The 55,174-nt window shown below is 72.1% G+C and carries 54 protein-coding genes (1 of these 54 cut by a window edge); 34 read left to right on the forward strand and 20 right to left on the reverse strand.

The annotated features are described in order from the left end of the window. Positions 1-379: IS5 family transposase (locus AC2D8W_RS21120; RefSeq protein ID WP_484673193.1), on the forward strand; the 379-nt coding region annotated here is incomplete at its 5' end. Positions 380-504: 125 nt separating this feature from the next. Here AC2D8W_RS21120 and AC2D8W_RS21125 read toward each other — a convergent pair. The 4 genes from AC2D8W_RS21125 to AC2D8W_RS21140 all read right to left on the reverse strand — a co-directional run bounded on the left by AC2D8W_RS21125 (position 505) and on the right by AC2D8W_RS21140 (position 4,104). Continuing rightward, positions 505-1,440, reverse strand: coding sequence for an aldo/keto reductase (locus tag AC2D8W_RS21125; RefSeq protein ID WP_484673194.1), 936 nt, complete (start codon positions 1,438-1,440; stop codon positions 505-507). 101 nt (positions 1,441-1,541) lie between these two features. Then, the gene (locus tag AC2D8W_RS21130; protein ID WP_484673195.1) at positions 1,542-2,519 is read right to left on the reverse strand and encodes a hypothetical protein; all 978 of its coding nucleotides are present in this window, start codon (positions 2,517-2,519) and stop codon (positions 1,542-1,544) included. Positions 2,520-2,522: 3 nt separating this feature from the next. Beyond that, positions 2,523-3,287 carry an SDR family NAD(P)-dependent oxidoreductase gene (locus tag AC2D8W_RS21135; protein WP_293485851.1) on the reverse strand — a complete coding sequence of 255 codons (765 nt, stop codon included), beginning with the start codon at positions 3,285-3,287 and terminating at the stop codon, positions 2,523-2,525. A gap of 4 nt (positions 3,288-3,291) precedes the next feature. Beyond that, positions 3,292-4,104: an enoyl-CoA hydratase/isomerase family protein gene (locus AC2D8W_RS21140; RefSeq protein WP_293485853.1), complete on the reverse strand. Its 813-nt coding sequence runs from the start codon at positions 4,102-4,104 to the stop codon at positions 3,292-3,294. 164 nt (positions 4,105-4,268) lie between these two features. Here AC2D8W_RS21140 and AC2D8W_RS21145 point away from each other — a divergent pair, with 164 nt between their 5' ends. The 8 genes from AC2D8W_RS21145 to AC2D8W_RS21180 all read left to right on the forward strand — a co-directional run bounded on the left by AC2D8W_RS21145 (position 4,269) and on the right by AC2D8W_RS21180 (position 12,876). Beyond that, complete coding sequence (locus AC2D8W_RS21145; RefSeq protein ID WP_484673196.1) at positions 4,269-5,234, forward strand: alpha/beta fold hydrolase; 966 nt, start codon at positions 4,269-4,271, stop codon at positions 5,232-5,234. A gap of 2 nt (positions 5,235-5,236) precedes the next feature. Further along, a complete protein-coding gene (locus AC2D8W_RS21150) occupies positions 5,237-6,043 on the forward strand; it encodes an enoyl-CoA hydratase/isomerase family protein (protein WP_484673197.1) in 807 nt (268 codons plus the stop codon). A 139-nt stretch (positions 6,044-6,182) separates the two neighbouring features. Continuing rightward, a complete protein-coding gene (locus tag AC2D8W_RS21155) occupies positions 6,183-6,818 on the forward strand; it encodes a glutathione S-transferase family protein (protein WP_293485859.1) in 636 nt (211 codons plus the stop codon). Continuing rightward, positions 6,815-7,609 (forward strand): glutathione S-transferase family protein, encoded by a 795-nt coding sequence (locus tag AC2D8W_RS21160; RefSeq protein ID WP_484673198.1) that lies wholly within the window; start codon positions 6,815-6,817, stop codon positions 7,607-7,609. The genes AC2D8W_RS21155 and AC2D8W_RS21160 overlap by 4 nt, the downstream gene beginning before the upstream one ends. A gap of 100 nt (positions 7,610-7,709) precedes the next feature. Continuing rightward, positions 7,710-9,569, forward strand: a complete 1,860-nt coding sequence (locus AC2D8W_RS21165; protein ID WP_484673199.1) for an AMP-binding protein — start codon at positions 7,710-7,712, stop codon at positions 9,567-9,569. Positions 9,570-9,571: 2 nt separating this feature from the next. Then, the gene (locus tag AC2D8W_RS21170) at positions 9,572-11,086 is read left to right on the forward strand and encodes an alkaline phosphatase D family protein (protein WP_484673200.1); all 1,515 of its coding nucleotides are present in this window, start codon (positions 9,572-9,574) and stop codon (positions 11,084-11,086) included. 8 nt (positions 11,087-11,094) lie between these two features. After that, on the forward strand, positions 11,095-12,000 hold the full coding sequence (locus AC2D8W_RS21175; RefSeq protein ID WP_484673201.1) for a glutathione S-transferase family protein: 906 nt from the start codon (positions 11,095-11,097) through the stop codon (positions 11,998-12,000). A gap of 15 nt (positions 12,001-12,015) precedes the next feature. Continuing rightward, on the forward strand, positions 12,016-12,876 hold the full coding sequence (locus tag AC2D8W_RS21180; protein WP_293485869.1) for a crotonase/enoyl-CoA hydratase family protein: 861 nt from the start codon (positions 12,016-12,018) through the stop codon (positions 12,874-12,876). Positions 12,877-12,922: 46 nt separating this feature from the next. On the opposite strand, the gene AC2D8W_RS21185 is transcribed toward AC2D8W_RS21180, so the two are convergent. Further along, positions 12,923-13,195 carry a hypothetical protein gene (locus AC2D8W_RS21185; protein ID WP_293485871.1) on the reverse strand — a complete coding sequence of 91 codons (273 nt, stop codon included), beginning with the start codon at positions 13,193-13,195 and terminating at the stop codon, positions 12,923-12,925. Positions 13,196-13,408: 213 nt separating this feature from the next. After that, positions 13,409-14,152 (reverse strand): SDR family oxidoreductase, encoded by a 744-nt coding sequence (locus tag AC2D8W_RS21190; protein ID WP_484673202.1) that lies wholly within the window; start codon positions 14,150-14,152, stop codon positions 13,409-13,411. Positions 14,153-14,215: 63 nt separating this feature from the next. On the opposite strand from AC2D8W_RS21190, the gene AC2D8W_RS21195 reads away from it, so the two are divergent. Both AC2D8W_RS21195 and AC2D8W_RS21200 read left to right on the forward strand, forming a co-directional pair. Then, entirely contained in the window at positions 14,216-16,216 is a 2,001-nt protein-coding gene (locus AC2D8W_RS21195; protein WP_484673203.1) for a TonB-dependent receptor, read from the forward strand. 69 nt (positions 16,217-16,285) lie between these two features. Beyond that, positions 16,286-17,251: an alpha/beta fold hydrolase gene (locus AC2D8W_RS21200; RefSeq protein ID WP_484673204.1), complete on the forward strand. Its 966-nt coding sequence runs from the start codon at positions 16,286-16,288 to the stop codon at positions 17,249-17,251. A 9-nt stretch (positions 17,252-17,260) separates the two neighbouring features. On the opposite strand, the gene AC2D8W_RS21205 is transcribed toward AC2D8W_RS21200, so the two are convergent. After that, positions 17,261-18,328, reverse strand: coding sequence for a DNA topoisomerase IB (locus tag AC2D8W_RS21205; RefSeq protein WP_484673205.1), 1,068 nt, complete (start codon positions 18,326-18,328; stop codon positions 17,261-17,263). A 63-nt stretch (positions 18,329-18,391) separates the two neighbouring features. On the opposite strand from AC2D8W_RS21205, the gene rlmJ reads away from it, so the two are divergent. The 6 genes from rlmJ to AC2D8W_RS21235 all read left to right on the forward strand — a co-directional run bounded on the left by rlmJ (position 18,392) and on the right by AC2D8W_RS21235 (position 23,865). After that, positions 18,392-19,219 carry a 23S rRNA (adenine(2030)-N(6))-methyltransferase RlmJ gene (gene rlmJ, locus AC2D8W_RS21210; RefSeq protein ID WP_484673206.1) on the forward strand — a complete coding sequence of 276 codons (828 nt, stop codon included), beginning with the start codon at positions 18,392-18,394 and terminating at the stop codon, positions 19,217-19,219. Positions 19,220-19,289: 70 nt separating this feature from the next. Further along, a complete protein-coding gene (locus tag AC2D8W_RS21215) occupies positions 19,290-19,844 on the forward strand; it encodes a hypothetical protein (RefSeq protein WP_484673207.1) in 555 nt (184 codons plus the stop codon). 62 nt (positions 19,845-19,906) lie between these two features. Continuing rightward, the gene (locus AC2D8W_RS21220) at positions 19,907-20,467 is read left to right on the forward strand and encodes a sugar transferase (RefSeq protein WP_484673262.1); all 561 of its coding nucleotides are present in this window, start codon (positions 19,907-19,909) and stop codon (positions 20,465-20,467) included. A 57-nt stretch (positions 20,468-20,524) separates the two neighbouring features. Beyond that, positions 20,525-22,627 (forward strand): AsmA family protein, encoded by a 2,103-nt coding sequence (locus tag AC2D8W_RS21225; RefSeq protein ID WP_484673208.1) that lies wholly within the window; start codon positions 20,525-20,527, stop codon positions 22,625-22,627. Between the two features lie 61 nt (positions 22,628-22,688). After that, on the forward strand, positions 22,689-23,192 hold the full coding sequence (locus tag AC2D8W_RS21230) for a c-type cytochrome (RefSeq protein ID WP_484673209.1): 504 nt from the start codon (positions 22,689-22,691) through the stop codon (positions 23,190-23,192). A 1-nt stretch (position 23,193) separates the two neighbouring features. Beyond that, entirely contained in the window at positions 23,194-23,865 is a 672-nt protein-coding gene (locus AC2D8W_RS21235) for a cytochrome b/b6 domain-containing protein (protein WP_484673210.1), read from the forward strand. Positions 23,866-23,875: 10 nt separating this feature from the next. On the opposite strand, the gene AC2D8W_RS21240 is transcribed toward AC2D8W_RS21235, so the two are convergent. Next, positions 23,876-24,208 carry a hypothetical protein gene (locus AC2D8W_RS21240; RefSeq protein ID WP_293480016.1) on the reverse strand — a complete coding sequence of 111 codons (333 nt, stop codon included), beginning with the start codon at positions 24,206-24,208 and terminating at the stop codon, positions 23,876-23,878. Between the two features lie 197 nt (positions 24,209-24,405). Here AC2D8W_RS21240 and AC2D8W_RS21245 point away from each other — a divergent pair, with 197 nt between their 5' ends. The 3 genes from AC2D8W_RS21245 to AC2D8W_RS21255 all read left to right on the forward strand — a co-directional run bounded on the left by AC2D8W_RS21245 (position 24,406) and on the right by AC2D8W_RS21255 (position 26,587). Further along, complete coding sequence (locus AC2D8W_RS21245) at positions 24,406-25,548, forward strand: L-lactate dehydrogenase (RefSeq protein ID WP_484673211.1); 1,143 nt, start codon at positions 24,406-24,408, stop codon at positions 25,546-25,548. A gap of 117 nt (positions 25,549-25,665) precedes the next feature. Beyond that, positions 25,666-25,848, forward strand: a complete 183-nt coding sequence (locus AC2D8W_RS21250; protein ID WP_293480012.1) for a hypothetical protein — start codon at positions 25,666-25,668, stop codon at positions 25,846-25,848. Between the two features lie 43 nt (positions 25,849-25,891). Beyond that, entirely contained in the window at positions 25,892-26,587 is a 696-nt protein-coding gene (locus AC2D8W_RS21255; protein ID WP_484673212.1) for a phosphatase PAP2 family protein, read from the forward strand. 16 nt (positions 26,588-26,603) lie between these two features. On the opposite strand, the gene AC2D8W_RS21260 is transcribed toward AC2D8W_RS21255, so the two are convergent. Next, entirely contained in the window at positions 26,604-27,884 is a 1,281-nt protein-coding gene (locus AC2D8W_RS21260; protein WP_484673213.1) for an amidase, read from the reverse strand. Between the two features lie 57 nt (positions 27,885-27,941). Between AC2D8W_RS21260 and AC2D8W_RS21265 the strand changes: the two genes are divergently transcribed. Beyond that, complete coding sequence (locus AC2D8W_RS21265) at positions 27,942-29,345, forward strand: AMP-binding protein (protein ID WP_484673214.1); 1,404 nt, start codon at positions 27,942-27,944, stop codon at positions 29,343-29,345. Positions 29,346-29,348: 3 nt separating this feature from the next. Here the strand turns inward: AC2D8W_RS21265 and AC2D8W_RS21270 are convergent, their stop codons facing one another. Then, positions 29,349-30,461 (reverse strand): helix-turn-helix transcriptional regulator, encoded by a 1,113-nt coding sequence (locus AC2D8W_RS21270; RefSeq protein WP_484673215.1) that lies wholly within the window; start codon positions 30,459-30,461, stop codon positions 29,349-29,351. 167 nt (positions 30,462-30,628) lie between these two features. On the opposite strand from AC2D8W_RS21270, the gene AC2D8W_RS21275 reads away from it, so the two are divergent. The 3 genes from AC2D8W_RS21275 to AC2D8W_RS21285 are packed head-to-tail and all read left to right on the forward strand — an operon-like array spanning position 30,629 to position 33,353. Further along, entirely contained in the window at positions 30,629-31,399 is a 771-nt protein-coding gene (locus AC2D8W_RS21275; protein ID WP_484673216.1) for an SDR family NAD(P)-dependent oxidoreductase, read from the forward strand. Continuing rightward, positions 31,399-32,604: a CaiB/BaiF CoA transferase family protein gene (locus AC2D8W_RS21280; protein WP_484673217.1), complete on the forward strand. Its 1,206-nt coding sequence runs from the start codon at positions 31,399-31,401 to the stop codon at positions 32,602-32,604. The genes AC2D8W_RS21275 and AC2D8W_RS21280 overlap by 1 nt, the downstream gene beginning before the upstream one ends. Beyond that, positions 32,601-33,353, forward strand: coding sequence for an enoyl-CoA hydratase/isomerase family protein (locus AC2D8W_RS21285; RefSeq protein ID WP_293480001.1), 753 nt, complete (start codon positions 32,601-32,603; stop codon positions 33,351-33,353). The genes AC2D8W_RS21280 and AC2D8W_RS21285 overlap by 4 nt, the downstream gene beginning before the upstream one ends. Positions 33,354-34,013: 660 nt before the next feature. Here AC2D8W_RS21285 and AC2D8W_RS21290 read toward each other — a convergent pair. Then, positions 34,014-34,415 (reverse strand): hypothetical protein, encoded by a 402-nt coding sequence (locus tag AC2D8W_RS21290; protein ID WP_484673218.1) that lies wholly within the window; start codon positions 34,413-34,415, stop codon positions 34,014-34,016. Positions 34,416-34,555: 140 nt separating this feature from the next. Here AC2D8W_RS21290 and AC2D8W_RS21295 point away from each other — a divergent pair, with 140 nt between their 5' ends. Next, the gene (locus AC2D8W_RS21295) at positions 34,556-35,374 is read left to right on the forward strand and encodes an acyl-CoA thioesterase (RefSeq protein ID WP_484673219.1); all 819 of its coding nucleotides are present in this window, start codon (positions 34,556-34,558) and stop codon (positions 35,372-35,374) included. Positions 35,375-35,692: 318 nt separating this feature from the next. Here the strand turns inward: AC2D8W_RS21295 and AC2D8W_RS21300 are convergent, their stop codons facing one another. Continuing rightward, positions 35,693-36,625: a methyltransferase gene (locus tag AC2D8W_RS21300; protein ID WP_484673220.1), complete on the reverse strand. Its 933-nt coding sequence runs from the start codon at positions 36,623-36,625 to the stop codon at positions 35,693-35,695. 176 nt (positions 36,626-36,801) lie between these two features. Here AC2D8W_RS21300 and AC2D8W_RS21305 point away from each other — a divergent pair, with 176 nt between their 5' ends. The 3 genes from AC2D8W_RS21305 to AC2D8W_RS21315 all read left to right on the forward strand — a co-directional run bounded on the left by AC2D8W_RS21305 (position 36,802) and on the right by AC2D8W_RS21315 (position 42,202). Next, positions 36,802-38,925 carry a M13 family metallopeptidase gene (locus AC2D8W_RS21305; RefSeq protein WP_484673221.1) on the forward strand — a complete coding sequence of 708 codons (2,124 nt, stop codon included), beginning with the start codon at positions 36,802-36,804 and terminating at the stop codon, positions 38,923-38,925. A 5-nt stretch (positions 38,926-38,930) separates the two neighbouring features. Further along, the gene (locus AC2D8W_RS21310; protein ID WP_484673222.1) at positions 38,931-39,740 is read left to right on the forward strand and encodes a TrmH family RNA methyltransferase; all 810 of its coding nucleotides are present in this window, start codon (positions 38,931-38,933) and stop codon (positions 39,738-39,740) included. A 68-nt stretch (positions 39,741-39,808) separates the two neighbouring features. Then, positions 39,809-42,202 (forward strand): ATP-binding protein, encoded by a 2,394-nt coding sequence (locus AC2D8W_RS21315; RefSeq protein WP_484673223.1) that lies wholly within the window; start codon positions 39,809-39,811, stop codon positions 42,200-42,202. A 47-nt stretch (positions 42,203-42,249) separates the two neighbouring features. On the opposite strand, the gene AC2D8W_RS21320 is transcribed toward AC2D8W_RS21315, so the two are convergent. Further along, positions 42,250-42,828 (reverse strand): NADPH-dependent FMN reductase, encoded by a 579-nt coding sequence (locus AC2D8W_RS21320; RefSeq protein ID WP_293479986.1) that lies wholly within the window; start codon positions 42,826-42,828, stop codon positions 42,250-42,252. Between the two features lie 114 nt (positions 42,829-42,942). Between AC2D8W_RS21320 and AC2D8W_RS21325 the strand changes: the two genes are divergently transcribed. Further along, complete coding sequence (locus AC2D8W_RS21325) at positions 42,943-43,875, forward strand: LysR family transcriptional regulator (RefSeq protein WP_484673224.1); 933 nt, start codon at positions 42,943-42,945, stop codon at positions 43,873-43,875. A 216-nt stretch (positions 43,876-44,091) separates the two neighbouring features. Here AC2D8W_RS21325 and AC2D8W_RS21330 read toward each other — a convergent pair whose 3' ends face one another. From AC2D8W_RS21330 to AC2D8W_RS21345, 4 genes are all read right to left on the reverse strand, one after another. Then, positions 44,092-44,937 carry a DUF6644 family protein gene (locus AC2D8W_RS21330; protein ID WP_484673225.1) on the reverse strand — a complete coding sequence of 282 codons (846 nt, stop codon included), beginning with the start codon at positions 44,935-44,937 and terminating at the stop codon, positions 44,092-44,094. Then, positions 44,934-45,551 carry a DUF6644 family protein gene (locus AC2D8W_RS21335; RefSeq protein ID WP_484673226.1) on the reverse strand — a complete coding sequence of 206 codons (618 nt, stop codon included), beginning with the start codon at positions 45,549-45,551 and terminating at the stop codon, positions 44,934-44,936. The genes AC2D8W_RS21330 and AC2D8W_RS21335 overlap by 4 nt, the downstream gene beginning before the upstream one ends. Positions 45,552-45,792: 241 nt before the next feature. Beyond that, a complete protein-coding gene (locus tag AC2D8W_RS21340; protein ID WP_484673227.1) occupies positions 45,793-46,344 on the reverse strand; it encodes a CinA family protein in 552 nt (183 codons plus the stop codon). Between the two features lie 5 nt (positions 46,345-46,349). Then, positions 46,350-46,841, reverse strand: coding sequence for a hemerythrin domain-containing protein (locus AC2D8W_RS21345; RefSeq protein WP_293479976.1), 492 nt, complete (start codon positions 46,839-46,841; stop codon positions 46,350-46,352). Positions 46,842-46,939: 98 nt separating this feature from the next. Between AC2D8W_RS21345 and AC2D8W_RS21350 the strand changes: the two genes are divergently transcribed. Further along, on the forward strand, positions 46,940-47,971 hold the full coding sequence (locus AC2D8W_RS21350) for an NAD(P)/FAD-dependent oxidoreductase (protein ID WP_484673228.1): 1,032 nt from the start codon (positions 46,940-46,942) through the stop codon (positions 47,969-47,971). Between the two features lie 2 nt (positions 47,972-47,973). Then, the gene (locus tag AC2D8W_RS21355; protein ID WP_484673229.1) at positions 47,974-49,143 is read left to right on the forward strand and encodes an acyl-CoA dehydrogenase family protein; all 1,170 of its coding nucleotides are present in this window, start codon (positions 47,974-47,976) and stop codon (positions 49,141-49,143) included. Positions 49,144-49,176: 33 nt separating this feature from the next. Here the strand turns inward: AC2D8W_RS21355 and AC2D8W_RS21360 are convergent, their stop codons facing one another. Next, positions 49,177-49,860, reverse strand: coding sequence for an energy transducer TonB family protein (locus AC2D8W_RS21360; protein WP_484673230.1), 684 nt, complete (start codon positions 49,858-49,860; stop codon positions 49,177-49,179). A gap of 128 nt (positions 49,861-49,988) precedes the next feature. On the opposite strand from AC2D8W_RS21360, the gene AC2D8W_RS21365 reads away from it, so the two are divergent. Further along, positions 49,989-50,816: a lytic transglycosylase domain-containing protein gene (locus tag AC2D8W_RS21365; protein WP_484673231.1), complete on the forward strand. Its 828-nt coding sequence runs from the start codon at positions 49,989-49,991 to the stop codon at positions 50,814-50,816. A 2-nt stretch (positions 50,817-50,818) separates the two neighbouring features. On the opposite strand, the gene AC2D8W_RS21370 is transcribed toward AC2D8W_RS21365, so the two are convergent. Both AC2D8W_RS21370 and AC2D8W_RS21375 read right to left on the reverse strand, forming a co-directional pair. Beyond that, positions 50,819-52,018, reverse strand: coding sequence for a CaiB/BaiF CoA transferase family protein (locus AC2D8W_RS21370; RefSeq protein ID WP_484673232.1), 1,200 nt, complete (start codon positions 52,016-52,018; stop codon positions 50,819-50,821). Positions 52,019-52,103: 85 nt separating this feature from the next. Then, entirely contained in the window at positions 52,104-53,327 is a 1,224-nt protein-coding gene (locus AC2D8W_RS21375) for a response regulator (RefSeq protein WP_484673233.1), read from the reverse strand. Between the two features lie 169 nt (positions 53,328-53,496). On the opposite strand from AC2D8W_RS21375, the gene spbR reads away from it, so the two are divergent. Further along, positions 53,497-54,627: a SpbR family protein gene (gene spbR / locus AC2D8W_RS21380; RefSeq protein WP_484673234.1), complete on the forward strand. Its 1,131-nt coding sequence runs from the start codon at positions 53,497-53,499 to the stop codon at positions 54,625-54,627. Positions 54,628-54,732: 105 nt separating this feature from the next. Beyond that, positions 54,733-55,174: the 5' portion of an NUDIX hydrolase gene (locus tag AC2D8W_RS21385; RefSeq protein ID WP_484673235.1), read on the forward strand. Its footprint extends 362 nt past the window's final position; only the first 442 of its 804 coding nucleotides appear in the window; the start codon lies at positions 54,733-54,735; the stop codon falls past the right edge of the window.

The raw sequence follows: 55,174 nt of genomic DNA on the forward strand, positions 1-55,174 counted from the left end.
CAAGATCCACATGGTCTGCGACGGCCTGGGCCGGCCGCTCCGCTTCATGCTGACGGCCGGCCAGCGCCACGACAACCTCACCGCCAGGGCGCTGCTCGCAGGCTTCCAGGCCAAAGCCGTCCTCGCCGACCGCGCCTACGACAACAACGACCTGCGACAGGCTATCGACGAGATGGGCGCTGAGATCGTCATCCCCTCGACCCGGTCACGAAAGCAGCCGATCCCCTACGACGCGACGACCTACAAGCTCCGCAACCGCGTCGAGCGATGCTTCAACAAGCTCAAGCACTTCCGACGCTTCGCCACACGCTACGACCGGCGCGCCGACCACTTCCTCGCCTTCATCCACATCGCCGCCATCATGCTCTGGCTGCGTTGAATGTGGATTCGTCCTAGAGCGCGTTCCGAAAATTGGGAACCGGCTTTCGGATCCGAACGCGCTCAAGTTATCGATATAGAGACTCATTTTCCCGTTCGGACGGTTCCGTCTGAGCGGGTGAGGCTCTAGGCGGCCGCCACCGCCTCCACGATGCGGCGGCGCTGCGCGGCGTCGGGCAGCGGCCCGCGCGCGGCGCCGAGGTTGTCGAGCACGTGGCGGGGGTTGCGGGTCCCGGGGATGGCGCAGGTGACCGCCGGATTGGCGAGCACGTACTTCAGCAGGATCTGTCCCCAGCTCGCCGCACCGATCTCGGCCGCCCACGACGGCAGCGGCAGGCGGCGGACGCGGCTGAAGAGGTCGCCGCCGGCGAAGGGCCGGTTGATCAGCACCGCCATGCCGCGCTCGGCGGCGAGCGGCAGGATGCGCTGCTCCGCCTCGCGCTCGGCGACCGAGGCGTTGATCTGGATGAAGTCGAGCGGATGGCGGCGCATCGCGGCCTCCAGGTCGTCGTAGGCGCCTTCGGTGTAGTGGGTGACGCCCAGATAGCGGATGCGGCCGGCGTCCTTGGCCGCGCGCAGGCTGGGCAGATGAACCTCGAGGTCCAGCAGGTTGTGCACCTGCATGAGGTCGACGACCGGCGCCTGCAGCAGGCGGCCGGATTCGGCCATCTGGCGCAGGCCCTCGTCGCGGCCGCGGGTCCACACCTTGGTGGCCAGGAACAGGCGCGGACGCAGGGCCAGCTCGGCCGTCAGGGCGCCGACCGCCGCCTCGGCCCGCCCGTACATGGGCGAGGAGTCGACGACCTTGCCGCCGCCTTCGACGAAGGCCGCCAGCGCCCGACGGGCTTCCGCCCAGTCCTCGCCGCCCGGCCGGATGTCGAACGCCTGCCACGTGCCCAGGCCCACCACCGGGAGCGCCTCTCCCGTCGACGGGATCGCTCGGGTGAGCGGCGGCGCGGTCGGCATGGGGGGGTCTCCTGCGGTCTGCGCGGCCGTGGCGGGCTCGCGGTCGCAGCCCGCCAGGAGGGCTGCGGCGGCAAGGACGTGGCGTCGGTTCGGCATGTCGGCGGCTCCCGTGCGGACCCCGGTCCCGACCCTGGGGGACGGCGGCCACATGGGCAAGCGTGTGGCGCGGAGCGGCGGCGTCGCCGCGGCGGCCGGCCTCAGGGCGTCGCGCCGCGCGCCGCTTCGCGGTCCTTGGCGCGGCCGCCGGCGAGGATGTTGGTCAGCGCGTAGTTGCCCTCGTGGCAGGCGTACTCGAAGAGCGGGCCGGGACTTGCGGTCAGCGGCAGCTCCGCGCGCCAGGGCTGGGTGTAGGCGCCGGGATCGTCCACCACGTAGCTGTAGAGGATCTCGCCGGGTCCGGTGCGCCTGAAGCGCTCCACGATGCGGGCCGCGGGCGTGAGCATGATCCAGTCGCCCGCGCTCCAGCGCCAGCGGTCGCTGGGGCTGATGTTGGTGGTCTCGACCACCAGGGTGTCGCCCTCGAACCAGCCCACGGGATCGCCCATCCAGAGTCGGATCGCGGCGGGCAGGTGGCGGCGGTCGCCCAGGCGGACGATGCGCGCCTCGTGGTTCTGCTCGCCGAACAGCACGACATGGTCGGCCGTCTGCAGGATCAGGATGTGGTGCCGGTTCATGATCGGCGGGGCCACGCCGCCGCCGCCGCCCAGCAGGCAGCGTTCGTCGAAGGGCCGCCCTTCGGGGTGGTCGTAGACCTCCTCGTCCTTGAGCGCCTTCTCGGCCGCCGCGCGGGCCTCCGGCGTGTACGGGAGACGTCCGTCCGCCGGCTCGACGATCTGCGAGCTGCGGATCTCGCCCCGGATGCGCGACAGCCCGCTGGGCCGGTCCAGGCGGTCGTCGTCGGTGACGCCGTCGGGCTCGGGGGCGGGCATGTCGGGATCGACCGGCGCGACCACCTTGTCGTAGCGGCCGTAGCGCTTGGCCTCGTAGGCGGCGGCCTCCTCAGGCGTGGCGCTCAGCGCCTTGAACCCCTTCGGGCGCTGCAGCTGGGTCATGGAATCCGTATCCCAGATCCCCTGCAGGTCCGGCTGTCCGGACGGCGTGCGGGGCGCCCTGTACGTCTCGGCCTGCGCCGCGCCGGCGAGCAGCAGGACGAGCGGGACGAGGCGCAGCCACATGCCTCAGGCGTTGCGCGCCATCAGCCCCCCGTCAACCGGAATGGTGACGCCCGTGATGTAGGACGACGCCGGCAGGCACAGGCTGAGGGTGACGTGCGCCACCTCCTCGGGCCGGCCGTAGCGGCGCATGGCCGTGCGGCGCTTCGCGAAGGTCTGCTTGTCGGCGTCCGGGATGCCCTCGGTCATGCCGGTGAGGATCGGCCCGGGGCAGATGCAGTTGACGGTGATCCCCTCGGGCCCGAGCTCCACGGCCAGGGCGCGCGTGAGGCCCGTCACCGCGGCCTTGGCGGCCGAGTAGGGGCTGTCGCGGCTGGTGGCGCCCAGGGCCTCGGTGGAGGCGATGTTGACGATCCGGCCCGCCGGCGACTGGCGCAGGTAGGGCAGGGCGGCGCGGATGATCCGCTGGTGCGAGGTGACCAAGACGTCCATCGCGCGGCCCCAGATGCGGTCGTAGTCCTCGGAGTCGATCGGCGAGAAGGCCGAGATGCCGGCGTTGTTCACGACGATGTCCAGGCGGCCGAACTTGAGCGCGATCTGGTCGACGACGTCCTGGATCGACTGGGGATCGGCGACGTCCAGGGCCCAGGCCTCGGCGGTCCCGCCGGACTGGCGGATGGCCTCGGCGACCGGGCCGCAGGTCTCCAGCTTGAGGTCGGTGACGGCGACGTGCGCGCCTTCGGCCGCGAAGACCTCGGCCGTGGCCTTGCCCATGCCCGAGGCGGCCCCGGTGACGAGGACGACGGAGCCGGCGACGGATCGGGTGGTCATGTGGTCAGCGTCCCTGGAAATGGGGCTCGCGCTTCTCCATGAAGCTGGCGACGCCCTCCTTGTGGTCCTCGGTCTGCATCAGCAGCCGGATCTTCTCGATGGCCCAGGCCCCGATCTCGCGCGGGTCGCCGTAGGCGAACTTCGACAGGCCCGCCTTCAGGTGCCGCACGGCCAGCGGCGGGTTGGCGGCGATCTTCGCGGCCAGCGCCTGGGCGCGGGGCAGCAGATCGTCATGCGCCGTCACCTCGGTGACGAGGCCGATCCGCAGCGCCTCCGCCGCGTCGATGACATCGCCGGTGAAGAGCAGCTCGGCCGCCTTCGCCGGGCCGACCACGGCGGGCAGGCGGTAGAATCCGCCCACATCGCAGACCAGCCCGCGCTTGACGAACAGCTCGCCGAACTTCGCCTTCTCGGAGGCGAAGCGGATGTCGGCGAAGAGGGCCAGCTCCATGCCCCAGCCCACCGCCGCGCCGTTCACCGCCGCGATGATCGGCTTGTCGCACTCCAGCGCCGCCATGGCGGCGGGCGTGGCGGTGAAGGTCACGGGCATCGGGGCGCGGGAGACGGGCTTCGGCCCGGCCATGATCTCGCCGACGTCGTCGCCCGAGCAGAAGGCGGGGTCGGCCCCGGTGAGCACGACGCAGCGGACCTCGGGATCGGCCGCGGCGGCGCGCAGGCTCTGCTCCAGCTCGTCGTAGGCGGGAAAGTTCAGCGCGTTGCGCCGGTGCGGGCGGTTCAGGGTGATGGTGGCGACGTGGTCCTCGACCGTGACGATCGTGTTCTCGAACCGCGCGCTCTTCTCGGTCAGCGAGACCATGGGCGCTCCTCCGTTGCCGCGACTGTTCGCCCGCCGGGAGGACAGGTCAACGGTGACGCCCCGTCAGCGTCGCCGGCCCCTACGGAGCCTGCCGCACCGTCAGTCTTGCCAGCCCTCGCCGGGACGTCGAAGCATGGCGCCGAACCAGCGTTCGGGAGGCGCGCATGCCGGAATTCCGCAACATAGACGCCGGCGGGACCAACATCCGCGTCGCCGTGGAAGGCGAGGGGCCGCTGGTCCTGATGGTCCACGGCTTCCCGGAGAGCTGGTATTCCTGGCGACACCAGATGGGCCCGGTGGCGCAGGCCGGCTTCACCGCCGCGGCCATGGACGTGCGCGGCTACGGCGGCTCGGACAAGCCGCACCCCATCGAAGCCTACGACATGGAGTCGATCACCGCCGACGTCGCCGGCGTGGCCAGGGCCCTGCAGCCGGATGCGCCCGCGATCCTGATCGGCCACGACTGGGGCGCTCCCATCGTCTGGAACACCGCCCTGTCGAAGCCGGAGGCGATCCGCGCGGTCGCGGGCCTCTCGGTGCCTTTCGGCGGCGTCCCCGAGCGCCCGTTCACGGAGATCTTCAAGGCGCTGTTCACCGACAAGGGCCACTTCTTCTACCAGGCCTGGTTCCAGGAGGTCGGCCCGCCCGAGGCCGAGGCCGAGAAGGACGTCCGCGACTTCCTGCGCAAGTTCTACTTTGGCATCGCGGGCGAGGCGCCCGACGGCAGCTGGCCGGCCAAGAAGCACGGTGCGAGCCTGCTGGAAGGCATGAAGGACCCCGGCGAGTTCCCCGCCTGGCTGACCGCCGAGGACCTCGACTACTACGTCGGCGAGTTCGAGCGCTCCGGCTTCCGCGGCCCGATCAGCCGCTACCGCAACCACGAGCGCGACTGGGCCTGGCTGCAGCAGTTCAAGGGCCGGAAGCTCGAGATGCCGACCCTGCTGATCGGCGGCGACCGGGACCCGGCGTTCAACGGCTTCGGCCGCATCGCCGACCCCTCGGCCATGATGCGCGAGCACGTGACCGACCTGCGCGGCGCCCACGTCCTGCCCGGCTGCGGCCACTGGACCCAGCAGGAGCGGCCCGCCGAAGTGAACACCATCCTCGTCGACTGGCTGAAAGGGCTCTGACCATGGCTGACCTCGAACTGCGCCAGGACGGCGAGGTGGTCTGGGCCACCATGAACCGGCCCGACCGGCTGAACGCCCTGTCGCGCAACCTCGTGAAGGAGCTGCGGGACTTCTTCGTGGGCCTCTACTGGCGGCGCGACGTCCGCGTGGTGGTGCTGACCGGAGCGGGGAACGCCTTCTGTGCGGGTCTGGACCTCAAGGAGAGCACGGGCGGCGGCAACCGCGAGGGGCGGCGCTCGATCGGCGCCGGGCTGACAAGCCAGCGCGAGATCAGCGAGATCGTCATCGCCATGCGTCGCTGTCCGCAGCCGATCATCTCATGCGTGAACGGGGCGGCGGCCGGAGGCGGCTTCGCGCTGGCGCTGGCTTCGGACATCCGCATCGCCACGCCGAACGTGCGCATGAACGCGGCCTTCATCCGCATCGGGCTGTCGGCCTGCGACATCGGGGTCAGCTATTTCCTGCCGCGGATGGTGGGAGCCTCGGTCGCCGCCGAGTACATGCTGACCGGCCGTTTCATCGACGCCAAACGCGGGCACGAACTGGGGCTGATCAACAAGGTGGTCGAGAAGGACCAGCTCCAGGCCGAGGCCCAGGGCTATGTCGACGACATGCTGCACGCCACGCCGCTGGGCCTGCGGCTCACCAAGGAATGCCTGAACCACGCTATCGACGCGCAGGGCCTGGAAGCCGCCATCGCCATGGAGGACCGCAACCAGATCCTGGCCAGCTCGGACGGCGACTTCGGCGAGGGCGTCGCGGCGTTCCTCGAGAAGCGCAAGCCGGTCTACTCGAAGCGGGAAGGGTGATGGGGCGGAAGCCGGCCGCCGTGACGGGCCGTCGGCACGTGTCTCAGCCCGCCGCCGCGATGGAGGAGGGTTGGATGGCGGTGTCGCCGCCCCCGGCCCTTCTTCCATCCAGGAGGACGGGAGAAGGAGAGGATCTCTCATGATCGAGCTGTGGCACTGCCCGGACGCGCGGTCGTTCCGGCCGCTCTGGGCGCTGGAGGAGCTCGGGCTGCCGTACGAGCTGCACCTGCTCCCGTTCCCGCCCCGGGTGCGCGAGCCGGCCTACCTTGAGGTGAATCCGCTCGGGACGATCCCGGCCCTGCGGGACGGCGAGACCTTCATGAGCGAGAGCGCCGCGATCGTGCAGTACCTCGCCACGCGCTACGGCCCCAGCGACCTGGCCGTGCCGGTCGAGGACCCGGCCTACGGGGCCTGGCTGAACTGGCTGCACTTCGGCGAGGCGACGCTGACCTTTCCGCAGACGCTGGTGCTGCGCTACCGGCAGTTCGAGCCCGGGAAGGCCGAGGTGGTCGCGGACGACTACGCCCAGTGGTTCCTGAGCCGCCTGCGGCATGTCGACCGGGCGCTGCAGGGCGCCGACTATCTCTGCGCGGGCCGGTTCACGGCGGCAGACATTTCCGTGGGTTACGCCCTGCTTCTCGCACGCCAGCTGAAGCTGGACGGCAAGTGGTCGCCGGCGATCCAGGCGTACTGGGCCCGCATCTCCGGCCGCGACGGTTTCAAGGCCGCCAAGGCCGCCCAGAAGATGGACCTCCAGCAGGCGCTCTCGTCATGATCACGCTCTATGACCACCCGTTCTCGCCCTATGCGCAGAAGGTGAAGATCTCTCTGCGCGAGAAGGGCCTGGCCTTCGAGACGCAGATGCCCGGCGGCCTGGGCGCCGGCGGCGCCGCGGGCGACTTCGTCGAGGCGAGCCCCCGCGCCGAGGTTCCCGCCCTGGTCGACGGCGATGTCCGGATCTTCGATTCCACGATCATCCTCGAATACCTGGACGACGCCTATCCGCAGGCGCCCATGCGTCCGGCCGCCGCCGCCGAGCGGGCCCGGGTCCGCATGCTGGAAGAGGTGATGGACACCCACTTCGAGGCGATCAACTGGGGCCTCTCCGAGATCCGCTGGTTCCGGCGCGCCGAGGGTGCGGCGGCCGACGCCCTGTTCGCCGCCGCGAAGGCGCAGACCGAAGGCTTCTTCGCCTGGCTCGAGCGGCAGCTGGGCGACCGGACCTGGTTCAACGGCGACGACTTCGGCTGGGGCGACCTGTCGGTGGTTCCCTACGTGAACGGCTCGGTCGGGCACGGCAATCCGCCGGCGGAAGGCTCGCGGCTGGCGGCGTGGCTGGCGCGGGCGAACGCGCGGCCCTCGGTGGCCGCCTGCGTCGCCGACATCGCCGCCCTGAACGCGGCGGGGGCCTCCATGGGCAACGTCGCCGAGCTGGTGGAGAAGGGGCTCTTCAAGCGCGAGTACCGCGACCATCGCCTGGAATGGATGATCAAGTCCGGCGGCGTCGAGGTGGTGCTGAAGGGGCTCGAGCGCGACAACATCCGCTTCGCCCCCGCCTTTGGCTGAGGTCGCGCCCCCCGCGCGCGGCCTTGACGTGGCGTCGCGGTTGCAGGGCCCTCGGGGACGCGTAAGGCTTCGGCGCACAAGGAGAAACAGGAGGACGGGCATGCCCGCCGACGACCAGGCGCTGCTCGCCAACGAGGCGCCCAGGGCCGCGCCGCCGCCCTTCAAGCCGCTGCCGCAGAAGGCGCCGGACATCAGCGTCGAGCGGACGGCCGAGGGCGTCTACTACGTGCGCTCCAACCACCCGCAGGGCGACGGGCCGCGTTCGATCGCGCACCTGCTGGCCGAGCGGGCCGCCGAGCATCCCGACCGGCCCTGCATCCTGCAGCGCGAGCCTGGGCACGGACCGTGGCGCGGCGTCACCTACGGCGAGGCCAAGCGGGCGGCGGACGGCGTCGCGCAGTGGCTGCTGGACCAGGGCCTGACCGGCGCCGACAGCGTAGTGGTGCTCTCGGCCAACTCGGTGAACCACGGCCTGATGATGCTGGGCTGCTACACCGCCGGCGTGCCGATCGCGCCGATCAGCCCGGCCTACAGCCTGCTCTCCACCGACCACGCCAAGCTGAAGCACTGCTTCGGGGTCGTGCGTCCCAAGGTGGTCTACGCCGAGGCGGCGGCCATGTTCGAGCGGGCCTTCGCGACGCTGCGGGCGCTGGACCCGGATGTGCGGTTCGTCAGCGCCGACGGCGCGGCCGGGACGATCCCTCTGTCCGAGCTGACCGCCACGGCGCCCACCGCGGCCGTGGAGGCGGCCCTCGAGGCGATCGGCCATTCGACGGTGGCCAAGTACCTGTTCACGTCCGGGTCCACGGGCATGCCCAAGGGCGTGCCGCAAACGCACGGCATGTTCGCCGGGGTCATCGCCGGATCGGAAGGCCTGCGCGCCGAGCCGCCCGAGCCCGGCGTCGTCCCGCAGAGCCTGGAGTGGATGCCCTGGAGCCACATCTCCGCGGGCAACATCAGCTTCAATGGCTGCCTCTGGTCCGGCGGCACCCTCTACCTCGACGAAGGCAAGCCGATCCCGGGCCAGTTCGAGACGACGATCAAGAACCTGTACGAGGTGTCGCCGATGGTCTTCGGCTCGGCGCCGGTGGCCTTCGGCATGCTCGTGGAGGCGATGGAGCGCGACCCCGAGCTGCGCCGCAGCTTCTTCAGGAACCTGCGCTACTGCGGCTACGGCGGCGCCACCCTGTCCACCGACGTCTCGGAGCGACTGCAGGCGCTGGCCATCGCCGAGACGGGCTACCGCATACCGCTCACCACCATGTACGGCGCCACCGAGACGCAGGGGATCACGGTGGTCCACTGGATCACCGACCTGGTCGGGCTGATCGGCCTGCCGCTTCCGGGGATCACCCTGAAGCTCGTGCCCAACGGCTCGAAGCTCGAGGTGCGCGTGAAGGGGCCCACCGTCACCAGCGGCTACCATAACGACCCTGAGAAGACGGCGGCCGCCTTCGACGAGGAGGGGTTCTACAAGCTGGGCGACGCCTGCCGTTTCCTCGACCCCGAGAAGCCGGAACTCGGCCTGGTGTTCGACGGCCGCGTCACCGAGGACTTCAAGCTGGACAGCGGCACCTGGGTGTCCGTCGGGACCCTGCGCCCCGACCTGGTGGCCGCCTGCACGCCGTACGCCTTCGACATGGTGATCGCCGGCCAGGACAAGCCCTTCGCCGGCGCCCTGATCTGGCCGTCGCCCGCGGCGCTGCCCACGCTCGGCCCGGACCCGATGGCGAGGCTGGCCGAGGTGCTGCGGGAGCGGATCGCCGAGTTCAACCGGACGGCCGGCGGCTCGTCGCGGCGCATCGCGAGGTTCATCGTCATGACCGAGCCGCCCTCGATCGACGCCGGCGAGATCACCGACAAGGGCTATGTGAACCAGCGGGCGACGCTGGAGCGCCGCCAGGCGCTGGTGGAGGCGCTCTACGCCGAGCCGCCCGGTCCCGGCGTGGTGGTGGTCTAGCGATGGCGGCGATCCGTCCCGATCGGCGGCAGGTGGTGGCCGGCGCCGGCGCGGCGCTGGCGGCCGGCGCGGCGCGGGGGCAGGTCGCCTGGTCGGCCGGTCCCGTGGCCCACCTGCTGCCTACGGCCGGACACGACGCGCTCCGGCTGACCGTGACCACGACGCGCCCGCTGGCCACGCCGCCCCGCCTCGTCGGCGGTCCCCGCGCGGCGACGGCGCGACCGACCGCCGATGGCGGCCGGTACTGGCGCTTCGACCTGGGCGGGCTGCGGCCGTCCACGGCCTACGACCTGAGGATCGAGACCGAGGCGGGCGCGACCGACGCGTGGACGCTGCGGACGCTGCCGGCGCCCGACGCCGCGCCCGGGCGCCTGCGCATCCTGGCCTTCACATGCGCCGGCGGCGCCGACGGGCCGCGCAACCTCGCCATCTCGGCGCGCCGGCGGCTGCTGGCGCGGGGGCTCAGCTTCTCGCCGGACGTGGCCATCGTGAACGGCGACCACGTCTACTGGGACCAGGACACCGCCTTCCGCCGGCCCAGCGGCGCCGAGACGCGCGCCCTGCAGGCCCAGATCGGGCTGCTCGATCCGGCCGCCGGCCCGGCCTCGGCCGAGAACCTGCGGATCGTGGCGGAAGTCGGCCGCCGCCAGATCGCCGACCTCTACCGGACGGACCTGCGCTCCACCCCGGTGTGGTTCATCCGCGACGACCACGACTACTTCGAGAACGACGAGTTCAACGACGGGGCGGGCACGTTCCCGCCGACCGGATTCCGCCGCGCGCTCACCGACGCGCTGCAGGCCATGTACTGGCCGCCGTTCCTGGACGGGGCGGGCCTGCCGGGCGGCGGGACCAGCTTCGGCGCCCTGCGCTGGGGGCGGCTCGCGGAAGTGCTGTTCTACGACTGCCGGGGCTATCTGACGGACCAGGGATTCCTGCCGCCGTCGGTGGAAGCCTGGATCGAACGCCGGACCCGCGACGCGCGCGTGCGTCACGTGATCCCGTCGCCCTCGACGCCGTGGGGATGGACCGCCGGCAAGTGGGGCGAGTGGTATCCCGACGTCCTGGACGCGGACGGCAAGCTCACCACGGCTCGGGCGAAGGCCGGCTGGAAGGCCGCGTGGTTCAAGCAGCACCAGCGCCTGCTGAAGCTCGCCGGCTCGCGGGGCCGGCCCGCGGTCGCGCTGTCGGGGGACCTCCACGCGGTGGGGCTGGGCCGCATCGACGCGAGCGGCGGCCTGAAGCCGGCGCACCCCGTGCACATGGTGCTGACCGGGCCGCTGGGCGCCGGCCCGCCCGGCTTTCCGTCGGCCTTCCGGGGAACCCGGCCACAGGTCGCCCAGGCGATCCGGATGGCCACGGTGCTGGAGCCGCAGGAGCGCAACGGCTTCACGATCGTGGACGTCGCGCCTGACGAGATCCGCCTGCGGCTGTTCGCGTGGCGCCCGCCCGAGCCGGTCGAGGCGATCGAGACCCTGGCCCCGATCGTCGACGTCACCATCCCGATGGAGAGCTAGAGACGGCCATGGCCGACATCATCTTCCACCACTACGACACCTCGCCCTTCTCCGAGAAGGTGCGGCTGATGTTCGGCATCAAGGGCCTCGCCTGGCGCTCGGTGATCCAGCCGGTGATCATGCCGAAGCCCGACCTGATCCCGCTCACGGGGGGCTACCGGCGCATCCCCGTCCTGCAGATCGGCGCGGACGTCTACTGTGACTCCCAGGCGATCCTGGCCGAGCTCGAGCGGCGATTCCCGGAGCCGCCGGTGGTCCGGGGCGCCGACTGGGCGGTGAACCTGTTCGCCGACCGCACCTGGTTCCAGGCCAGCGTCGCGGTGATCTTCGCCGAGATCGGCGACAACATCCCGAAAGAGTTCGCCGAGGATCGCGAGAAGCTGTCGGGCCGCCCGTTCGACGTGGCGGCGATGAAGGCGGCGGCGCCCTTCGCCAAGGCCCAGTGGCGGGCCTACGCCGCCTGGCTGGAGGAGGGCCTGCGCGGCAGCGACTACCTGGGCGGAGCGACGCCGTCCCTGGCGGACGTGGGCGCCTGGATGAACGTCTGGTGGACCGGCGGCGCCGCGGCGCGGCAGGCCGGCGAACTGCTGTCGGGCTTCGGGCGCACGCAGGCCTGGGCCGGCCGCGTTCGCGCCATCGGCCACGGGACGCGCAGCGAGATGACCCCGGCCGAGGCGGTCCGCGTGGCGCGCGAGGCCGAACCGTCGCCCGCGGCCTGCGATCCCGACGATCCCTCGGGGCTGAAGGCCGGCGACCCGGTGGTCGTGATGGCCGACGACTATGGCCGGGACCCCAACGAGGGCGTCCTGGTCGGACTGACCCCTGACCGCGTGACCATCGCCCGCGAGGCGGCCGAGGTCGGCAAGGTGCATGTGCATTTCCCGCGCGCCGGCTATGTGCTGGCGAAGCGCTAGAGAGGACGAGAGACCATGAACGATCGCGTGACCGTGACGATGGAAGGCGGCGTCGCCGACGTGCGCCTGACCCGGGCCGACAAGATGAACGCCCTCGACAACGCCATGTTCGAGGCGCTGATCCAGACCGGCGAGCGCCTGAAGCGCGAACCCGGCCTGCGCGCCGTGGTGCTCTCGGGGGACGGGCGCGCCTTCTGCGCCGGCCTCGACACCTCGAACTTCGCGGCCATGGCCTCGGGCGGCCGGTCCAGCGGCCAGAGCAGCGCCGGCGGCGCGCTTGTGACCGCCAACCGAACGGCGGGCGGCTCCAATCGCGCCCAGCACGCCGTCATGGTGTGGCGCGAGATCCCGGTGCCGGTGATCGCCGCCGTGCACGGGGTCGCCTACGGCGGCGGCTACCAGCTGCAGCTGTCGGCCGACCTGCGCTTCATCGCCCCTGACGCCAAGCTGTCGGTGTTCGAGATCCGCTGGGGCCTGGTGCCCGACATGGCGGGCATGGCGCTGCTGCGGGGCCTGGTGCGCGACGACGTGGCGCGCGACCTGACGTACTCGGGCCGCATCTTCTCCGGCGAGGAGGCCCTGGCGATGGGCCTCGCCACCCGGGTCTGCGACGACCCGCGCGCCGAGGCGCTGGCCTATGCGCGGGACGTGGCGGCCAAGAACCCCCACGCGATCCGCGCCGCCAAGCGCCTGCTGAACCTCGCCGTGGAAGGCTCGCAGCAGGAGATCCTGATCGAGGAGAGCCGCGAGCAGACCGAGCTCATCGGCTCGCCCAACCAGGTGGAGGCCGTGAAGGCCAACATGGAGAAGCGCGCCGCGAACTTCGCCGAGGCCGAGGTGGAGACCCCGGCGCCGGTCCCGTTCGCGGCGGGCTGACGCGCGGAAGGGCCGAGGGGCGGCCGGTCGCCCCTCGGCTTCCGATTCAGTCCTGGGCGGCGACCTGGGTCGGCGCCGGCGTCTGCTGGGCCAGGCGGGCCACGGCGTCGCGGACGGCGTGCTCGTAGCAGCTGGCGTACATCTCGCGCGGGAACGTGGCCCCGACGACGGCCTGGCTGCAGACCTTGCGGGCCGCCTTGGCGATGTCGGCCTGGATCTGGGCGCTCGACTTGCCGGCCAGAACGACCGTGGCGGTCTGCGCGGACGCCGGGCCCGCGATCAGGGCGGCGGCGGCGATGAGAGCGAAAGTGCGGTTCATGTGACTGTTCCGGTTAGGGTTTCGAGATCCCTGTTCCGGCGTTTCCTGCGCGCGTCGGCCGTGAACTCACGCCACGGACTTGGACGCCCACGGCTTGAGCGTGGCCGAGATTTACCTTGACGCAAGCGTAAACCAGGCCCGGGCGCCGAAGCGCGCCGGCCTGCGGACAAACAGATCAGTTATCGCTGATAACTTGAGCAGATATCGGGGGGCTCACCCGCGCCCGATGAAGGGCATCTGAGTCGCCATCACCGTCATGAACTGCACATTGGCCGATAGCGGCAGGCCGGCCATGTAGAGCACCGCGTCGGCGACGGCCTGGACGTCCATCACGGGCTCGGGCCTGAGCGTCCCGTCGGCCTGGGGGACGCCCTGGGCCATGCGGCGTGTCATGTCGGTGGCCGCGTTGCCGATGTCGATCTGGCCGCACGCGATGTCGTAGGCGCGGCCGTCCAGGGCGGTGGACCGCGTCAGTCCGGTGACGGCGTGCTTGGTGGCGGTGTAGGCGATCGACCGGGGCCGCGGGACGTGGGCCGAGATCGAGCCGTTGTTGATGATGCGTCCGCCGCGCGGGTCCTGATCCTTCATCAGGCGGAACGCCTCGCGCGTGCAGAGGAAGGCGCCGGTCAGGTTCACGTCGACGACGCGCTTCCAGTGCTCCAGCGTGTGGTCCTCCAGCAGCGTCGGCGGCGCGCCCGAGCCGGCGTTGTTGAACAGGAGGTCGAGCCGACCGAACCGCGCCTTCGTGGCGGCGAAGAGCGCTTCGACCGACGCCTCGTCGGCGACGTCGGTCGGCTGGACCAGGCACGGAGCCCCCTCGCCGAGGGCGGCGGTCCCGGCGAGCTCGGCCTCGCGCCGCCCGGCGAGGGCCACGGACCAGCCGGCGCCGAGCAGCGTGAGCGACACGGCGCGGCCGATGCCGGAGCCTGCGCCCGTGACGATCGCGACCTTGCCCATTGCGCTCTTCCTCCACCCTCATTAGCCCTGCGGGCCCCGTCTCCATACCAGAGCTGCGAGAATATGCCGGACCTGCCGCCTCCCCAGGCCCAAGTGGACGCCGTGGTCGTCACCGCGCCTCGCCTCGCGCCGCTCGGCGGCGATGCGGCGTTCAGCGCCGTGCAGATCGCGCCCCAGGCCCTGCGCACCGAAGCCCGCCTCGACGAGGCGCTGAAGAGCGCGCCCGGCGTGTCGCTGTTCCGTCGGACCGGGTCCGGCGCGGCCAACCCCACCACCCAGGGTCTCTCCCTGCGCGCCATCGCGCCCTCGGGCGCGGGCCGGGCCCTGGTGACGCTGGACGGCGCGCCGCAGAACGACCCCTTCGGCGGGTGGGTGATCTGGAGCGCGCTGCCCAGCGAGGGGATCGAGAGCGCCAACGTGGTCCGCGGCGCGGGCGCGGGTCCCTACGGGGCCGGGGCGCTCACCGGCGTCATCGCCCTGCAGGAGCGCGGCGCCCGCGAAGGCCTGTCCGCGGCCGAGGTGACGGCGGGCGAACGCGACAGCTTCCGCGCCGTCGCCGTCGGCGGCGGCCCGGGCTGGGTGCTGACGGCGGCGGCCTCGCGCACCGACGGCTACTACGCCGTGCGCGGACCCCGGCGCGGCGCGGCGGACGAGCGGCTGAGCCTGGAGGACGGATCGGTGGCGCTGCGCGTGCAGCAGCGGATCGGCGAGGTCGATGCGGCGGTGCGCCTGTCGGCCTTCAGCGTGCGCCAGAACGCCGGGCTTCGCGGGGCCCGGTCGAACGCCTCGGGGACCTCGGCGGCGGTCACCCTGGCGCAGCCCGCCTCGTCCGGCGTGGGAGGCTGGCGCCTGCAGGGCTGGGTTAGGACCAGCGACCTGGAGAACAGCTCGGTCGCCGTGGCGGCCAACCGGGCCACGACCACGCCCGCCAACGACCAGTACTCGACGCCGGCGCGCGGCTACGGCCTGAACGCCGCGTGGCAGTGGACGCAGGGGCCGGTGGCCCTGGAGGTCGGGGCCGACGCGCGGCTCACCGACGGGACCGAACGCGAGAAGTTCCGCTTCCAGAACGGCGTCTTCACGCGGCTGCGGGAGGCCGGCGGCAAGACCTCGGTGGCGGGCGCCTACGCCGAGGCGGCCATCGACCAGGGTCTATGGCTGGTCACCGGCGGCGTGCGGCTCGACCGCAGCCGGGCTTACGACGCGCGCCGCCTGGAGCTGGACGCGCAGACGGGGGCGACGACCCTCAACACGTCGGCGCCGAACCGCTCCGACACCACGCCGACCGGCCGTCTCGGGGTGCGCTACCAGGCCGCCGAAGGCGTCCACGTCCGGGCGGCCGCCTACGCCGGCTTCCGGCCGCCCACGCTGAACGAGCTGCATCGACCCTTCCGGGTGGGCAACGACATCACCGAAGCGAACCCCACCCTGAAGCCCGAGACGCTGCAGGGCCTCGAGGCGGGCCTGGACGGGGAGGGGCCCTTCCGCTGGCGGACGACCGTCTTCTACAACCGGCTCAAGGACCCGATCACGAACGTGACCATCGGCGTCGGGCCGGGCACGTTCCCCAACGCCGGGTTCGTCCCCGCGGGCGGCACCCTGCGCCAGCGGCGGAACGCCGGCGAGATTGAGGCCTGGGGCGTCGAGGGCGAGGCGTTCGGCGAGGTGGCCCAGGCGCTGAGCTGGCGCGCGGCTTTCGCCTACACCGACGCCGAGGTGAACGGGGGTTCGGCCGCGCCGCAGCTCGACGGGCTCCGCCCGGCGCAGACGCCGAAATGGACGGTCACCGGCGGGCTGGAATGGCGCGTGACCGAGGCCGTCCGCCTCGCGACCGACGTGCGCTACGAGAGCATGCGCTTCGAGGACGACCTCAACAGCCGCCGGCTGGGCGCGGGCGTGCAGGTCGACGCGCGCGCCACATGGCGTTTCGCGCCGGATCTCGAGGTCTTCCTCGCCGCCGAGAACCTGACCGACGAGACGCTCGAGGTGGGCGAGACGGCGGACGGCACGGAGAGCTATTCTGCACCCCGGACGCTCCGCGTGGGGCTCACGCTCCGACGCTGAAGGCAGCCGCCAGGCGGCGGCCTGAGATCGATCAAGGCGAACGGCCTCCCGGCCCGATAGGCGTCAGCGATGCCGCGCCGGATCGCCATCGCCCTGGCCGCCGCCTGCCTCCTCGGGGGCGGCGCCCTCTATGCCGCCTACGCCCGCGACATGGCCGCCGCGCGGGCGCGGCTGGACGGGCGAAGCACGATCGCGGCGACGCGCGCCGGCGAGCTGGAGTACGCCGTCCTCGGCGACGGCCGGCCGGTGCTGGCGATCCATGGCGCCGCCGGCGGCTTCGACCAGGCGCTCGACATGACCGGCGCCCTCGCGGGCCGCGGGTTCCGGATCGTCGCGCCGTCCCGCTTCGGCTACCTGCGCTCGGCGCGCCCGGCCGGCCTGAGCCCGGAGATGCAGGCCGACGCCTATGCCGACCTGCTGGATCGGCTGGAGATCCGGAAGACCGCGGTGGTCGGCATCTCGGCGGGCGCCTGGTCGGCCATCCAGTTCGCCGCGCGACACCCCGAGCGGTGCAGCGCCCTCGTCCTGCTCGTCCCGGCCGACTACCTGCCTGAGGGCGTGGCCATCCATGGCGGCGCAGTGGCCGAGGCCGTCTTCAACTCGGATCTCGCGGCGTGGGCGGCCCTCAAGGCGACGCCGCTCGCCCCCGGCCTCCTCAGCCGGACCATGCTGGGCGTCGAGCCCCGCGTCCTCGACGCCGCCACGGCGGAGGAGGCGGCGCGGATCCGGCAGGTGCTCGACCACCTCCTTCCCATCGGACCACGCCGCGCAGGCATGCGCTTCGACGTCGCGACGGCGGCCGACCGCCGCCCGTATCCGCTGGCCGAGATCGGCTGCCCGGTGCTGGCGATCAGCGCCGAGGACGACCCCTTCGGCACGGCCGGGCGGGCCCGCACGATCGCCGCCGCCGCCGGCGGGCGCGCGATCATCCACCCGACGGGCGGGCATGCCCTGGTGGGACGCTACGCCCAGACGCTGGAGGCCGTCGCCGCGTTCCTGGACGCGCCGCAACGGGCCGCGCCGTCCGGGTCCTGAAGCTCGCCCCTACGCTGTCCGGGCCATCTTCTGCGCGGCGCCCTGCGCCTTGGCGGCGTCGCGGTCGCGCGCGGCCTCCAGGAAGCGCAGGACCGCGAGCTCGAAGGCGCGATCCTCCCCGCCGGTTTTCAGCTCGAGCCGCCCTTCGGCGAAGGCGTCCAGCACCGCCGGATGGATGTAGGCCCTGCGCGCCACCGCCGCGGTGTTGCCCAGCACGCCGGCGACGGCCTTCACGCAGGTGTTGACCGCGCGCTTGGACTGGGTCGCGCTCGCGCAGGGCTCCTGCAGCATCAGCGCCTGGGCGGCCGCGACCGTGCCCGCCCAGGTGCGGAAGTCCTTGGCCGAGAAGTCCTCGCCCATGGCCTCGCGGATGTAGGCGTTGACGTCGGCGCTCTCCACCGCGCGCCGTTGGCCGTCGTCGTCCAGGTACTGGAAGAGCCGCTGGCCGGGCAGGTCCTGGCAGGCCTTGACGATGCGCGCGAGGCGGCGGTCGTTGAAGCCGGTCTGGTGGACCTTGCCGCTCTTGCCCTTGAACTCGATGCGGGCCTGGGCGCTGCCGACCCGCACATGCCGGTCGCGCAGCGTGGTGAGGCCGAAGCTATTGTTTTGCTTGACGTATTCCTCGTTTCCCACGCGGATCAGCGTCTTCTCCATGACGCGGACGACGGCGGCCAGCACCTTCTCCCGCGGCAGCCCGCGCCGCGAGAGGTCCTCGTCCACCCGTCGGCGGAGACGGGGCAGGGCCCGGCCGAAGGCGATCAGGCGGTCGTACTTGTTCTCGTCGCGGGCCTGCCGCCAGCGCTCGTGGTAGCGGTACTGCTTGCGGCCCCGCTGGTCGCGGCCGGTGGCCTGGATGTGGCCGTTGGCGCGGGGACAGATCCAGACGTCGGTCCAGGCGGGCGGGATCACGAGGGCGCGGATGCGGTCCAGGGTCCGCTCGTCGGTGACGGCTTCGCCGTTCGCGCCCACATAGTTGAAGCCGTGCCCGCGCGCGGGCTTGCGCCGGATGCCCGGATCCTGGTCGCTCACGTAGGCGAGACCCTCGGGAATGTCGTCGGCAGCCATGTCCCTCGGCATCTCGCACCGCCCTGTGAGCGGGGCCGCAACGTGGTATGCGCAGGGAGGGTTCCGGAGACTTGCTTGAACTATCGCCACGCCTTCCACGCGGGGAACTTCGCCGACCTGGTGAAGCACGCCGCCCTGCTGCGCCTGCTGGCCGACCTCGCGACGGAGCCGGCGCCGCTGACGGTCGTCGACACCCACGCGGGGCGCGGCCTGTACGACCTGACCGGGCGCGAGGCGACCGCGTCGGGGGAAGCCCAGGCCGGGATCCTGCGGCTGCGGCCGGCGGCCGATGCGCCACCCGAGTTCGAGCCCCTGCGGGCGGCGGTGGCGGCCTTGAACGGCGGTGGGCCGACCCGCCGCTATCCGGGGTCCCCGTGGCTCGTCGCCCACGCCCTGCGGCCCGCCGACCGCTACGTCGGCTGCGAGCTGCGCAAGGAGGAACACGACGCGCTCCGTGCGGCCCTGGCGGGTCGGGCCGGCGTGCGGACGCTCAACGCGGACGGCTACGAGGCGGCGCTGCGCGAGGCGCCGGCGTCCGGCCGGGTCCTGGTGCTGATCGATCCGCCGTTCGAGAAGCCGGACGACTATGCGCGCATCGTGGACACGGTCGCCGGCCTGCGCAGCCGCAATCCCGCCGCCCAGGCCCTCGTCTGGCTGCCGCTGAAGGACCTCGAGACCTTCGACGCCTTCCTGCGGGACCTGGAAGACGAGGTCGCGTCGGCGATGCTGGTGGCGGAGTGCCGGGTGCGGCCGCTGAGCGATCCCATGAAGATGAACGGCTGCGCGCTCGTCCTCGTGAACGGCCCTGACCTGGCCCAGCCGTTTGCCGCGATCTGCGGCTGGGTCGCTGAAGCGCTGGGCGCCGGCGGCGGTCATCGGACGTACAGCCTTCCGTTACGGTAATTTCGCAACTGCGAAGCCGCGGGGCGGATTATGTTGCGACGCACGCTCCCCCCGTCGCAGAGGAACCGTCATGGCTGCCTTCCAACTTCCGGCTCCCCAGTTCGCGCCACCGCAATCGCCCAGTCCCGGCGAACCGCGACTGAGCCCGGCGCTCCTCGTGGGCGCCGCGTCCCCGCTCTGGGCCTACTACGGCGCGGCCGCCGCCGGCGCGATGACCTACTGGTGGCTGACGCGTTGGACGCGGCCGATGAACCTGGAAGCCCTGTACGGCGCCGCCGCCGACGCCCTGCCGGAAGCCATGGCGCCCTTTGCGGCGCCGCTCGCCGAAACCGCCGAGACGCTTGCGGAGGTGGTCGAGGCCGTGGCGCCGGACCTGCCCGAGATCCCGGTGGGCGGCGAGGCTGCGCCCATGAGCCCGCTGCTGGCCATGGAGACGGCGGAGGTCGCCCCCACAAAGAACGCCGCAGAACAGCCCTCCGCAAGCGCGGTGGAGGCGCCCGATGCGGACGGAGGCAGCCCGGCGACGGCGGAACCGCCGCCCGCGTCGGCGGCCCAGGCTGAGGAAACGCCCAAGGCGCGGCCGCGCAAGGGCGCGTCGGCCTCGGGGGCCACCGGACCGGCCTGAGCCCCGACGCGGGCCAGGCGCGGGTTTGATCCGGGGCGAACTCGCTCTAACAACGGCGGGTGCTGAAGCGCGGCTTCGACATCCTTGCGGCCCTGGGCGGCCTGGCGGTCCTGTGGCCCCTCCTGCTGGGCGTGGGGCTGGCGGTCCGGCTGGGCAGTCCCGGGCCGGCGATCCACTGGTCCCGCCGCGTCGGGCGGGACAACCGCATCTTCGACATGCCCAAGTTCCGCTCGATGCGGACCGACACGCCGGACGTGGCGACCCATCTGCTGCAGGACCCCGAGCGCTGGGTGACGCCGTTGGGCCGCTTCCTGCGCCGCTCGAGCCTGGACGAGCTGCCGCAGCTCTGGAGCGTGCTCGTCGGCCACATGAGCCTGGTGGGTCCGCGGCCGGCGCTGTTCAACCAGGACGACCTGGTGGCGCTTCGCACGGCCGAAGGGGTCCATCGCCTGCGTCCGGGGATCACCGGGTGGGCGCAGATCAACGGGCGCGACGAGCTGCCGATCCCCGAGAAGGTGAAGCTGGACGCCGAGTACCTGCGGCGCATGTCGCTGGCTTTTGACCTCGCGATCCTGTCCCGCACGTTCCGCGCGGCGATCCACGCCCGGGGCGTAAGCCACTAGACGACCTCAGGAAACGGAGGCGGTCGGCGCGCGTTGTGAGGGCTCCGGAGGCGAACCGTGAGCCAGCAGCCGATCCAGAAGCCGTCGCCGAGGCGACGCTCCGACGCCCCGCGCGAGCCGGCCGGCCGCCGACGGCCGTTACGCGAGCGGCTGGCGCACGCCGGTCTGAAGGCGCCGACGATCCGGCGGCCTTCGCGCAAGGCCCTGACCTGGAGCGGCGCGATCCTGGTCCTGATCGCGGCCGCCGTGGCCTTCCTCGTGGCGATCTGGGACTGGAACTGGTTCCGCGGGCCTCTCGAACGCATGGCGTCTGCGCGCCTGCACCGGGAAGTCCGGATCACCGGCGACCTCGACGCCGACATCTGGTCGTGGCGCCCGTCCGCAACGGTCGAGGGCATCACGATCGCCAACCCCGCCTGGGCCAAGGGCCCCCAGATGGGGTCGATCGAGCGCCTCGGCGTGCGCGTCCGTCTCGTGCCGCTGCTCTGGGGCAAGCTGGACACTCGGGTGCTCACGATTGACCGCCCGAAGTTCGACCTCGTGGCGGACGCCCAGGGGCGGAAGAACTGGGATTTCTCGGAAGGCCGCCGCGACCCGCCTGCGGACTTTCCGCCGATCCAGCGCTTCGTCGTCCGCGACGGCCGCCTGACCTACGTCGACGCGCAGCGGAAGATCCGGTTCGAAGGCTCCATCAACGCGCGCGAGCAGCTGGGCGAAGGCTCCCAGGGCTTCCAGCTGCTGGGCCGCGGCACGATCAACGGCGCGCCGTTCCGCGCCGAGGTCACGGGCGGTCCGCTCCTCAACATCGAGCGCACGAAGCCCTATCCGTTCGAGGCCGAAGTCCGGGCGGGCGACACCTTCGTGACCGCGCGCGGCGCGGTGCCCCGGCCCTTCGACATGGCCCATTTCTACATGCATGCGACGGCGCGCGGCCCGGACCTGGCCGAGCTCTTCCCGTTGACCGGCGTGGCGCTCCCGAACTCGCCGCCGTACAGCCTGCGCGGGCGCATCTCGCGCGACGACTTCGTCTGGAAGATCGACAACCTGGCCGGCCGCGTGGGGGACTCGGACCTGGCCGGCGACGTCTCGTTCACGACCGGCCGCGAGCGGCCGCTGCTGAAGGCGGATCTTCGTTCGAACAGCCTCGACTTCGACGACCTGGGCGCGGTGTTCGGCGCGGCGCCGAAAGTCGGGCCCGGGGAGACGGCGTCCGCCAGCCAGGTCGCCGTGGCGCGGACCATGGTGGCGCAGCAGCGCATCTTCTCGGACGCGCCGCTGGATGTGACCCGGATCCGGGCGATGGACGCCGACGTCCGGTATCGGGCCCTGTCGATCCGCGACACGCCGATCAAGCTCACCGCCGCTTCGGTGCAGGTGAAGCTGGAGGACGGGCTGCTGCGCGCCGACCCCGTGCGCCTCGACCTGCCGCAAGGCCGCGTGCAGGGCCAGGTGGCGCTGAACGCGCGTGGGGCGACCCCCACCACCAACCTCGATCTGCGGCTCTCCGGCGCTCGCATCGAAAGCCTCATACCGATCAGCTTCAAGGGCGCGCCGCCGGCGACGGGGACCCTGGTGGGCCGCGCGCGCCTCTCCGGGTCCGGGAACACGCTGCACAAGACCTTCGGCGGGGCCGACGGCCAGATCACGCTGGTGGCGCCCGCGGGCGAGATCCGCGAGTCGATCGCCGAGCTGATGGGCGTCAACGTCATCAAGGGCCTGGGTCTTCTGAACAAGAAGGACACGACCGAGCTGCGCTGCGCGGTCGCCAGCTTCCGCGGCGAGAACGGCGTCCTGCGCGCCGAGCGGATCGTGCTCGACACCGGCCCGGTGGTCGTCAGGGGGAAGGGCGCCATCGATCTCGACCGCGAACGGATGGATCTGCAGGTGCGGGGCGAGAACAAGAAGCTGCGGCTGGTGCGCGTGCTGCTGCCCGTCAGGATGACCGGCCCGCTGATGGCGCCGAAGCTGAAGGTCGAACCCGGCGCCGCCATCGCCCAGGGCGCGGGCGGCCTCGCGCTGGGCTCGTTCCTGTCGCCTCTGGCCGCGGTCCTGCCGTTCATCGACCCGGGCCTGGCCAAGGACGCGAACTGCGCAGGCCTGGTGAGCGAGGCGCGGGCCGAGGGCACGCCCGTGGCGAGGTCGTCCGCCCGCGCCCGTTGACGGGCGAGCGCCGAGCCCGGCAATCTCCACGGCGACACTCGGGGATCGGAAGAGGCTTGCGATGGCGCTAATCGGGAAGAACGCGGCGCTGGCCGTCGCACTTGGCATTGGCGCGGCGGTGGCGGCCGGCGGGGCCATCGCGCACGATGACGTGATGCCGAAGAACGCGAGCGCGGCGACCAAGGCGGCCTACGCGCGGCACGAGAACTTCAAGAAGCTGGGCGGAGCCTTCAAGGGCCTGAACGACGAACTGCGCAAGCCGTCGCCCAGCCTGGCCGTGGTCCGCACGAACGCCAACGTCGTCGCCAGCCAGTCGCGTGCGCTGCCCACCTGGTTCCCGCGCGGCAGCGGCGTGCAGGCCCGGCCCATGAGCGAGGCGAAGGCCGAGGTGTGGGCCGACGCGGCCGGCTTCACCTCCGCGGCGTCGAACTTCCAGACGCAGGCCGCCAAGCTGACCCAGGTCGCCGCCGGCAGCGACCTCGACGCCATCCGGGCCCAGACGCGCCAGACGTTCATGGCGTGCCGCGGCTGCCACGAGAAGTACCGGCAGGAAAAGAAGAGCTGACGTGGCCGAGCCGATGGCGGGTTCTACGGTCAAGCTGTGGGACGGACCCGTGCGCGTGGTCCACTGGCTGCTGGTCGTCCTCTTGCTGTTCTCGTGGTGGTCGGCGGAAGACCATCTCAACTGGCACCGATGGAGCGGCTACGCGATCCTCGGGCTCGTGGTCTTCCGGGTCTGGTGGGGCTTCGCGGGCGGCGAGGCGGCGCGCTTCGCGAGCTTCGTGAAGGGACCAAAGGCCATCGCCGCCTATGCGCGGACGCTGGGCGCGCGCGAGACGGCCGTGACGCCGGGTCACAATCCGCTGGGGGCGCTGAGCGTCGTGGCGATCCTGCTGGTTTTGGCGGTGCAGGTCGGCCTGGGCCTCTTCACGGTCGACGTCGACGCCTTCGAGGCCGGCCCGCTCTCGGACCGCGTCAGCTTCGAGACGGGCCGCCAGATCGCGGAATGGCACGAACTCAACTTCCGCATCCTGCAGGCGCTGGTGGCCGTGCACGTGCTGGCGATCGCATTCTACGCCGTCTGGAAGCGGACGAACCTGGTGTGGCCGATGATCACCGGGCGGCGCGTGCTGCCCAGCGATCCCGGTCTCGCTGGCGCGCCGTGGTGGCGGCTGATCGTCGGCGTGCTGCTGGCCGCCGCTGTCGCCTGGTTCCTGTCGCGCGGCGCCCGGTTCTAGGGCCGGCGGCTCAGCTCCGCTCGGCGGCGTCCCGCAGGCAGGTCAGCCAGGCGTCCTCGCGCGCCTTCTCGGCCTCGCGCAGCTTCGTCTCGGCGTCGCGAACCCCGGCGTCGTGCTTGCGCCATTCGGAAACGGCGCCTTCGCGGGCGGCTCGGGCGGCTTCCAGGGTGGGAAAGCGGGCGAGCACCGCGCGGGTCGAGTAGTTCACCGGCGGGCCCACGGTTTCCCGGTCGGGATAGAAGCCGGTGATGGAATCGGCGGTCTCGTGCTCGATGTGGAAGACGTCCGCCCAGCCTGCGTGGTGACGCATCAGGGCCCAGGGTCGCTCGATACGGTCGCTCACCAAGTCTCTCCGTCCAGCTTTCGATTCCGCGGCGCGGCGGTCTGCATTGCCTTTACCGCGACCGTCCGCGCCGTCCAACGGCAGGGCGCAAATTTCGGCGTCCCAGCGGCGCTGAGCGGGCGGCGCGAGCGCCGCAGCCGCTTGCGCCGGCCCCGGCGGGGCTCCAAAACGCACCGTCGGTCGGGGAGGATGCGGCGATGCGGGCGGCTTCGGTTTCGGACTTTCGCGAGCTGGCGCGCCGCAGGCTGCCCAACATCTTCTTCGAGTACATCGACGGCGGCAGCTACGCCGAGGTGACGCTGCGGCGGAACGTCGAGGACCTCGAGGCGCTGGCCCTGCGCCAGCGGGTGATGTGCGACATGTCCCAGCTCGACATGAGCGTCCAGACCCTGGGACAGACGCTGAAGATGCCGGTGGGCCTGGCGCCGGTGGGCATGGCGGGCATGTACGGCCGCCGGGGCGAATGCCAGGCGATGCGGGCGGCCTCGGCCGCCGGCGTGCCCATGTGCCTTTCGACGGTCAGCGTGTGCTCCATGGAGGAGGTGGCCGCCACCGGAACGCCCCCCTGGTTCCAGCTCTACATGCTCAAGGACCGCGGCTACATGCGCGAGCTGCTGGCGCGGGCGAAGGCGGTCGGCTCGCCGGTCCTGGTGTTCACCGTCGACCTGCCGCTGCCGGGGTCGCGCTACCGCGACGTCCGCTCGGGATTCACGGGCGGCACGCCGCTCCAGTCGATGCTCACCCAGCTCAAGGACGGCGTCCTGCATCCCGCCTGGACCTGGGACGTGTTCGTGAACGGCCGGCCGCACACGCTGGGGTCCGTGCAGGCCGCGGTGAAGGAGGGGCGGCGGGTCACCGATTTCCTGGCCTGGATCTCGCGCAACTTCGACCGCTCCGTGACCTGGAAGGACATCGACTGGGTGCGCGAGACCTGGGACGGCCCGATCGTGCTGAAAGGCGTGCTGGACGTGGAGGACGCGAAGGCGTCGGTGAAGGCGGGCGCGGACGGGCTCGTGGTCTCCAACCACGGCGGGCGGCAGCTCGACGGCGTGCGCTCGACCATCTCGGCGCTCGGGCCGATCGCCGACGCTGTGGGCGGCGACCTCGAGGTCTACATGGACGGCGGCGTCCGCTCGGGCCTGGACGTCCTGAAGGCGCTGGCGCTGGGCGCGAAGGTCTGTTTCGTGGGCCGCGCGTGGGCCTGGGCCCTGGGCGCCGGGGGCGAACCCGCGATCGCCCGCATGCTCGACATCCTGCGGGCCGAGCTCGCGGTGGCGATGATCCTCACCGGCTGCAACAACGCCCGCGACGCTGGCCGGAGCCTGCTCGACCGCCCCTGAAGGCCCGCCAGCTCGCGCGGCAGGCGAGTCCAATTCGCGATCACGGGAATTCTATTGTGCGGTGCGAAACCGTTTGGTTTCGTGCGGGTTATCCCGGTCGTGTATCGGAGGACGGGTATGCGTAAAGGTATGTCGCTCGCCTATTCCCTGAGCCAGGACGACAACGCTTGGCGTTGGAGCGTCTACGATGAGGACGGCGTGACCGTCGCGGATGGCCGCCTGCCCACGCAGGACGCCGCCATGGCCGCGGTGGAGACGATGCTGCGCCGCACGGGAGAGGACGCTGGCGTCGCCGCCTGACGTCCGGGTTGCGGCCCGAGGTCCGCGCCCCCAGCTTGGCCTGATGCTTCAGACGATCTGGCGGTTCATCCGCCGCTTCGAGGCGCGTGTCCTGATCGGCCTGATGCTGGCGGCCGGCGCGCTGTGGACGTTCCTCGAGGTCGCCGACGAGATGGCGGACGGCGAGACCCGCGCCATCGACCAGCGTCTGATCCTCGCGCTGCGCACCCCCGGCGACCTGAACGATCCCATCGGCTCCCACGGCGTCGAGGAGGCGATCCGCGACCTCACGGCCCTGGGCGGCACGACGATGGTCACGCTGGTCACGATCGTGGCGACGCTGTCGTTCGCCTTCCACCGCAAGCCCCGGCACGCGCTCGTCATGGCCGTGACGGTCATCCTGGCGACGCTTTCGAGCAGCGCGAGCAAGGCGTTCTTCGCGCGCCCCCGCCCCGACCTCGTGCCGCACGAGGTCTACGTCTATTCGGGAAGCTTCCCAAGCGGCCATTCCACCATGGCCGCGGCCTGCTACCTCACGGTGGCGATGCTGATCGCCAGCCTCGAGCCGCGGCGGCGCAGCAAGGCGCTGGCCTACAGCCTCGCCGCCTTCGTGCTGGTGGCGGTCGGCTTCAGCCGCGTGTACCTGGGCGTGCACTGGCCCACCGACGTGCTGGCGGGATGGTGCCTGGGCGCCGCCTGGGCCCTGGCGGCCTGGATGGCGCTGCGGAGCATGGGCGGGACCGTGCGCGGCGCGGCCTGAGCCCACGCCGTACGGCTCAGGATTCGAAGCCTGCGAGGTCCGGTCGCCGGCCGTCCCAGCCCGAGACCCGCTCGAAGGCGGCGCCCAGCGCCACCACCATCTCCTCGTCGGCCGGCGCGCCCAGGATCTGCAGCCCCGCCGGCAGGCCGCCGGACGTCAGACCGCAAGGGACGCTGAGGCCGGGCAGGTCCAGGTAGTTGGCGGCCCTGGTCAGCCGGCTCAGCGGCGAGGTCGTCTCGTCGATCGTGTCGAGCGGCGGCGCGGGGATCGGGCAGGTGGGCGAGAGCAGGCCGTCGTAGCCCGCGAGCCAGGCGTGGAAGCTGCGCTGCCCCTCGGCGCGCTCGCGGACGGCCTCGGCGAGCCGCGCGTCCGACACGTCCCGGCCGGCTTCGAAGCGCCGCACGATCCAGGGGTCCATCACCGCCGCGTGCGCCCGGACGCGGTCCTTCCAGATTCGCCAGCCTTCCCCGGCCATCAGCAGGCCATTCGGGGTGAACGAGTCCTCCAGGGCCCGGGGCGGGACCACCATCTCGACGACCAGCCCCGCATCGCGCAGCCGCCCGACCGCTTCGAGGTAGAGCCGCTCGACGTCCGGATCCAGCTCGCCGAGGGCGGCGGCCGGGATGGCGGCCAGGCGGCGGCCGCGCACGTCGGCCGAAAGGGCCGCCTCGGCGTCGAACGGCCCGCGCACGGCGCTGTCGTCGTCGGGACCCGAGATCACAGCCAGCGCACGGGCGGCGGTCGCCACGTCGCGCGCCAGGACGCCCACCGTGTCGAGCGACGGGGCCAGGGGATGCACCCCCTGCAGGCTGACCAGCCCGCGCCCCGGCTTCAGCCCCACCACGCCGCAGACGGCGGCCGGGATGCGCACCGACCCGCCCGTGTCGCTGCCCAGCGCCGCGTCGCAGAGGCCGGCCGCGACGGCCACGGCCGAGCCCGACGACGAGCCGCCCGGCGCGCGATGCACCGTCGCGTCCCAGGGGTTCCAGGGCGCGCCGACGGCCCGGTTCGTCCCCCAGCCCCCGTACGCCAGCTCGACGGTGTGGGTCTTGCCGACCACCGACCAGCCCGCCTGCAGCAGCCTTTCCACGACACGCGCGTGCCGGGCGGGGTCGCCGTCCAGCGCGACCTGGGCGCCGCCGCCTGTGGGGACGCCCTGGATGTCGATCAGGTCCTTGATCGCGACCGTCGGGCCGTCCTCGTCCTCGCCGTACAGAGGCGGGTCGAACACCTGCACGAACGCCCTCAGGCGCGGGTCGTAGCGGCGGATGCGGGCGAGGGCGTCCGAGGGGGTCATCGGCTCTCTCTAAGCCATGCCTCCCCTGAAAGGCAGGGATGAGTTACGCAGGGCCGCATGAACCTCTACGACCTGCTGGCCGGGCGCTTTCCGGCCGATCGTACGAAGCCCTGCTTCCTGCTGAGCGACGGCTCGGAGATCAGCTACGGGGCGCTCGAGGACGGCGCCGCGCACGTGGCGGGACGGCTCGTCGCGCAGGGCGTCCAACCCGGAGACCGGGTCGCCCTGCAGGCCGAGAAGTCGCCGCAGAGCATCATGGTCTATCTCGGCGTGCTGAAGGCCGGGGCCGTCTACCTGCCGCTCAACAGCGCCTACACCCGCGCCGAGGTGGACTACTTCCTGGGCGACGCCGAGCCGAAGACGTTCATCACCGATCCCCCGGCCTGGGTGACGGAGGCCATGAGCGGCCCCCGGCTGGACGCCACGGTCGCCCGGGCCGAGGGGGACCTCGCCTCCCTGATCTACACCTCGGGCACGACCGGGCGCTCCAAGGGCGCGATGCTGAGCCACGGGAACCTCGCCGCGAATGCGCTGGCGCTGCACGCGGCCTGGGGCTTCACGCCCGGCGACGTGCTCCTGCACGCCCTGCCGATCTTCCACGTCCACGGGCTGTTCGTGGCGCTGCACTGCGCGCTGCTCTCGGGCTGCCCCATGGTGTGGCTGCCGAAGTTCTCGGACGCCGAGGTGCTGGCGGGCCTGGAGCGCTCGACGGTGATGATGGGGGTCCCGACGTTCTACACGCGGCTCCTGGCGAACCCGGCGTTCACGAAGGCCCGGGCCGACAACGTCAGGGTCTTCATCTCGGGTTCCGCGCCGCTCCTGCCGTCGACCTTCGCCGAGTTCGAAGAGCGGACCGGCCAGCGCATCCTGGAACGCTACGGCATGAGCGAGGCGGTGATCATCACCACCAACCCGCTGGACGGCGAGCGGATCGCCGGCTCCGTCGGCTATCCGCTGCCGGGCGTGGACCTGCGCATCGGCGACCGGACCGAGGAAACCGGCGTGATCCAGATCCGCGGGCCGAGCGTGTTCCCCGGCTACTGGCGGATGCCCGAGAAGACCGCCGAGGAGTTCACGTCCGACGGCTTCTTCCTCACCGGCGACGTGGGCCGGCGCGACCCGGACGGGCGGGTCTGGATCTCGGGCCGCGCCAAGGACCTGATCATCTCGGGCGGCTACAACGTCTATCCGAAGGAGGTCGAGCTGGTGCTCGACGAGCTGCCGGGCGTCACCGAGAGCGCGGTGGTCGGCGTCCCGCATCCGGACTTCGGCGAAGGCGTGGTCGCTGTGGTGATGGGGCAAGGCGACGAGGCCGAGATGATCGCCGCGGCGCGATCGCAACTGGCGGCCTACAAGGCGCCGAAGCGGATCGTCTTCGTCGACGAACTGCCCCGCAACGCCATGGGGAAGGTGCAGAAGAACCTGCTGCGCGAACGCTACGCCGAGCTGTTCCGGGGGTAGCCGTCAGGCGCCCGGTGGGCCGCTGGCCAGCCGCATCATCAGCTTCACCAGCTCGGCCTGGCGCGTGACCCCGGTCTTGTCGAAGACCCGGGCGAGCTGGAAGCGGGTGGTGTTCACGCTGACGCCGAACCGCTCCGCCGCCTCGGCCAGCGTGAGGCCGTCGAACACCGCGGCGGCGAGCCTGGCCTCGGCGGGCGTGAGGCCGAACAGCAGCCGCAGCTCGTCCTCCGGCGCGCGGACCTCGTCCTCCAGGTCGGTGACCGAGACCAGCACGGGCGCCGCCGCCCGGAAGACCGGGCCGTCGTCCAGCGGCATCGGCGTGGTGCGCAGGGCCAGGGGCATGCCGCCCGCGGGGCTGGGGACGTTCATGGCCCCCGCGGCCCGCGGTCCCGCCCGAAAGGCCGCGTCGGCCAGCAGCTGCTCCAGGCGACGCGCGCTCTCGGCGTGGGAGGTCGTCAGCCGACCGTTCAGTACCGTCAGGCCGCGTCCGCGGGCGAGCAGCCGCTCGCCGGCGGCGTTGGCGTAGCCCAGGGCTCCGTCGGGCGAGACCAGGAACATCGCGTGCGACGACACCTGCAGCGCGTCGACCAGGGTGCGGGTCATGCCGGCCGAGCCCGCCAGCCGCTGCCCGATCTCGAACGCGCGCACCATGTGCGGCCGAAGCCGCGCGGCCAGCTCCAGGTCGGCGTTGTCGAACGTCTGGCCGGTCCGGCGGCCGATGTTGATGGTGCTGGCCACCGTGCCGATGGCGCCCAGCCGGATGAACAGGGCGCGGTCCACGTCCTGTGGACGCATGAAGTCGTTGTAGTACTCGGACCGCAGGTAGTCCTCGCGCGCGAGGCAATCCAGCTCGGTGGAGACGGTGGGCGCGGCCTCGCCGCCCTTGCCCATGAAGACGTTGATCGCGCCGAAGTGGCGCGCATAGGCGTCCACCCAGGCGGGGTCCGAGCGGAAGAGGATCGCGTCCACCCCCTGGCCGGTCCGCGTGTCGATGCGGGTCAGGCAGCCGCGCAGGCCGCCCACCGCGTCCGACAGCCGCTCCATGACGCCGACCCAGCGGGCGGGGTCCAGCGCCGCGGCGTAGATGTCGTCGATCAGGCGGGCTTCGTCGAACACGGAGGCCTCATCATCCGAATGAACTATGTTCGGCCAGCATCCGGCAAGCCGGCATCATCCATTTGGATAGCGCGCCCCGGCTCAGGCCCCGGACGGCCGGCGCCGGATGACGGCGCGGGCAATGTGCGATAGCGCTTCACCCCAACAGGATTGGGAGCGAAGCGCCGATGGATCTGCAACTGAAGGGTAAGAACGTGGTGGTGACCGGCGCGACGCGCGGGATCGGCCGCGCCATCGCCGACCTTTTCGCCGACGAGGGCGCGAACGTCGCCATCTGCGCCCGCAACGCCGAGCAGGTCGCCGACACGGTCAAGGCGCTGGAGGCCAAGGGCGTCAAGGCGTTCGGCCAGGCGGTCGACATCGCAGACGGCCCGGCGCTGAAGGGCTTCGTCAAGGCGGCCGGCGAGGCGCTGGGCGGCGTCGACGTGCTGGTCTCGAACGCCAGCGCCCTGGTGCAGGGCAACGACGAGGGGTCCTGGAAGGCGATGTTCGACGTCGACATCCTGGGCGCCGTGCGCACCTTCGAGGCGGCGCTGCCCTTCCTGGAGAAGGCCGGCGCCGAGCGGGGCGATGCGGCCTTCCTCATCACCTCGTCGATCTCGGCGGCCGAGGCCGACAACCCCAGCAGCTACGGCGCCATGAAGGCCGCCCAGATCCACTTCGCCAAGGGCGTCGCGCGGCAGTACGCCCCCAAGCACGTGCGCTGCAACGTGGTGTCGCCCGGCACCGTGTTCTTCGAAGGCGGCGTCTGGGGCAACGTGAAGGCGGGGATGCCGCAGTTCTTCGACCAGATGATCGCGCGCAACCCGACCGGCCGCATGGCCACGCCCGAGGAGATCGCGGCCGCGACCGTCTTCCTGGCGAGCCCGCGCTCGGCGTTCACGACCGGCATCAACATGGTGGTGGACGGCGCCATCTCGCGGCGGGCCAACTTCTGATGGGCGCGGCCGGGGCGGGCGCGCTGGCCGGCCTCAAGGTCCTGGACTGCACCCACGTGATCGCGGGCGCCTACTGCTCGCTGGTGCTGGCCGACCTGGGCGCGGACGTGATCAAGATCGAGCCGCCGGCGGGCGAGTCCACCCGCGGGATGCTGGGCCGCACCGACGGCTTCCGCGCCTTCGACTATGTGAACCGCAACAAGCGGGCGATCGCCCTCGACCTGTCGACCGAGGCCGGGGCGGACGTGGTCCGGCGGCTGGCCAAGACGGCCGACGTGTTCGTGGAGAACTATCGGCCGGGCGCGATGGACCGCATGGGCCTGGGCTACGAGCGGCTCAGCGGGATCAACCCGCGTCTCGTCTACTGCTCGGTCTCCGGGTTCGGACTGGACGGTCCCTATCGCGAGAGGGGCGGGTTCGACCTCGTGACCCAGGCGATGAGCGGGATCATGAGCTTCGTGGGCGAGGCGGGCAGCGACGTTCCGTGCTCGACGGCGGTGCCGATCTCGGACCTCAACGCGGGCGTGTTCGCGGCCGTGGGCGTCCTGGCCGCGCTGCAGAACCGGCACGCCACCGGCCGCGGCCAGCATGTGGAGACCTCGCTGCTGGAATCGGCCCTGGCCTACACGATCTGGGAAACGGGCATGTACCTCTCGACCGGAGAGGTGGCGAAGCGCAACGGGGCCCGGCATCGGCTGGCGGCGCCCTACGAGCCCCTGAAGGCCGCGGACGGTCACCTCGTGGTGGGGGTGAACAGCCAGCGCCTGTGGACGCGCTTCTGCCGGGCGATCGGGGCGCCCGATCTCGCCACGGAAGCCGGGTTCGACAGCCCGGGCGCCCGGATGCGGAACCGGGACGCCCTGCAGGCGCGGATCGAGGGCGTGCTGGCGACGGCGGGTCGGGATCACTGGCTCGCGCGGCTCGAGGCCGAGGGCGTGCCCGCGGGCCCGCTCAACGACATCGCCCAGGCCTGGGACGATCCGCAGGTCCGCGCGCGCGGCCTGATGGGCGAGGTGGACGGGCGGCGGTTCGTGAAGACCCCCATAAAGCTGCACGACACCCCGGTGGCGCTGTCGCGCGGGCCCGGCGACGTGGGACAGGACACCCGCGCCGTGCTGGCCGAGGCGGGCTACACGGCGGACGAGATCGAGGCGCTGCTCGCCAGCGGGGCGGCGGCGGTGGAACGCAGGGAGGCGACGGCGTGAGCGGGGTTGTGCACATCGAGCGGATTTCCGACGCGATCACGCGGCTCGAACTCGACAACCCGCCCATGAACCCCCTGGGCCCCGAGATGCGCGCCACCTTCATGGCTGCGCTGGACGAGGTGGAGCGGAACGACGCCCTGCGCTGCCTGATCGTCACCGGACGGGGCCGCGCCTTCTGCTCGGGCGATGACCTCAAGCAGGCGGCGGGCAAGGGCGAGGACCTGGCCGGCTTCGGCCGCCTGCTCGACCGTGTCGAAGGCAGCCGCGTTCCCGTGATCGCCGCGGTGAACGGCTGGTGCGTGGGCGGCGGGTTCGAACTCGCCCTGTGTTGCGACATCCGGCTGGCCTCGACCGAGGCCCGCTTCGTGTGCGCCGGCGTCAACGTGGGCCTGATGGCCTCGACCTACCGGCTGCCGCGCCTGATCGGGGAGTCGCGGGCGAAGTCGATGCTGCTGACGGGCCTGCCGCACGACGCCGAGACGGCCGAGCGCTACGGCCTGGTGACCGGCCTGCACGCGCCGGAGGGACTGCAGGACGCCGCGGTGGCGCTGGCCGAGCGGATCGCCACGCGGGCGCCGCTGTCGGTGGAGGCCACCAAGCGCACGGCGCACCGGGCGCTCGACCTGTCGCCCGAGGAGTCCGGGCGCATCTGGGGCGACGAGCTGCGGATCCTGCGCAGGTCGAACGACCACAAGGCGGCGCTGGAAGCCTTCCGCGAGAGACGCGACCCGGTCTTCACGCGCAGCTAGCCTAGGTCGAGTCCTCATAGCTGGGAGCAGGTGGAAGCGCCCTGAGGCGGACTCCCTGAACGTCCGCAAGGGGTGGATTGCGGGCGTAGCACTCCATCCCCCCGTCATCCCGGGCGGAGCGCTCGAAAGAGCGCGGAAACCCGGGACCCAGCCCCTCCGCCCGGCAAGCTGCGCCGGGAAAGGCGAGACGGGCCTACTGTGGGCAGACGTCCTCCTGGAGCCGCGTCGAGAGCTGTGCGGCTGGGTCCCGGGTCTTCGCGCTCTTTCGAGCGCTGCGCCCGGGATGACGGAACTTGGGGCGCAAGGGGCGAAGTCCGCTAAGGGTCGAACGCGGCCTCTGGGCGCTCCGCCGGGAGCAGACCGTCAGCAACGGTGGGTTGCGGCGCCTTACCTCCCCCGCGAAGCGGCGGGAGGGGGACCGCCCGCCGAAGCCGGCGCGAGCCGGCTGGAGAGCGGGGGGTGGAGGGGGCGAGCCTCGACCACTGAGCGAGATACAGCCTGAACGGTCGGCCCTGCCAGCGGCTCGCCCCCTCCACCACTCGCTCTTCGGCTGCGCCTCGGCGAGCGGTCCCCCTCCCGCCGTCGCTGCCGCGACGGGGGAGGCAAGGCGGTCATCGCTCACGCGGCGACAAGCGGGCCTCAGCGCAGTCGGCGCCTCGTCTAGTCGGGTTCGCCGGCCCGGCGGCCGGCGGGCCGGGTGTCGCCCTGCTGCACCTGCCGCAGGCGGGCCACGTAGACGGGGGCGGCCGCCATGAGCACGCCCAGCCCGTCGGCGGCGACCTTCGCCGGCGAGATCAGCTGGCCCGCGAAGCAGGGAGCCAGCTCGGCGAACAGGATCACCCATGCGGCGACGAGCGGGATGTCGCCGCGGCGGACGTAGGGCATCATCGCATAGGCCAGCGTCGTAGCGCCGTAGAAGATCATCAGGCGCGCGAGGAACGGCTCGGCCGCCGGGCTGAGCGACAGGACCAGCACGGCCAGACACAGGCCGGCCCCGACCGGCGTGTAGAGCGCGCGGGGAAGGCCGCGGGCCCGGAAGTCGATCTGATGCCCCAACATCATGCGGGCGATGCTACCCGGCCCCGCTGACTTCAGGCTTAATTTTCGCGGTTAAGCGGAGGTTTGCGGCGACGGCCGCGTCGCGGCTTCGGCGGCGCCTCGCGCCGCTTGCGCGACGCGCCCGAACGCGGTTTGAGGGGCCGATGGAAAGGCTCTTCTTCGACCTGCGCGCGACGCACAATCCCCACCGGTGGTTCATGCCCATCGAGCCGCCGATCTGCGTGGGGCCGCCCGGAAACCTGTTCATGTTCGGCGGCGTCGGGATGGCGTCCGCCGTAGCGGCGCTCGAACGCACCACCGGTCGGCCCCTGATCTGCGCCACCGCCCAGTACCTGGGCTACGCCCGGCCGCCCAGCGTGGTGGACATCGACGTCTGGACCCCGGTCGAGGGCAAGTACATCACCCAGGCCAACGCCAAGGTGCACATCGACGACAAGGAGATCATCTCGGTCAGCGCCGCGCTCGGCGCGCGGCCCAGCGAGCTGGCCGGACAGTGGGCGCCGATGCCCGACGCCCCGCCGCCCGAGGACTGCGAGCCGTCCGAGCACTGGCGCGGCGCCGAGACGGGCCTCCACACCCGCATGGAGGTGCGGATGGTCAAGGGCCGCCGGGGCCCCGACCGGATCGGCAATCCCGAGGTCGACGGCCTCACCCAGCTCTGGGCGCGGCCGCGCGAGGGCTTCCCGATCGACGCGTCCATGCTCGCGGTCCTCGCCGACTTCGTGCCGCAGGGGGTGGGCAACGCGCTGGGCCGCAACGCGGGTGGCAACAGTCTGGACAACACCCTGCGCATCCGTCGCGTCGTGCCCACCGACTGGGTCCTCTGCGACATCCGCGTGTCGGGGGTGGCCGACGGCTTCGCCCACGGCGAGATGGCGCTGTTCGCGCAGGACGGCGAGCTGATGGCGACCGCCAGCCAGTCGCTCATCGTCCGTGTCCGGGAGACCGCCGAGGACCGCTGAGGGGCATGGCCTCTACGGCCCGCGCTCAGGTCCTCCCCCGCAGGGGGAGGGGGACCGCCGAAGGCGGTGGAGGGGGGCGACCCACGGCGCCAGCGACCCCTTCACCCTGCAAACGCGCCCGCCGACGGTGGCGAGGAGTTCAGGCCCGCAGGGCTATCGACGACAGCCGGCGGCCCGGACGCCGCAGGCGCCCGATTGAACCGCGGAGGACGCAGAGACGAACGCAGAGAGCGCAGAGGCCTCCGCGCCCTCTGCGCTGCGGTTAGACAGGGCGCGGCCACCGCCCCTCACGCCCGCCGGACCTTCATGTGCGATAGGCTACCCCCGCCCGGCGGTCATCACGCAGGCGACGGCGGCGATCCGCTCGACCTCGGCGTAGGCCGGCCGCTCCAGTTCTTCCCCGAAGACGTCGGGATCGAGCTCGCGGTAGTCCATGTCGGCGCCCTGCGTCGCGGCGATGTCCGCCAGGCCCTCGTGCAGCGCGTCGCGGCCGCCGTTCCCGATCGCGCTGCCGGTGTAGAGGATGAGGCGGCCGCCGGGCGCCAGCTTCTCGAGGGCGGCCCGGGTCCAGGCCAGGGAGAGCTCTCCGCCCGTCCGGCGCCCGCCGGACGCATAGGTCTGGTCGGCGTCGGCGATGTACGGCGGGTTGGCGATCACGACCCCCAGCCCGTCGGGCGCGCCGTCGAGGCCGTCGGCCTCCAGGGCCTCCAGTTGCACGTGCGCGTGGGCGGCGTTGAGGCGCGCGAGCCGCAGGGCCCTGGGGTTCACGTCGGTCAGGAGGAGGCGGGAGGCCGCCAGCCCGCCGGCGGTGATCGCGCCCACGCCCGCACCCCCGCCGATGTCCGCGATCGGCCCCACGGGGATCGTCGGCAGTTCGCGCGCGACGAGGTCGGCGAAGCGGTAGCTGTCCGGGCCGAGAAAGACGGCGTCCTGGTCGTCGGTGGGATAGGCCGAGTGCAGGAACAGCCGGCCGCGCACCCGCGAGACCCGCACCCGGCTTCGATAGAGCGGGCCGCGGGCTTCCAGCATTTCCGCAGCCTCCAGCATCCGGAAGACGTCGCGCGGAAGGACGTCGGGCGCGAAGTCCCGGCTCCACCCCAGCGCGTCCCGGACGTCGCGGGCGGGCGCATGACCGTCGCGCGCCAGGATGCGGGCGTGGGTGAGGGGCGTGGGCGTGACGAAGGCGTAGCCGTCCGCCTCGAGCCAGGCCAGCAGTTCGAGGAGGGCGGCGTCGGGGGAGGGATCGGTCACCGGGTGAAAAGGCGCGGGAGCCCGGGAGGTTCACGGCGGTCTCCGATCGTCGCCGCCCAGGCAGCGAATGTCGCAGAGCGGGTCCGAAACGCTCGCCTTGTGCCCGTGGGGATGTAAGAAGCGCCAAAATCGTGCGCGGGCCGCCGCCGCCCGGCATCATGGAGTTGTTCGCAAGCATGTACCTTCGCCTGCTCGCCGCGTGCTCGGCCGCCGCCCTCGTTTCCGCCTGCGCCACGACCCAGGGGGCTGCGCCGCCTCCGCCGCCCGCCGCCGAGGCGGCCCCGCCGCCGCCCGCGGCGCCCGAACGGCCTCGCGCCCAGGTGGGCGGCTTCGGGTTCGACGTCTCGGGCATGGACACCGGCGTCACGGCCGGCGACGACTTCTTCCGGTACGCCGTGGGCAAGTGGGTGGACCGCACCGAAATCCCCGCGGACCGCTCCAACCTCACCAGCTTCGCCCTGATCGCCGAGAAGGCGGCCGAACGGACGCGCGCGATCATCGAGGATTCCGCCAAGGCCCAGGCGCCGGCCGGCTCCGAGGCGCGGAAGATCGGCGACTACTTCACGAGCTTCATGGACGAGGCCCGGATCGAGGCCCTGGGCGCGGCGCCCCTCAAGCCGGACCTCGACCGGATCGCCGCGATCCGCACCCGCCGGGATCTTTCGGCCGTCATCGGCGCCACGATCCGGGCGGATACGGACGCGCTCAACGCGACCAACTACTACACCGAGCGCCCGTTCGGCCTCTGGGTGGCCGAGGACCTCGACGATACCACCAAGTACCGCGCCTACCTGATGCAGGGCGGCCTCGGCATGCCCGACCGCGAGTACTTCCTGGGCGACAGCCCCCGGTTCAAGGAACTGCGCGCCAAGTACGAGACCCACGTCGCCAACCTGCTGCGGCTGGCCGGCTTCTCCGAGCCGGAGGCGCGGGCCAGGCGCGTCGTGGCGCTCGAGACGGCGATCGCCCGCGTGCACGTCTCGGTCGACCAGAGTTCGGACGTCGCGCGCTCGAACACCGTCTGGACGCGCGCCGAACTGCCGGCCAAGGCGCCGGGCATGGACTGGGCGGCGTTCCTCGAGGCCGCGGGGCTCGACAAGGAGACCCGGTTCGGCGCCTGGCAGGCCTCGGCGATCGCGGGCCAGGCGAGGCTGGTGGGCAGCCAGCCGCTGCAGGCCTGGAAGGACTACCTGGCGTTCCACGCCGTCTCGCGCGGCGCGCCGTTCCTGTCGAAGCCCTTCGCCGACGAGCACTTCGCGTTCAACAGCCGTGAGCTGAACGGACAGCCGCAGCAGCGGGAGCGCTGGAAGCGCGGCGTGGACCACGCCTCCGCCGCCATGGGCGAGGCGATCGGCAAGCTCTACGTCGAGCGCCACTTCTCTCCGCAGGCCAAGGCCCAGGCCCAGGAGATGGCCGCGAACGTGCTGAAGGCGTTCGACCGGCGCATCGACCGCATCGACTGGATGACCGAGCCCACCAAGGCCCGCGCGAAGAAGAAGCTGGCCAATTTCCGGGTCTACGTCGGCTATCCGGACCGGTGGCGCGACTATTCCGGCCTCGAGGTCGTGGCGGGCGACGCCTACGGCAACGCCCAGCGCGCCTCGCTCTTCGAGTACCGGCGCAACCTGGCCAAGCTGGGCCGGCCGGTGGACCGCACCGAGTGGTTCATGTCGCCGCAGACGGTCAACGCCCTGTTCGCCCCCAGCCAGAACTCCATCATCTTCCCCGCCGCCATCCTGGAGCCGACGTTCTTCGACCCGAACGCGGACGCGGCGGTGAACTACGGCGCCATCGGCGGCGTGATGGGCCACGAGGTCAGCCACGGCTTCGACGACCTGGGCGCCCAGTTCGACGAGAACGGCAACCTCCGCAATTGGTGGGCGCCCGAGGACCTCGCCCGCTTCAAGGCCGAGACGAAGAAGCTCGCCGACCAGTACAGCGCCTACGAACCCCTGCCTGGCCTGCGCTTCAACGGGGCGCAGGTGCTGGGCGAGAACATCGCCGACGTAGCCGGGCTGGCCACCGCCTACGACGCCTATCACCTCTCGCTGCAGGGCCGCCCCGCGCCGGAGATCGAGGGGCTGTCCGCCGACCAGCGGTTCTTCCTGGGCTGGGCGCAGAACTACCGCTCGAAGTTCCGCGAGGCGGCGCTGCGGCGGCAGGTGGTGACGGGCGTCCACGCGCCGGGGCCGTGGCGGGCGATCACGGTGCGCAACCTCGACGCCTGGTATCCGGCCTTCGGCGTCAAGGAAGGCCAGACGCTGTACCTGGCGCCGTCCGACCGCGTGAAGCTCTGGTAGCAGACTTGCCCCGGATCGTCCCGATCGCCGACCCCGACGACCCGCGCCTGGAGCCGTATCGCGCGGTCCGGGAACGCGACCTGGTCGGCCGGCAAGGCCTGTTCGTCGCCGAGGGGCGGGTCGTGCTGGAGAAGGCGCTGGCCGCCCACCCGGACCGGCTGGACTCGGTGCTGGTCGCCGAGCCCCGGCTGCCCGGGCTTTCGGACGTGCTCGCGCGGGTCCCCGAGGCCACGCCCGTGTACGTGGCGGCGCAGGCCGCCATGGACCAGGTGGTGGGCTTTCCGATCCATCGCGGGGTCCTGGCCGTCGGGCGGCGGCCGCAGCACGACGCCGCGGCGCTCCTGCGCGAGGCGCCCGCGCGGGCCCTTGCCGTCGGCCTCGTCGGCGTCGCCAACCACGACAACATGGGCGGCGTCTTCCGCAACGCCGCGGCCTTCGGCGCGGCCGCGGTGCTCCTCGACTCCACCTGTTGCGATCCGCTCTACCGCAAGGCCATCCGCGTGAGCGTCGGCGCCGCGCTCACCACCCCCTTCGCGGCCGTGGGCGGCGCGGACGGGATGCTCGACCGCTTCGAGGCCGCCGGCTTCGAGGTCCTGGCGCTGTCGCCGGCGGGCCGCGAGGAGCTCGGGACGCTGACGCCGGCGCCGCGGACGGCGCTCTTGCTGGGGGCCGAGGGCGCCGGCCTGCCGCCTGCGGTGCTCGCCCGCGCCCGCACCGTCCGCATCGCCATGGCGGGCGGCTTCGACTCGCTGAACGTCGCGACGACCAGCGGCATCGCCCTGCATCACGTCAGCGCGGAACTTCGCCGACTTTAGCCTCGGCTTAACGCGTTCTGCGAGACAGTGTCCCCCGGGACGGCGTGCAGGCGTGTCTCGGGGGGAAGATGACGCGCGAGAGCCTGCGAGAGCCGTTCGCTATGCCACCGGGCCTCGAGGGCTCGGGCGCCGTCTTCGATCGCGCCACCCGTCTCGCGCGCACCCTGTTCGACGCCGGCGAAGCCCAGATCACGCTCAAGATCGGCGACGGCTACTGGCGCAGCCGGACGCGCGAGACCGTGCGCGCCGCCCGCGGCGTCGAGGAGGTCATGCGCCTCGGCGAGCTGGTGTGGATCGAGGACTGCACCCTGGACCCCCGCGTGCGGGACGAGCCCGTGGTGACGGGACCGCCGCACGTGCGCTTCTTCGCCGGCGCGCCGATCCGGCTGGAGGACGGATCCTCTCCCGGAACGCTCCATGTGGTGGGCCTGGAGCCCCGCGCCTTCGACGCCTCGCTCGCGCGGCGCCTGCAGGACCTCGCCGACTTCGTGGCGGACGAATGGACGCGCGTCGGCGCCCGGCGAGCCCAGGCCGACGCCGAACGCACCATGCTGGCCATCGTCAACGCGATGCCGATCTCGATGGTGCTCACCGACCGGGACACGCGGCTGCTCTACGCCAGCCCGCCCTGGATCAAGGCGCGTGGCCTCGAGGGGCAGCCGGTGGTCGGGCGGACGCTCTACGAACTGCGGCCCGACATGTTCGAGGCCTGGCGCGGAGGGCTCGAGCATTGCATGCGCGGCAACCCCCACGCCGTCGACCAGATGCAGATCCCCAGGCCCGACGGCGGCTCGGAGTGGGTGAGGGTGCAGATCGCGCCCTGGTACGATCACCACGGCGCCGTCGGCGGCCTCATCATCACGTCCTACGAGATCACCCACATCGTCGAGGCGCTCGAGCGGACCGCGCGCTCGGAGGAACGCCTGCGCGTCGCCGTCGAGCTGGCCGAACTGCACGTCTACGAGATGGACTATGTGCGGGGCGCGCTCTTCAAGGTCGGGGCCGAGGACAGCTTCTTCGAGACGCCGAGCACGTACGAGAGCCTGCTGGAGGACATCTGGTGCGGCATCGATCGCCGCGACCTCCCCGGGGTGCAGGCGGCGTGGGCCCGGCACGAGCAGGACGGCGTGCCGTTCCAGCCCGAGCACCGCGTCACCCGTTCCGACGGCAAGGAGGTCTGGGCGGCCGGCACGGCGCGGGTGATCCACGACGACAGGGGCAATCCCATCCGGCTCGTGGGCGCCCTGCGCAACATCACCGCGCGCAAGGAAGCCGAGCAGGCGCTGGTCCAGGCCAAGGAGGACGCCGAGGCGGCCAACCGCGCCAAGAGCGCCTTCCTGGCGACCATGAGCCATGAGATCCGCACCCCGCTGAACGGCGTGCTGGGCATGGCCCAGGCGCTGGCGTCGGACGTCGACCTCTCGAAGGGCCAGCGCGAGAAGATCGAGGTGATCCGCCAGTCCGGCGAGAGCCTGCTCGCGATCCTCAACGACGTGCTCGACCTGTCCAAGATCGAGGCCGGAAAGCTGGGCCTCACGGCGGCGCCCTTCGACATCCGGGTCGTGGCCAAGACCGTGCACGCCACCTTCCAGGCCATCGCCGAGGCCAAGGGGCTCACCTTCGAGCTCTCGGTGGATCGCGCGGCCCAGGGCGTCTACGAGGGCGACGAGGTGCGGGTGCGCCAGATCCTCTGGAACCTGGTCTCCAACGCCCTGAAGTTCACCGAGCGCGGCGGCGTCAAGGTGCGGATCGGGCGCGAGGCGGGCCGCCTGTGCCTCACCGTCTTCGATTCAGGGATCGGCATGCGGGCCGATCAGCTTCGCAGCCTCTTCCGGAAGTTCGAGCAGGCCGACGCCTCGACGACCCGCAGGTTCGGCGGCACCGGGCTCGGTCTGGCGATCTGCCGCGAGCTGGCCGAGATGATGGGTGGCGCCATCACCGCCACCAGCGCCCCCGGGATGGGGTCGACCTTCACCGCGAGCCTCCCGCTCAGGAAGGTGGCGCGAGCCGGGGCGGCGCGCCCGCGGCGCACGCCTGCGCGTCCCCGGCCCGCCCCGCAGGTGCGCGTGCTGGCGGCCGAGGACAACGCCATGAACCAGCTGGTCCTCAGGACGCTGCTGGCCCAGATCGGCGTCGAGCCCGTCATGGTGGCCGACGGCCGCGCCGCCGTGGAGGCGTGGGAGCGCGAGCCGTGGGACGTCATCCTCATGGACGTCCAGATGCCCCACATGGACGGGCCCACGGCGACCGGCGTGATCCGCGCGCGCGAACGGGCCGAGGGCCGCCCGCGCACCCCGATCGTCGCGCTCACCGCCAACGCCATGAGCCACCAGATCGCCGAGTACCTGGCCGGCGGCATGGACGCCTTCGTGGCCAAGCCGATCGAGGCCGGACGGCTCTACGAGGCCCTGCAGCAGGCGATCGACGACCCGGCGGGCCTCGAGCGCGGCGCCGCGGCCTGACGCCCCCGTCAGAGGGCTCGCGTCGAGCCTGACCGCCGGCCGCCGCCTCAGGCCGCCTTTGCGGCGGCGCCGGCGGCCGTGTGGGTGTCGATCCACGCCTGGAACGCCTGACCGAACCCGGCCAGGAAGCCGCGCGTGCTCTCGTTGACCAGCTCGCCCGCCTCGTCGAACAGGCTGAGCGCGTTGGAGATGTAGGCCTCCGGCTGGGACAGCGTCGGCACGTTCAGGAACACGAGCGAGCTGCGAAGCTGGTGGTTCGCGAGGATGGCGCCGGTCGTGCCGATGGTGGTGCTGACGATCGCGCCGGGCTTGCCGTTCCACACCGAGTGGCCGTACGGGCGGGAGCCCACGTCGACGGCGTTCTTGAGCACGGCCGGCAGCCCGCGATTGTACTCGGGCGTCACGAAGAGCACGGCGTCCGCCGCGGCGATCTGCTCGCGGAAGCGCACCCACGCCGCCGGCGGATCGGCCTCCAGGTCCTGGTCGAAGAAGGGCAGGTCGCCGATCTCGATGAAGTCGAACCTGAGGCCGGGCGTCAGCGCCTCGAGGGCCTTGGCCACCTTGCGGTTCACGGAGTCCCGGCGGAGCGAGCCGACCAGGACGGCGACGGTCTTGGAGTGCGACATGGAAAGGTTCCTTGCAGGCGCCCGATAGCGTCCAGCGCCGGATGTGGTTGCCTTCTGCCGCGTTGATAATCACCCTGTCGGGGACAAGAGTGTCGCCGATCAGGAACTAATCACATGGATCGTCTGGACGAGATCCGGGCCTTCGCGGCCGTGGCGGACGCGCGCAGCTTCACCCAGGGCGCCCGCAAGGTGGGGGTGTCGGGCGCGCAGGCCTCCAAGCTGGTGGCGCGCCTGGAGAACCGGCTGGGGCAGCGCCTGCTCAACCGGACCACCCGGGACGTCTCGCTCACCGACACCGGCCAGGCCTACCTGGACCGGGCGCGCGACCTGATCGAGCGCTTTGAGGCCCTGGAGACGTCGGTCCGCGACCAGAGCGGTCCGTCGGGCACGCTGAAGGTCTCGGCGCCCGTGTCGTTCGGCGCAAACCAGCTCACGCCGGCGCTGCTGGACTTCGCCCGCGACTGTGGCGCGGTGTCGCTGGAGGTGGCGTTCTCGGACCGGATCGTGAACCTGGTGGAAGAGGGCTTCGACGTCGCGGTGAGGATCGGCCACCTGGCGGATTCCTCGCTGGTGGCCCGGCGGCTGGCGGCGGTACGCCTCGTGACCTGCGCCTCTCCCGATTACCTCGCGCGCGCCGGGACGCCGCACGCCCTCGAGGATCTCGCACGGCATGAGGCGATCCTCGACGCGAACGGCCGGGACCCGACCGTCTGGCGGTTCGGGCCTCACGGTGACCTGCGCGACGTGCGGGTGCATGGGCGGCTGCGGTTCAACGGCGCCGAGCCCTGCGTCGCGGCCGCCGTGGCGGGCTTCGGGGTGGTGCGCACGCCGGCCTTCGCCGCCGCCGAGCATCTGCGCGCGGGGCGGCTGGTCCCGGTCCTCTGCAACCACGAGCCCGAGATGATCCACGTGCATGCCGTCTACCCGCACGCGCGGCATCTGGCGGCCAAGGTGCGCGCGTTCGTGGACTTCCTGGCGGCGCGCTACGCCGGCGAGCCCGAGTGGCACCAGGGCTGGGGCAGCCGCCACCCCGTCACGGCCGCATAGCCCGGTCCGGCGGGCGTCATCCCATCTGTGCGACGGCCTTCCCTGCGGGCGCCGCGAGCGCTCGATTGAACCGCGGAGGACGCAGAGAACAACGCAGAGCGCTCAGAGATCGCCGCGCCCTCTGCGCCTCCTCCGCGTCCTCTGCGGTTAAGAGAGCGGCGCCACCGCGCTCACGCCCGCCGAGGCTTCATATTAGCCCTGCGGGCCGGCCACGGATCAGGCGAACGCGAGCCAGCGGCCGGCCGCCGCGGTCATCACCCAGACCAGCACGGACGCGAACGCCATGCCCTTCACGAAGAAGCCCGCGCCCCTCTCCTCGCGGCCCGAGGCCACGGCCTGGACGACGCCGAAGGCCAGGATCACCAGCGCGAAGGCCCAGGCGAAGCCCTTGTTCACCGGATCCAGGCGGTCGAACGCGTCGCTCGGGATGATCACGTGGGTCATGATCTGCTGCGCCACGATCATCAGCCCGATCACGCCGAGGTAGACGATGCGCGTGAGGCCGCGGCTGGCGAAGAGCACCATCAGGCCGCCGGCCACGATCACGTGCCACAGGCCCGGGTTGGCCAGCTTCGCCTGCAGGAACACCCACACCGCCACCAGGAAGATCGCCAGCCCGATGACCGCCATCGCCCGCGGAAGGGCGCCCACGACGCCGTCATTCCGGGTCGCCGGGAGCGTGAAGCCGAAGGTCATGAGGATGCCGGCCGTCAGGCCGATCATCTTCGCGGTGAAGGCTTCCGAGGTGTAGAGCCGCTCGGCGTTCGATGCGCCCATCAGCAGCCCGCTGATGAGGATCACGATCAGGCCGGCCCAGGTCCACACCGCGAGATTGCGGTGCAGTTCGCGGGGCGGTTCGTCGGTAAGCCCGACGCCGATCAGCCGAAGATTGAGGAGGAGTGACGTCCCGCCGAGCACGGCGAGCGACAGCAGGTGGCCCACCTCGATCTGGGCGAAGGCCCACACCGAGTCCTTGATGGGCTTGCCGGGGAAGACGTCGTCCAGGTTTGCGACCCAGCCCGCGAGCTGCGGGAACAGGTCCTGCGGCGCGAAGACACTCATTGCAGAAGGTCTCCGCGCAGGTTGACGGCGCCGCTCTCGGAGGTTCGGCACTCCTGCGCCACGTTGATCCAGTCGGGCAGGGGCTTGCCGCAGTTGATCCAGTCGTAGGCGATGTAGCGCCCGAAGAAGATCACCAGGATCCAGCTCGCCAGTGAGATGGCGGCCGAGGCGCGCACCCGCGCCGGAGGCCGCTCCAGCGTGTCCCAGGCCGCCACGTCCCGCTGAACGCGGAAGTGGAACCAGAGGATGTTGATGAAGGCGATCGCGAGGAAGACCAGCTTAATGCGGAACCAGAGATTGTGATAATAAACCAATGGCTTGGCGTAGAAGAGCGCCAGCCCGGTGATCAGCATCAGCGAGATGCCGAAGATCGTCAGGGGCAGGATCCGGTCGCTGATCACCGACACGGGCGTCTTGCGGAAGACGAGGCCGAGGAGCCTCAGGTCCACCACGAAGATGGTGCCCGCGAACAGGATGAGCGTGAGGACGTGGGTCCCCTCGAGCAGGCCCCAGAAGTTCAGGGAGCTGGCGAGCGCGTCGCTCCAGGACACGGCTGTGTCGCCGGGACCCTTGCCCAGCTCAGTGGCCATCCAGACCAGGAAGTCCCGGATCACGTGCGCCCCCCTGGAGCCCGCCCCCGGCTCGAATCAAGCCGATTGGGAGGAACGGGCCCGTCGTCTTTTCTTCTGGAGCGCGCCGATCGCCTTCGGCGGTTCACCCTCGACGGGACGTGCTCCAGTCCATACCGGCTCTTCTATACGCTGCCGCCTGTCGCGCCCATGTCTGGGGTGCGTCCGGGCTGAAACAAAGCCTTGGGGGGAGGCTAGGGCGCGAAGCGGCGCCGGGCAAGCCGCGTCAGGCGTCGCCCGGGGCTTCGGGGCGGGAGGCTTCGCGGCGGGGGGTGTCCTGAAGCGCCTCGAGCAGCAGCGTGAGCGAGGTCCTCACGGCGCCGAGCCTCACGGTCATGCGGTTGGGCGGCGCGAACCGCTCGATGCGGTGGCGCGTGGGGCCGGCGCGTCGGGCGCAGGCGAAGTGGACCAGGCCGCCCGTCTCCCCGGGCGCATCCTCGGCGAAGCCGGTCACCGACACCGCGATGTCGGCGCGGGAGTGGGCCAGAGCGCCCTCCGCCATGGCCCGCGCCGCGGCTTCGGACACCGCGCCGTGGTCCTCCAAGAGCTCCAGGGGAACGCCGATCATCTCGTGCTTGGCGTCGTTCGTGTAGGTCACGAAGCCACGCTCGAACGCGTGGCTCTGGCCGGGGATATCGGTGAGGAGCGAGGCGAGAAGGCCGCCCGTGCAGCTCTCGGCGCACGCCAGCAGGACATCGCGCGCGCACGCCTCGCGCAGGACGTCCTGCGCGAGGCGGTCGATGTCGTCGGGCAGCGGTGGGGCGAGGGCCTCGGCCATCCGGCTCAGGCGGCGCTGGCGAGCTCGGCCTTCCGCGATTCCATCTGGTCGGCGATGCCCTTCAGGTCCATCTCCGACTTGCGGCAGGCGGGGAAGTACTCGGTCTCTTCCTCCTCGACGTGGTGCTCGATCTGCTCCTGCAGGACCTTCACCTTGGCGTCATAGTACTCGTCCTCGGGGGACATGCCCTCGAGTTCCTCCATCAGCGTCTTCGCGCCCTGGTGCTCGACCTCGGCCTCGTTGACCATGTCGGACTCCACGAAGTCGCGCGACGCCGGATAGAAGATCTCCTCCTCGATCGCCATGTGGACGCGCAGCTCGTGGGTGATCTGCGCGACGAGCCGCTGCTTCTTCTCGGCGTTGTCGCCGGCCTTCTCGTACTGCTTGAAGAGGTCCTCCACCTTGCGGTGATCGGCCATCAGGTCGCTGACGGCGTCGTCGGGGCGCGACGAGGCGCTGCCGTCCTTGTTCAGGCCGGAAGACTGTTGGGTGGGCATGGGGCTCTCCATCACTCTGCGCTTCGGGCTTGTGAACACCCGGCCGGTGCGCCGGTTCCGGCCCTTGATTTTCCGGCGCGCAGCGGGTGGGTAGGGGCATGAGCCAAGGGCCCAGGGTCACGGTCGCCGGCGGGGGCGTGTTCGGCTGGGCGAGCGCCCTGGCCCTGGCCGACGCCGGCTGCCGCGTGACCCTGTTCGACCCCGGCGGGCCGAACGCCTCCAGCGTCGCGGCCGGCATGATCGCGCCGGTGTTCGAGGCCGCGCTCGACCCCGTGGCGCGCACGCAGTTCGACCTGCTGATGGCGGCGCGGGACCTGTGGCCCGAACTGGCGGCCCGGTCCGGCGTCGCGCTCGACTGGTCCGGCGCCCTGGCGGTGGGCGACGACGGCTGGCTCGAGGCGCTGGCCGGCGCCCTTGCGGCCCTGGATGCGCGGCCGACCGAGATCGGCGGCGTGACGGCGCGGGCCATGGCGCCCGGCTTGTCCGAGGCTTTCGGGCGGGCCCTGCTGACTCGCGAGGACTGGCGCCTGGACGCCCCGGCGGCGCTGGCGGCTCTGGCGCGCGCGGGCCTCGCCGCGGGCGTGGCGCACGTCCCGGAGATGTCGAGGGGGCGGGGCGGCGAGGACGTGCTGGTGGCGGCCACCGGCGCCTTGCCTGGCCTCGTGCACGCCGCGCCGGAACTTCGCCACCTGTCGCCCATCAAGGGCCACATCGTGCGGGTGGCGGCGGCCGCGGCAGGCCCCGTCGTGCGCAGCAAGGGCATCTACGCCGCCCCCGGGGCCGGCATGGCCTTCGGCGCCACCATGGAGCCGGGGGTCGCGGACACGGAGGTCGACGCGGCGCGGGCCGCCGGCCTGCTGTCGGCGGGGCTCTCGCTCTTCCCCGGCCTGCGCGACGCGCCGGCGCAGGCCGCCGCGGGCGTCCGGGCGGCGACGCCTGACGGCCTGCCGCTGGTGGGCTGGAGCGAGGCCGAGCCGGGCGTGATCCTGGCGGCGGGCGCGCGGCGCAACGGCTGGCTGCTCGCGCCGCTGGTGGCCCGGGTGGTGACGGCTTGCGTGACGGAGCGCGACCGTGGGCGCTATGCCGAGCGGATGGACCCCGCGCGGTTCCGTCAGTCTCTCTGGGGGTGAGGATGAGCGGCTTCTGGCTCACGGACGAACAGCAGGCCATCCGCGACTCCGTCGAGCGGCTCTGCGCGCGGTTCGATGCGGCCTACTGGCGTCAGACCGACGAGAGCGGGGTGTTCCCCGAGGCGTTCGTGGACGCCATGGCCGAGGCGGGCTGGCTGGGCGTGGCCATGCCGTCCGAGATGGGCGGCTCGGGCCTGGGCCTCACCGAGGCGGCGATCGTGATGCAGACGGTGGCCGAGAGCGGCGCGGGCTTCTCGGGCGCCAGCGCCATGCACCTGAACATCTTCGGCCTGATGCCGGTGGTGAAGTTCGGGACGCCGGCGCTCCGCGAGACGGCGATCCCGCGGATCATCTCCGGGCAGGACAAGACCTGCTTCGCCGTGACCGAGCCCGACGCCGGGCTGGACACGACCAGCCTCACCACCCGGGCGGAACGCACGAACGACGGCTACGTCATCCGCGGCCGGAAGATGTGGACGACCAACGCCCAGCGCGCGAACAAGATGCTGATCATCGCCCGGACCACGCCGAAGGATCAGGTGAAGCGGGCGACCGAGGGGCTCAGCCTCTTTTACACCGACTTCGATCGCGGCCGGATCACCGCCACGCCGATCCCGAAGATGGGGCGCAAGGCGGTGGAGTCGAACGCGGTCTTCATCGACGACCTGCATGTCCCGGCCGAGCATCTGGTCGGCGAGGAGGGGCGGGGGTTCTACTATCTGCTCGAGGGCCTGAACCCCGAGCGGGTCCTGATCGCGGCCGAGGCGGTGGGCCTGGGGCGCGCGGCGCTCAGGCGGGCGGCCGGCTATGCGAAGGAACGCGTCGTGTTCGGCCGGCCCATCGGGCAGAACCAGGGCGTGGCGCACCCGCTGGCGCGCTGCTGGGCCGAGCTCGAGGCCGCCAACCTGATGGCATTCAAGGCCGCCGCCCTCCATGACGCGGGCCGCGAGTGCGGCGCCGAGGCGAACGCGGCGAAGTACCTGGGCGGGGAGGCGGGCTTCCGGGCCTGCGAGACCGCCGTGCTGAGCCACGGGGGAATGGGCTACGCCAAGGAGTTCGACGTCGAGCGCTACTTCCGCGAATCGATGATCGCCCGCATCGCGCCCGTCAGCCGCGAGATGATCCTGAACTACATTTCCGAGCGCGTGCTGGGCCTGCCGAAGAGCTACTGAGAACCACCCTGCGGCAGGCCCTCCGACCCGGTCCTATTTCAGGCTGAACCGGATCGGGATCACGACCTGGCCCCCTTCGACCGGCTGGCCGTCGATGGTCTGCGGCCGCATCCGGAAGAACTTCGCCAGCTTCAGGGCCGCGGCGCCGAAGCCGGTGTCGGCGGTCTCGGAGGTGACGCGGCAGCCGCTGAGCGCGCCCGACGCCGTCACGATGCAGGCCAGGGTGGCCTGGCCTTCGGTCCCCATGCGCGCCTCGCGGTTCGGATAGTAGCGGGCGAACTCCTCGGCGCCGGGCCGCTTCAGCCAGTCGGGGCGGACGATGTCCGGCGTCCGCGGCGGCCGCGGGGGCGTGAGGTCGAGGGCGGCGAGGGGCCCCACCGTCTGCGGGACATCGACGGGGACGGGGGCCTGCTCCAGGGGCGGCAGGGGCAGCGTGCTGGGCACGTTCTCCGGCGGATGCAGGTCGACCATCCTGCGGTCAGGCTTCTCCGGCGGAGTCGGCGGCGGCTCGTCCTTCGCGGGCAAAGGGAGGAGATCGATGATGACCGGCGGATCCTCGACCGCCAGGGTCTTCGGCGGCGCGAACTGCATCATCGCAAGGTAGGCCGCGACGGCGGCGTGCGCGCCCAGCGAGGCGGCGACGATCAGGGTGGTCTTCCTCGACATCGGCCGACGGGCGGGCCGGACGTCGAAGGGGGTGGCCTGGCGGATGACCATGGGACAGCTCCACGAGTGGCTTACAGACGTAAGCTGATCGTGAATTACAGCCGTAATGTGGCAGCCCCCTAAAGACGCCTGTTTAGCGTTTAGCGGGGCATTAACCATGATCGCCGACTCCTGGGACCATGTCCGTGCAGGGTATCCGGGGCATCGTCGAAGCCGCCATCGAACGCGCCTCCAAGGCGACGGGCGTCGACTTCGGCTTCCTGATGAAGACCGCCGGCCGCGAGAGCAGCTTCAACCCGAAGGCGCGGGCCTCCACCTCGTCGGCGGCCGGGCTCTTCCAGTTCGTGGACCAGACCTGGCTCTCGACGCTGAAGCAGCACGGCGCCAAGCACGGCTACGCCCGCTACGCCGACCTGATCAGCCGCGGCTCGGACGGCCGGCTCCGCGTGGACGGCGCCGAGGCCCGCCGCGCGGTCATGGACCTGAAGCTCGATCCGCACGCCGCCTCGCTGATGGCCGGCGAGCTCGCCTCCGACCACGCCGCCTACCTCAAGGGCCGCACGGGCCGCGCGCCCACCGCCGGCGAGCTCTACGCCGCGCACTTCCTGGGACCCCACGGCTCGGCACGGCTGATCAACGCCGTCCAGACCCAGCCCGGCGCGTCGGCGGCCTCCCTGTTCCCGGACGCCGCCCGCGCCAACCGCTCGATCTTCTACCGCGAGGGCCGCGCCGCGACGGTGAGCGAGGTCTATGCGAACCTCACCCGGACGGGCGGGAACCAGGAGGCCGTGTCGACCCCGGGCCCCGAGGCCGACCCGGTGGACGGCGGCTTCGTCCAGTACGCCTCGACGCGCCGCGCCGCGCGGCAGCGCGAGCAGGACGCCCTGGTGGCGATGATCCTGAAAGGCTCGCAGCCCGCCGATCAGGCCGGCGTCGGCAGCCGCCTCACCGGCTCGCTGTTCACCAGCGAGATGCTGAAGATGCTGAGCGACAACCGCGACAGCTAGCCTCAGCCGGCCGCGGCGCCCTCGGCGTACATCGCCTCGATGTCGGCCTCGGCGTAGCCCAGCTCCTTCAGGACGTCCCGTGTGTGCTCGCCGAGCTTCGGGGAACGCGGGCGCGCGGTGACGTCGGCGCCCGGGAAGCGGGCGGGCGCGGCCACCGATCGGTAGGTCCCGCCCTGGCCGTCCTCGATCTGGATGAAGCCGCCGGCGGCCGCGATCTGCGGATCCTCGGCCACCTGGGCCGGCGTCTGCAGGGGCGCCCAGACCAGGTCGGCCTCGTCGAGCCTGCGGGCGATCTCGGCCATGGGCAGCTGCCCGAAGGCGGCGTCCAGCTCCTCGGCCAGGGCCTTGGCGTTGGCGCGCCGCTCCTTGCCGCCGGCGAAGCGAGGGTCGGTGATCAGGTCCTCGCGGCCGGCCGCCCTCACGAACTTGTCCCAGCCGCCGGACGCGCCGCGCGGGTTATGCACGAACCAGTGGCCGTCCGAGCTGCGGAAGTGATTGGCGATGGCGTTCATCGGATTGTCGCGCGACCGGACCGAGGCGACGCGGCCCAGCTTCAGCTGCACGGCGAGATCCGAGCTCCAGAGGTAGACGCCGGTGGCCAGCAGCGAGGTCTGCACGAGGCGGCCCTGTCCCGTCTTCTCCCGCTCGTACAGCGCCGCCAGGATGGCTGCGACGGTGGCCAGAGACGTGGAATGGTCGCCCATGCCCGAGGTGCGCATGAAGGGCTCCGTGCCCTTGGGCGCGGTCATGTAGGCGATCCCCGAACGGGCCCAGAACGCGGTGACGTCGAAGCCGGGGAGGTGGGCGTCGGGCCCTTCGAGGCCGTAGCCAGTGATCACCGCATAAACGAGGCGGGGATTGGCCTTGCGCAGGGTCGCCTCGTCGAGGCCGTACTTCTTCAGCGACGCGGGCCGCGTGTTGGTGAGGAAGACGTCGGCCGTCTCGGCCAGCTTGGCTAGGGCGTCGCGGCCGGCCGGCTTGGTGATGTCCAGCACGACGCCGCGCTTGCCGCGGTTGTCGACGTCGAAGGTCGGGTTCGCGCCGATGTCGCTCTTCAGGTCGGCGAAGACGTGGCGCATGTTGTCGCCCTCGGGGCGCTCGACCTTGATGACCTCGGCGCCCCAGTCGCCGAGGATCGCGGCCGTACCCGGACCCGCGATGTAGGCGGTGAAATCGACGACCCTCAGACCCTGCAGCAACACGTGTCACATCTCCCTTGGCCGGGGGACACTAACGGACCTTACGGGGCGGCGCCCAGCCGGTTGCGCGGCGCCGGAGGCGATGCCTTCAGGCGGCGGCGTCCCGGTCGTTGGCCGCCGGGGCGCTGGCCAGGGCTTCGGCGATCGCGCGGGCCGCGGGCGCCGTTCCCACGGGGCGACGCAGCAGCGCGTCGGCGCCCGCCTGGAGGGCGGCTTCGGCCTCCGCCATGTCCTGGCCGATCAGGGCGACGATGGGGGTCGCTCCCGCGCCCCCCGGAAGGCCGCGGACGCCCGGGATCGCCTCGGGCTCCCCGCAGACGATGAGGTCGAGGTCGCAGATGCGCGCCAGGTCGAGCGCGCGCGACGCGCGGCTGGCGCTGACCACCTGGTGGCCCAGCTGCTCCAGGCTCGCCCGCAGCGCGGCAGCCCCCAGCGGCTCGGGTTCGAGCGCCAGGATCCGCAGCCGGCGCGCCGGCGCATCGTCCCCGGCGCCCGGCGCGGGGCCGCCCACGATGGCGAGCAGCTCGTTCACGGCGTCCAGCGCGACGCCGACCTGCCCCCGCGTCGGCGCAGCCCGGCCGCGCGCCGCGGTGGCGAGGACATGGGCCACGCCGCTCAGGCCGTCGCGAAGCTCCTCCGAAAGCGTCTCGGCCAGTTCGGACTTCACCCGGGCGAAGCGGCGCGCGGCCTCGGCCTGCTCCGCACGCTCGGCCAGCAGGCGTTCGCGCTCGGCCGCCAGGGCGTACTGGCGGCGCAGGATCCGGTTCACGAGCATGGCCAGGGCCAGCGACAGGGCGGCGGCCGCGAGGCCGAGCTGCGCGGCGGGCAGGTCCTCCGGGTGAAGGAACAGCGCCGCGAGCGGCGTCGCCATCGCCGCGGGCGCGACGATCATGAGGCTGGGCAGCCAGGGGGTGGTGAACACCACGCAGATCATTGCGGCGCCCAGGGCCAGGAGGAGCAGGGTCTCGCGCGCCGGGCCGGCGAAGTGGGCGAACAGGGCCACGCTCGCGACGGCGCCGGCCCAGATCAGGCCGCCCAGGATCTGCATCCGCGCCCGATGCCGCAGATCGTCCGCGGCCGGGGTCTTCAGCCAGTTGAAGACGCCGTAGAAGGCGCCCCAGCCGATGGCGAAGACGGCGAGGCAGGCCCCCATCCAGGCGGCGTTGGCGGCGTGGCTGCCCGCCCAGACGAAGATCGGCAGCGCCACGCCGAAGGCGAGGATGGCGTACGGCAGCAGTGCGGCCTGCGCCCGCATGCCCTGGCTCGCGGCGCTGATCGCCGGGGTCTGCGGCGCGGTGCTGGAGGTGGACACGGGCGGCTCCCGGCTGAACTCCCCGCCAGCATGCGGCGCAGGGCTTGGCCCCCGGTTACGCGAAATCCTTAATCCACAGATTCGCCCGGCAACCTCTCGTTAAGGCGCGCGTGGGCAATCTCGAATCGCGGGACTCCGGACCTGGTTCGGACAGGGGCGATTCGGGACGATGGCGACCACGCGATCAGCGCTGACGGATGAGGACATCCGCACGCTGGTGAAAGGCGCGACCCCGGACGAACGCGCCGTGGCGGCGCGCAAGCTCTGCGGCGCGATGGATCGCCAGCCCCTCTCGGACGAGGATCGCGCCCTCGCTGCCGACATCCTTCGGGTCATGGCCGTCGACGCCGCCGAGCTGGTGCGCAAGGCCATTGCGGAGACCCTTCGGGCCTCCACGGTGGTGCCGCACGACGTGGCCGTCCGCCTCGCGCGGGACGTGGAAAGCGTCTGCCTGCCGCTGCTCACCCATTCCCCGGTCTTCACCGACCAGGACCTGAGCGAGATCGTCCGCCTGGGCGGGCCGGTCCGCCAGGTCGCCATCGCGCGTCGGCCGCAGCTTTCCCGCAGCGTGACCGACACGCTGGCCGAACATGGCGGCGAGCGCGCCCTCACGACGGCCTGCGCAAACCCCGGCGCGGATTTCGGCGAGTCCGGGCTCAAGCGGGTGATCGATCGCTTCGAGGCGTCCGAGCAGGTGCTTGCGGCGATGGCCTACCGCCGGGCGTTGCCGCTCTCGATCACGGAGCGACTGATCACCCTCGTCAGCGATCAGGTCCGGGATCACCTCCTCGAGCATCAGCCCCTGAGCGCCGAGGCGGCGGTCGAGATCGCCACCGGCGCCGCCGAGCGCGCGACCGTAGACCTGGTCGACCAGGCGGGCCGGACGGCCGACGTGAAGGGCCTCGTGGCCCACCTGCGCGCCGAGTCCCGGCTGAGCGCTTCGCTGCTGCTGCGCGCGCTCGCGCACGGGCACATGACCTTCTTCGAGTGGGGGGTCGCGGAACTCGCCGGCGTGCCGCACCATCGGACCTGGCTGATGATCCATGACGCGGGGCCCCTGGGCCTGCGGGCCATCTACGAGCGTGCGGGCCTGCCGGCGCGGCTGTTCCCCGCCTTCCGCGCCGCGGTGGACACCTTCCACTCGATGGAGTTCGACGGAGGTCCCCGAGACCGTGAGCGGTTCCAGGAGCGGATGCTGCAGCGGTTCCTCACGCAGCCTTCCGGCGCGGGGCGGGAGGACGTGGACTACCTTCTCGATCGCATGGGACGCGCGGCGGACGTCGCCCGAGAAGTCGCCTAGCGCACCCCGCCAGGCACGAGCCGGCGCAGGCCGCCGGAATCCTCCGGAAGGTGGACGGGGCCGGCGTCCTTGCCTTCCCCGCGGTCAGGGTTCCAAGCTGGCCCCATGAGCGAAGCGCCCCGCCAGCCGGCCGAGACGAAACCCGCCGCGACCATCCTCCTGCTCCGCGACGATCCGGAGTTCGAGGTCCTGATGGTCAAGCGGCACCACCAGATCGACTTCGCGTCCGGAGCGCTGGTCTTTCCGGGCGGCAAGACCCACGCGGGCGACCACGACCCGGCCTGGGCCGACCATTGCGTCGGCTGGGACAGGTTCGACTCCGAGCAACGCGCCCTCCGCATCGGGGCGATCCGCGAAGCCTACGAGGAAGCAGGCATCCTTCTCGCCGAGGGGCTCGATGGGTCGGACTTCGCCGAGGTCTGCGATCCTCAGGTGCGTTCGGCCGTGGACCGCGGCGAGACCCCGTTCCTCGACGTGGTCAAGGACCTGGGCGTGCGCCTGCGGCTCGATGCGCTGACCGTCTTCGCGCGCTGGATCACGCCCACCA

Source organism: Phenylobacterium sp. T106, assembly GCF_057219735.1.

Bases quoted from the DNA above. Each gene is read 5' to 3' on its own strand.
- AC2D8W_RS21170 (WP_484673200.1), top strand. From the start codon at position 9,572: ATGGCGGCGATCCGTCCCGATCGGCGGCAGGTGGTGGCCGGCGCCGGC.
- AC2D8W_RS21130 (WP_484673195.1), bottom strand. From the start codon at position 2,519: ATGTGGCTGCGCCTCGTCCCGCTCGTCCTGCTGCTCGCCGGCGCGGCG.
- AC2D8W_RS21265 (WP_484673214.1), top strand. From the start codon at position 27,942: ATGAACCTCTACGACCTGCTGGCCGGGCGCTTTCCGGCCGATCGTACG.
- AC2D8W_RS21365 (WP_484673231.1), top strand. From the start codon at position 49,989: ATGTCCGTGCAGGGTATCCGGGGCATCGTCGAAGCCGCCATCGAACGC.
- AC2D8W_RS21275 (WP_484673216.1), top strand. From the start codon at position 30,629: ATGGATCTGCAACTGAAGGGTAAGAACGTGGTGGTGACCGGCGCGACG.
- AC2D8W_RS21230 (WP_484673209.1), top strand. From the start codon at position 22,689: ATGGCGCTAATCGGGAAGAACGCGGCGCTGGCCGTCGCACTTGGCATT.
- AC2D8W_RS21150 (WP_484673197.1), top strand. From the start codon at position 5,237: ATGGCTGACCTCGAACTGCGCCAGGACGGCGAGGTGGTCTGGGCCACC.
- AC2D8W_RS21245 (WP_484673211.1), top strand. From the start codon at position 24,406: ATGCGGGCGGCTTCGGTTTCGGACTTTCGCGAGCTGGCGCGCCGCAGG.
- AC2D8W_RS21355 (WP_484673229.1), top strand. From the start codon at position 47,974: ATGAGCGGCTTCTGGCTCACGGACGAACAGCAGGCCATCCGCGACTCC.
- AC2D8W_RS21250 (WP_293480012.1), top strand. From the start codon at position 25,666: ATGCGTAAAGGTATGTCGCTCGCCTATTCCCTGAGCCAGGACGACAAC.
- AC2D8W_RS21315 (WP_484673223.1), top strand. From the start codon at position 39,809: ATGACGCGCGAGAGCCTGCGAGAGCCGTTCGCTATGCCACCGGGCCTC.
- AC2D8W_RS21340 (WP_484673227.1), bottom strand. From the start codon at position 46,344: ATGGCCGAGGCCCTCGCCCCACCGCTGCCCGACGACATCGACCGCCTC.
- AC2D8W_RS21195 (WP_484673203.1), top strand. From the start codon at position 14,216: ATGCCGGACCTGCCGCCTCCCCAGGCCCAAGTGGACGCCGTGGTCGTC.
- AC2D8W_RS21125 (WP_484673194.1), bottom strand. From the start codon at position 1,440: ATGCCGAACCGACGCCACGTCCTTGCCGCCGCAGCCCTCCTGGCGGGC.
- AC2D8W_RS21255 (WP_484673212.1), top strand. From the start codon at position 25,892: ATGCTTCAGACGATCTGGCGGTTCATCCGCCGCTTCGAGGCGCGTGTC.
- AC2D8W_RS21320 (WP_293479986.1), bottom strand. From the start codon at position 42,828: ATGTCGCACTCCAAGACCGTCGCCGTCCTGGTCGGCTCGCTCCGCCGG.
- AC2D8W_RS21325 (WP_484673224.1), top strand. From the start codon at position 42,943: ATGGATCGTCTGGACGAGATCCGGGCCTTCGCGGCCGTGGCGGACGCG.
- AC2D8W_RS21190 (WP_484673202.1), bottom strand. From the start codon at position 14,152: ATGGGCAAGGTCGCGATCGTCACGGGCGCAGGCTCCGGCATCGGCCGC.
- AC2D8W_RS21280 (WP_484673217.1), top strand. From the start codon at position 31,399: ATGGGCGCGGCCGGGGCGGGCGCGCTGGCCGGCCTCAAGGTCCTGGAC.
- AC2D8W_RS21330 (WP_484673225.1), bottom strand. From the start codon at position 44,937: ATGAGTGTCTTCGCGCCGCAGGACCTGTTCCCGCAGCTCGCGGGCTGG.
- AC2D8W_RS21345 (WP_293479976.1), bottom strand. From the start codon at position 46,841: ATGCCCACCCAACAGTCTTCCGGCCTGAACAAGGACGGCAGCGCCTCG.
- AC2D8W_RS21290 (WP_484673218.1), bottom strand. From the start codon at position 34,415: ATGATGTTGGGGCATCAGATCGACTTCCGGGCCCGCGGCCTTCCCCGC.
- AC2D8W_RS21165 (WP_484673199.1), top strand. From the start codon at position 7,710: ATGCCCGCCGACGACCAGGCGCTGCTCGCCAACGAGGCGCCCAGGGCC.
- AC2D8W_RS21260 (WP_484673213.1), bottom strand. From the start codon at position 27,884: ATGACCCCCTCGGACGCCCTCGCCCGCATCCGCCGCTACGACCCGCGC.
- AC2D8W_RS21295 (WP_484673219.1), top strand. From the start codon at position 34,556: ATGGAAAGGCTCTTCTTCGACCTGCGCGCGACGCACAATCCCCACCGG.
- AC2D8W_RS21305 (WP_484673221.1), top strand. From the start codon at position 36,802: ATGTACCTTCGCCTGCTCGCCGCGTGCTCGGCCGCCGCCCTCGTTTCC.
- AC2D8W_RS21180 (WP_293485869.1), top strand. From the start codon at position 12,016: ATGAACGATCGCGTGACCGTGACGATGGAAGGCGGCGTCGCCGACGTG.
- AC2D8W_RS21350 (WP_484673228.1), top strand. From the start codon at position 46,940: ATGAGCCAAGGGCCCAGGGTCACGGTCGCCGGCGGGGGCGTGTTCGGC.
- AC2D8W_RS21205 (WP_484673205.1), bottom strand. From the start codon at position 18,328: ATGCCGAGGGACATGGCTGCCGACGACATTCCCGAGGGTCTCGCCTAC.
- AC2D8W_RS21155 (WP_293485859.1), top strand. From the start codon at position 6,183: ATGATCGAGCTGTGGCACTGCCCGGACGCGCGGTCGTTCCGGCCGCTC.
- spbR (WP_484673234.1), top strand. From the start codon at position 53,497: ATGGCGACCACGCGATCAGCGCTGACGGATGAGGACATCCGCACGCTG.
- AC2D8W_RS21140 (WP_293485853.1), bottom strand. From the start codon at position 4,104: ATGGTCTCGCTGACCGAGAAGAGCGCGCGGTTCGAGAACACGATCGTC.
- AC2D8W_RS21145 (WP_484673196.1), top strand. From the start codon at position 4,269: ATGCCGGAATTCCGCAACATAGACGCCGGCGGGACCAACATCCGCGTC.
- AC2D8W_RS21360 (WP_484673230.1), bottom strand. From the start codon at position 49,860: ATGGTCATCCGCCAGGCCACCCCCTTCGACGTCCGGCCCGCCCGTCGG.
- AC2D8W_RS21135 (WP_293485851.1), bottom strand. From the start codon at position 3,287: ATGACCACCCGATCCGTCGCCGGCTCCGTCGTCCTCGTCACCGGGGCC.
- AC2D8W_RS21200 (WP_484673204.1), top strand. From the start codon at position 16,286: ATGCCGCGCCGGATCGCCATCGCCCTGGCCGCCGCCTGCCTCCTCGGG.
- AC2D8W_RS21215 (WP_484673207.1), top strand. From the start codon at position 19,290: ATGGCTGCCTTCCAACTTCCGGCTCCCCAGTTCGCGCCACCGCAATCG.
- AC2D8W_RS21160 (WP_484673198.1), top strand. From the start codon at position 6,815: ATGATCACGCTCTATGACCACCCGTTCTCGCCCTATGCGCAGAAGGTG.
- AC2D8W_RS21185 (WP_293485871.1), bottom strand. From the start codon at position 13,195: ATGAACCGCACTTTCGCTCTCATCGCCGCCGCCGCCCTGATCGCGGGC.
- AC2D8W_RS21175 (WP_484673201.1), top strand. From the start codon at position 11,095: ATGGCCGACATCATCTTCCACCACTACGACACCTCGCCCTTCTCCGAG.